Consider the following 57349-nt stretch of genomic DNA (forward strand, 5'->3'; position numbering starts at 1 on the left):
TGCCTTGGAAGATGCAAAAGCCTACGCTGCCTGGGCTGGTGGGCGATTGCCTTTGGAGGCCGAATGGGAGTTTGCTGCACGCGGGGGTGCGCACAACACCCAATTCGCTTGGGGCGAGGAATTTGCGCCAGATGGCCAGCGCATGGCTCATGTTTGGCAAGGCGCGTTTCCCTGGTATTACGCTCCCGGTGGTACACCCGCTACAGCAGCGGTTGGGCAATTTGCAGCCAATGGGTATGGTTTGCACGACATGATCGGCAATGTGTGGGAATGGACTTCCTCGCCGTTTAAGCAACCCTCCAGTTGCTGCTCTTGCAGCCCACAGCAAGACTCCAATACCCTGTTTGCCCTGAAAGGCGGCTCCTACCTGTGCGCTGCAGAATATTGTCTGCGTTACCGGCCAGCTGCGCGCATCGGGGTTGCGGGGGCCAGCAGCACCTCTCACATCGGTTTTCGTTGCGTTTACGACGCCTCACCCAAGTAAGCGGGGAATCTTTTTCGATCACCACAGTCCATTCAATTCAATAACAAAAAACTGGAGCTGTGAGTGAACTCGAAAAGTCTGATTGATCAACTGTTGAAGGCCGGTACGGGCATGTTGCAAAGCGGCAGTAATGCTGCCAGCGGCATGCAGATGAAAGACGTGTTGGTGGGGGCTGGCGGCGGTGCAGCGGCCACGGCGGCTTTGGGCATGTTGTTGGGCAACAAGCGCCACAAAAAAATGGCTGGCAAGGTGATTACCTACGGTGGTTTGGCGGCTTTGGGCCTGTTAGCCTACAAAGCTTATGGCAATTGGCAACAGCAACAGGGCAACATCGCAGCCACGCGCGACCCGCAAACCGTTGACCGTTTGCCAGAACCACAAGTAGAGCAGCACAGCCAGGCCATTTTGCGAGCACTGATTGGTGCGGCCAAGGCAGATGGTCACATTGACGCCAAGGAACGCCAGTTGATTGATGGTGAAATTGCGAAGCTGACCAGCGACCCTCAACTGCAGCGCTGGTTCGATCAAGAGATGAACAAGCCGCTGGATCCACTGGAAATAGCGAGTTATGCCACCACGCCGGAATTGGCTGCCGAAATGTTCCTGGCCAGTGTGTTAATGGTAGATGAGGAAAGTTTTATGGAGCGTAGCTATTTGCAGGAACTCGCCAAGCAGTTGAGGCTAGACCCGGCGCTCGAGGTGGAGTTGCGGGCCCAGGTGGAGCAGGCGAAAAAAACGGTCGCATAAAGCGACCGTTTCAAGTTACTGCCTCAAGGGTGTTTTTATCAACACTTAAAACTTTTGAATCAAGCTGAAGGATACGAAATCAGCATCGAGGTCTGCGATACCTTTGAACTCACCGCCAGACACTTCACGAGGAGTAACTTGGTCGTTGTTGCCGACTACACTGGCGTCCACATCGATAATGCCATAAGCCACCGAAACGGTGGTGTCGCGGCTTGGGGTAAAGCTTGCGCCTACGCCGTAGAAGCGGCGATCGTTGTCCGGCAAAATCGGAATGCGCAGGTCGTCGCCCACCACACCGTTCTCCATGCCGTAGCCTGCATGTAGGGTCAAGCGTTTGTAGGCCTTGTAGTTCAAGCCAATACGATAGGCATGCGCTACTTTGAAGTTTTGCGGCACATCTTCAATCAAGCGACCGTTGCTGACCCGCTCATAGCGCAGGAAAGTTTCGGTGTAATCCTGATAGGTGTAGGTCGCCATCAGGTCAAGCCTCGGGCTGTAGTGATGAAACAGCGAGATACGGAACTCGTCCGGGAAAATCACGCTTTGTCGGGCTTGTTGTTGCGGTTCAAGATCGCCTGCTGCCTGTGGGCCGTTAATGCCCAGAATTGGGCCGGCCGTTGTAACCAAACCGCCATTAAGAAACTCTCTAAACGCCGCAGTGTCGGCATTTTCATTGATGGTCAATTCGCCTTGGTTGCCGTTAAATCGGGTTTTTGGGCGGTAGGATGCGCCAATTCGAGTGCGATCAGTCGGTTCCCACAGCAAGCCTGCCTGCGCATTGAAAGCCCATCCGAAAATCCGTAACTTGGCATCTGTTTCACCCGGAACGGGTGGAGCGAGTTCAGCTGCTGCTGCGGTATCAAGAGCGGCCAGTGTTCCGGGTGGGCCCAGCTTGCTCACCGCATCGCGGAAGTTCACACGCAGTTTGATGGATTGAAAGTAGCGTTCATAAGAGCCGTTCATACCCACGGAGAGGGTTGGCGTCAGCTTGTAACCAAAACCCAGGTTCAAGCGCGTTACCTTCAAATCACTTTCACGACCCGAGCCGCGACCTGGGTAGTCCTCACGGTACCGTGTCAACAAACCGTGTGATCCGGAAGCACTGAAACCCACCACCAGTTTTGGGTTGACTGGAATGGCCACAAACAGGCCCGGAATAAACAGGGCTGAGTCATAGCCGTCTTTTCTGGAAAAAAACTCGCCATTGGAGCCTTGCCGCCCATCATCAGTGGGCGGACCGTCGTTGTCTTGGGTCGACGTGTAATCGTTGTCGAAGGTGGCAATACTGGCCACGTTCAACACCTCAATCCGCTTGAATCGGGTCAAAGCGGCAGGGTTAAAGAAAATTACCGACGCATCCGAAGCCTCAGCGGCTTGACCGGCACCCGCCGTGGCAATGCCCATGGTGCTTTGATTGTCGTTGGCAGTACCACCAGCAAAAGCCTGCTGGCTAAGTGAAAAGGCCGTGACTGAAAACGCCACGACACAGGCTCTCCGAAGAGAACTTTGCTGCAAAAACACCATTGGTCTGTCTCCTGCCTCCGACGCGGCGGGTCGCGGTGCGCCCTCCTTTGAGTGTCGTGAGTTGTGTGCTGGTTGTTTTTAAAATTTTTAACGGGGTATTTCCGAGAAATAGTACCTCAGGAAACACCCTATGTTTACAGCGATTAACATTGATACTGACGGAAATGTAACCCAGATTCAATCAATCGTTCAAATTTTTTTTATCAAACCAGCGAGAGCCGTTCTTTCCACAACTTCATAGGCGCATCCATATTGGTTTGCATGGGATGAAAGCCTGGTTTGTAAAATTTCAACAAGTCCGGAATCATTTTGCGGAATACGCCTTTGCGGCCGAAATACAGGTCGGTGAATTTCATCCATGATTTAAGGTTGTACAGCTCACCGTCCTGTTTCATGCAACTCAACATGGCGGCCAGCACCACCGGGCCAATGCCAATCGATACGATTGTCATTGCAATTGCGCGTTGTGAGTACGAGCCGCCAATGGCCAAATGCGTATCGAAAGCCACCGCTCTGTGCTCGCTTTCTTCCATGGCATGCCAATAAATCAAATTCTTGATGGTTGGGTCGATGATCATGTTGTGAAACTCTTCACTTTTCATGATGTGTTCAGCGATCACGGCCGTGTAATGCTCAACCGCTGCGGTACCCGCCAGGCGTGCCTTGACGGACAGCAGTTTGTTCAGCTTCCTGCGCGCCCAGCGAGTGCGTGCATCCCAAACATTCAGGTTGATGCCCTGGCGTTTCAATTCTGCATTGGCTTGAAGATGCTCTTTGCCATGCATGGCTTCCTGCCCAATAAATGCGCTGATTTCCCGCAATAGGGCTTCATCTTTCACCCATTTTTTTGCATCTCGCACAGAATCTACAAAAAATTGTTCGCCTTCGGGAAAGTAGGCCTGAAACGCCGTCCAGACGTGGCTGCTGGCAGGGTCATTGTTGACAAAATGGCGATTGATATTCGAAAAATCAAAATCCATTCGACGAACCGGAAAGCTGGAACCTTTCTGGTGAATTGAAACGGGTGTGCGCATGACAGCCTCCACAGACTCATTTACATCATTACCATCAATGACGTTGACAGTATCTGATGTAATATTACAGATGTGGAATTAAAAGTAAAGCGATGTAATGAAGTGCTTTTCTAGATCACTTCTTCGTCTTTCAAAATTCGCAGTTGCAATTCACGCCACACCCGCGTGCCAGTCTCGTCAAAGCGCAGCACGCTTTCAAAGAATTGTTGCCGTGCAGCAGCATTGATCCACTCGGCAGGTAACAGTGGATCGCGGCGTACTTCATAAATGGCTTGACTACCCACCAGGTAGGCGTCTCGGGCCGCTTTCTCCAGTTTCATGCGGGAATAGCCCTGCATCCAGTCATTCAACTTTTTGGTGTGACTTAAATACAGTTTTTCGAGCTTTCGGATATCCCATAATTTTTGAATCGAGACGATTTGAGAAGGGGTGGCGGGTTTCATTTCAAAAGCAAGAATGTTTTTCTCGACTCCCTGAGCCAGCAGTTTTTCCTGCAGGCCAGCAAGGCCCAGATTCAGGTTCGCCGGCCGCAAGAAAAGGCCTTGCTCAAACTCCCGAAAGCCCTGCAGTGCAAGTGCCTTCTCGCGAAGTTGCAACTGTTTGCGATTGCTGCGACCAAGATGGGCTGTAAATACCGCGTAAAAACTTCCATTCCAGTCGCAGGTCGCTGTAAGCCTGTTACTCCACCCTTGAATGTCTTGACCCGTGAAGGCAGCCTGCTTACCCAGGGTGTAAACGCCCCGGCCTGCCGATTTCAATTGCCCTTCAGCAACCAAGCGGGCCATTGCCACCCTTGCACTGTTTTCGGAGACGCCAAACAGGCTGCAAGCCAGCACAATGTGAGCGGCCTTCACTTGACGACCCTTGCCAGCCAACATCAGGCCGAGAATTAATTGTTTTGGGGAAGCGTTTGTTTTCACGGGAGTTTTTAATAAATTGGAGGTAATAGTCTAACTTGTTGCAGGGCAGGGTGGTGGGGGCACCCTGCTGCCTGCTGCAAATTCGATATATTGAAGAAAATAACAAAAACAGCGTAAATTGCATTGCGCTGTAACATTCGGAGACCCTGCAACCATGAACCCGATTCAGTTTGTGGCCGAGAAGGCTGTTCGTGCAACGCTGCGCAGCACTTTCAAAGCACCCGGTAAACTTCCAATTCCGCTCAGTTGGCTGGCGGCTACCATGAACGCTGGGGCACCACTGTTCAAGGTTCGACCCGATGCCAGGGTCGAGTATCTTGAATTGGGCACCTGCATGTGTGCGCTCGTTCGCCCAGCAGATTCGCACACCGGCCAGGTGTTATTGCACATGCATGGCGGAGCGTTTTTTGCCGGTTCGCTTGAAACGCATTTACCCCTGGCCAGTGAACTTGCTGTGCGTTGCAATGCCCGGGTGTTCCTGGTTGATTACCGGTTGGCACCGCAGGATCCTTATCCGGCGGCGCTTGAAGATGGCATGGCTGCCTATCAGGCCTTACTGGATCTCGATGTCAATCCAAAAAACATCACTTTGGTTGGAGACTCTGCTGGCGCAGCTCACATCTTGTCCATGGCCATTTATGCGCGCAACGAAGGTCTTCCCCTGCCTGCAGGTTTGGTGATGATTTCTCCTTTTGTCGACATGACATTGACAGCCGCCTCCATTCAAGCCAAGGCCAAGGCCGATCCCATGTTGAGTGTGGTGCCATTACAGCGCGGGGTCACTGCTTATTGCGGCGACATGCTGCCTGCGGACCCCAAAGTGTCGCCTGTATTTGCTGACCTTGAGGATTTGCCACCCTTGTTCATTCAGGTGGGCAGTGATGAAATTTTGCTGGACGATGCCTTGTTGCTCGAACAACGCGCCAAGGCTGCAGGTGTGCAAGTAAGCTGCACAGTGCACGAGGGTATGTGGCACAACTTTCAAATGTTCAATGCCTTTGTTGAACAAGCCGACAAGGCCTTGTGGGCAATCGCCGATTTTGTACGAAGAGGGGAACAGGAATGAAGCAATGGGCATTGGTAACAGGCGCATCGTCTGGCATTGGTTTGCATTTGGCAGAGTGTTTTGCGAAGGATGGAGTTTCCCTGGTGCTCAGCGCACGCAATGAAGCCAAGCTCACAGAGCTGGCCGCTGACTACATGGGCAAATACAAAGTGGATGTCATTTTGATTGGATCGGACCTGTCCAAGCCCAACGCGGCCAGCGAGCTTGTAGCCAAAGTCAAGGCGCACAGCATTGAGCTCAGTTATCTGGTTAACAACGCAGGCGTGGGCACTTACGGTTTGTTCAAGGACACGCCAGTCGAGGACACCACCAGTATGCTGCGCCTCAATATGGAAGCACTCACTGTGCTTTGCAGTGGCTTTATGCCCGATTTGCTGAAGACACGAGGAAAGATCCTCAATGTGGCTTCTACGGCAGCATTTCAACCCGGCCCGTACATGGCGGCCTACTATGCGACCAAGGCCTATGTGCTCAGCTTTAGTGAAGCGCTTGCCGAGGAGCTGGTCGACAGTGGCGTTGCTGTGTGTACCTTGTGCCCCGGCCCCACTGCATCGGGATTTCAGGCCGAAGCGAACATGCAGAAATCCGCCTTGGTGCAAGGCAAGCGCATGCCAAGCTCAGAAGATGTTGCCGTCAAAGGTTACGCCGCAATGAAGCGAAACCAGCGTGTTTACATTCACGGTGCACTGAACTGGACCATGGCACAAAGCATCCGCTTCACGCCACGTAGCTGGGCGACCAAAGTGGTGAAGTTTATTTCAAAGCCTGTGGCATAAATGGAAGCCGGGGCAATTTATTCATGAAACAGGAAACGCATTTGCTTCCGATGCGGGCTGGAGGCCAGGTGGCTTTGCACCGCTACAAGCCTGTAAACCCAACGGGTCTGCCTGTGGTGGTGGCGCATGGCACCTTGTCCAACCAATATGCGGTTGAGCATTTGGGTTCCTTTCTTGCAGCTCAGGGGTTTGATACCTGGCTATTGGAGTGGGGTGGTCACGGGCAAGCCAAACCCGCCCACCGCACACAGAATTTTGAGTATCCTGCCTTGAATGATTTACCCACCGCGATCGACTTTGTTGTCCAACACACGGGCCACTCGCAATTGCATTGGACTTCTCACAGTGGCGGTGGTTTGCTGGCCTTGATGTTGCTGGCCCGGCAGCCCGAGCGCATTTCACAAATCAAGACACTGAGCCTGATTGGTGCGCAAGTCACCGATGCAGCGCCCAATTTCAGGGAAAAAATGCGGGTCGCTGCCTTGGGTGCATTGACCCGACTGTTGGGCCATACACCACGAAAACTGGTTCCCATTGGGCCCGAGGGGGAGCCCACTCTGTTGTTATTGCAGTGGTGCAAATGGAACTTGAGTGGCCGGTGGAAAGGTGCCGATGGTTTCGATTACCTGGCAGCATTGGCAAACGTCAATGTACCTGCATTGGTGATTGCAGGCGGGCGTGACGAAGTTGCACCCCCCAAGGGCTGTCGACGAATTTATGAGGCTTTGGGGGGTCCCAAAACCTGGCATGAATGCACAGTCGAGCAAGGGTTCAGCAAAGATTTTTCCCACAGTCAAATGATTCGCGGCGAAGCGGCGAAGACCGAGGTGTTCCCGTTGCTTCAGCGATTCATTCAAGCTGCTTGACACTCACTTTCTGATCAAAAATGTTTCAAAGTGTGCCGCGATACCGGGGTAGCTTTCTACTCGAAGATGGGGCGGCAATTTGCGCAGCGTGTGCTTGAACAAGGTGTGTAGCACATTGATAACACCATTGATTGTTTTGCTGATCACAAAGTTGAAACCCATCAGGTCTTTGGGTGTATACACCAAGGGTACCAATGCCGTTTCTATTGCTTCAATCAGCAGCTCAACACCTTCTTCAATGCGTGCACTGTCACGCTGAGCCAGTGCATTCATGACTTCGCTCGCTTTTTCCGAATAAGTAGTCGTGACCGGAATCACGATGTAAGGATGCTCCTGACCATTCAGATTGAGCAAATGCACCATGTCGTGAAAATGGTGGATCACAGGCGGCACGCGTTTGTTGGCAATGAACTTGATGAGCCAGCCGATGTAATGTTGGGCTTCGCTTTGAACCTTGTGTATCACCTTCGACGCGTCTTGCAGCATTTTGTCGGGTTGGTTTTTATTCAACTCATCAAGCAGATGGGTAAAGCAAGTGTCAAGCAGTTGCACATAGGTTTGCGCGAGCAGGTCAGCACCCAGCGCCTTGTCTTCATCACTGATGGGTTTGGAAGCACGCTCGTGTAGCGACTTCATCTGTGAGTAAACATCTTCTCTGATTTGAACGGCGATGTAGGGTGTCTTCATGTTTCTTCAGTAAGATCTCGATTCAGACAGTTTACGTTCAAGACCCCATGCAATCGCAGCCCCCAACAGAATTCACTGACGAAATCAAATCGCTTTTTGTTGAAAAGAAGTTGGAGCAGGCACGCCAGCGTTTGCTGGAGACCTTAGACAATCGGTGGGATGGGCATTGCAATCTCATTGCGTTTACTTATCTGTATGCCGAGAACCGCACTGACGAGGATTGCAAGCGCGCACTGGAGTGGCTTGAACAGGGCGTGACCGCTGGTGAAGTAGATGCAAAGGTGATTTTGGGTCGCCTGCTGGTGTCGGGTGAACTGGGTAATCAGGATTTTCTGCGCGGCATGAACCTCTTGCAGGAAGCAGCGCATGCGAATGTTTTGATGGCTGTGTTGACACTGGTACAAATTTATCAGGGTGGGGTTGAAGGGCATCTGGATGCCGATGTTCAACTAACCCGGCAATACTTGAAGCAAGCCGCTGACTTGGGCGACCCCAATTCCGCCTATCGACTAGCGCTTGAGCTTGAGCGCTTGACAACACCCGACTTCGAGCAAGCTTTCAGATATTTTGACAAAGCGGCGCAGGGTGGTTTGTCCCAGGCCATGCACAACGTGGGTGTTTATTACCTGCATGGCAAGGGGGCTGTAAAGAACACGACCCTGGCTTTGGCCTACTTGACCGAGGCGGCCAAGCTGGGATCACCCTTGTCGATGCTAAGCTTGTCCCTGTTGTATCTTGATGGGGTAGAGGTGCAGAAGGATCGCGGAGTGGCTTTAAGTTGGCTTTATATTTACCAAGTGCTTTTCCCTGAAACCGATATTCCTGACCAGCTTCAATTGCTGCTCGATGATGTGTCTAGCGAGGAAGAAAATTTTGCGCGCCAGGCTGCACAGAATTTTGTAAATCATCAACTGAATAAATCCCCTAGCGGAACGCTGCACTAATCTGCAATACTTCACGCGGGAACTTTCCCATAACCACAAACGAGGACCGCCATGACTGTTTGCCCGATTGCGATTGCTGTTGGTTGTCAAAAATGTCCTGCATTTAAAATTTGTCCTGCCAAGTCGATTCTGGGTGATCAGCCCAAAGCCAGCGACAAGCAGCCCGAAAAGAAACAGTAAGTTGCGATACTTTTTCTGAAAAACCCCGACCTGGTTCGGGGTTTTTTTACGTCTGAATGTTCCTCGTTCAAGGGAACTATTCGTTCGATTTGTTAAAAAGTGTGTCGCAGGCACATTGCTTGCGTACTAAACTGGCAATTCGCCATTGCAGCACCAAATGGGCGCATCGCTTTTCACAACAAGGAGAACAATGCATGGAAGCACTCACGCAGTTTGTTAATGCAATTAATGGCATCGTGTGGGGTCCTCCCATGCTGATTGCCATTCTGGGTACCGGTCTGTTTTTGCAGCTTCGTTTGAAATTGATGCCAATTTTCAAAATCGGCATGGGTTTCAAATGGGTGTTGAAAAGTAGAACACCCGAGGCTGGTGCCAAAGGTGACATTACCCCTTATGCCGCGCTGATGACGGCACTGGCCGCTACTGTGGGTACCGGCAATATTGCGGGTGTGGCTACAGCCATCGCCTTGGGCGGTCCGGGTGCTTTGTTCTGGATGTGGATGACTGCGCTGGTGGGTATGGCCACCAAGTACGCTGAGGTGTTGCTGGCAGTCCATTATCGTGAAACTGATGCTCGTGGTCAGCAAGTGGGCGGTCCCATGTATGCGATAAAAAATGGTCTTGGCAAGAACTGGAAGTGGTTGGGCATTGCGTTTGCGCTGTTTGGTGGTCTGGCGGGCTTTGGTATTGGCAATATGGTTCAGTCCAACAGCGTTGCAGATGTGCTGAATGTGACTTTCGGCATCGACAAATGGATTTCCGGCATTGTGATGACGGTGCTGGTGGGTTTTGTGTTGATCGGTGGTGTGAAGCGAATTGGTGCAGTGGCGCAGAAAGTTGTTCCATTCATGTGCGTGGCCTACATCGTCGCTTCAGTCATTATTCTGGGCATGTATATTGATCAGGTTCCTGCCGCTTTCGCCCTGATCATTGAAAGTGCTTTCAACCCGGTTGCTGCCACTGGTGGTTTTGCCGGTGCAGCCATCATGCTGGCCATTCGCTACGGCGTAGCACGGGGTATTTTCTCCAATGAGGCTGGTTTGGGCACTGCGGGTATCGCTCAGGCTGCGGGTCAAAGCAACAATCCTGTTGAATCGGGCTTGGTGGGTATGATGGGTACATTCATCGACACCATTATTGTTTGTACCATGACGGGTCTGGTGATCGTGGTCACAGGCGTGTGGAGCAGTGGCCTGAATGGCGCTGCGCTGAGTTCCAGTGCCTACGCGGCAGGCTTGCCCGGTGTGGGTGAATATGTGTTGGCTTTGTCGCTGGCCTTCTTCGCATTCACGACAATTCTGGGTTGGTCGTACTTCGGTGAGAAGTGCTGGGAGTTCGTGGCTGGTACAGCCATCACCATGTCTTACCGTGTGTTGTGGACAGGTTTTGTCATGGTCGGTGCTGTGACTCAGCTTGACTTCGTGTGGTTGGTGGCCGATACCCTGAACGCCTTCATGGCCTTGCCCAACCTGATTTCCTTGTTGTTGCTATCGCCGGTCATCGTGAAGCTCACCAACGAATACTTCGCCAACAAGTAATTTTTTTCTTCGAATCGGCAAGCCGCAATCTGAGCGGTTTGCCGATCAGACTTGAACCTGTTTCGAGTTTTTCACCAAGTTTTACCGATTGTTCCAGAGTTTGTCGCTATGATACGTTCCCTTTCAACACGCACGTGCTTATTCACAATATGACTCTGGGATGTACTCATGGCCGGTGATACACGCTTGAACAAAATGAAACGCAGTTTTCTGGTGTTGTTGATGGCGCTCTGGCCCGGTTTCGTATTTGCAGATTCCTCTTTGGACTCTTTGCTATACAAGCCCGAGGTGGAGCATTCGTATAGCAATGAAGTGCAAAATGCGCTCTTGGCCCATTATTCAAATTGGGCGGGTACTCGGCACAAATTGGGTGGTACAGGCGCAAATGGCGTCGACTGTTCCAGTTTTATTCAAACCTTGTTTCAAGACAAATTTCAGCTTCAATTGCCTCGCAGTTCGCGCGAGCAAATGACCATGGGCGAGCGGGTCGATCTCACGGATTTGCGCTCGGGCGATCTTCTTTTTTTTCGCACTGGCCCCACACGCCGACATGTGGGTGTGTATGTGGGTGACAATCAGTTCATGCACGTGTCGACGCGCGCGGGTGTTGAAATTGCCAAGTTGCTCAGCCCTTACTGGCAACGTCACTTTATTACCGCCCGCCGGGTGGGTTTGGGCAGTATTACACCTTCAAACTGAACGGCGTGAAGTTGGTGTTTCTGTCGTAATAATCTTCGTTTTCTGCGCGTTTCAGGCGAGCCACTACCCAGTAGGTCAGTGGTGTGGCCAGAATTTCCCAGCTGGTCTTCAATACATATTGCGTCAATGCCACGGTGATGATTTGATCGGTGGTCATGATTCCCCAAAACGCAATCGTATAAAACAATCCGGAATCTACAAATTCACCCACCACAGTTGAGCCAATGGTGCGGGTCCACAGCCATTTGCCCTGAGTCCATATTTTCATTTTCGCCAGCACGAAGCTGTTGATAAAGCTGCCGCTCCAAAAGGCAATCAGCGAGGCCAGCACAATTCTCCAGGTGTTGCCAAACACACTTTCAACTGCAGCTTGTTTGTCGACCCAGAAAGAGGCTGCAGGAAGATTCACCACGGTGAATGCCATGAAAGATGCAAGGGCCAAGGCCCCGAAGCCAGCCCACACGGCTCGGCGGTCGCGGCCATATCCATACACCTCAGTCAGGATATCGCTGAATATGTAAGAAATGGGGAAAAACAACACACCCGCTGCAAAGGTAACTGTGCCAATCAAAGGCAAATCCAGTTCGGCAATTTTTGCGGGGCCGATCAGGTTGGAACACAGAAGCACGGCCACAAAGGCAACCAAGACGAATTCGTAATATTTGTATTGCCTCATGGCGACTTCAAAGCGGCAGGTTAGAATCACTGAACATTACTACACATCGGACACATCATGGCAAAACCCAGTGCTTCTGCACCCAAAGACCTTGCATCCCAACTGCTGGAGGCGGAAGTGGCTTTTTGGTTGCAAAACCTGAAGGGTAAAAAGTTTCAGAGTTTGTTGGCCGATGAGTTGAATCATGTGCTTGCCCGGCTAGAGCATATTCGCTTGCGTGACGCTGTGGATGAAGCCAAAGTCAAAGGCACCGCCCAGCGTTATGCGGTTGAAATGGAAATTGGTGGCGCAATACCCGAACTGTTTGGCGAAATTGCGAATCGCATTTTTGAGTTTCCAGCCAGCCGAACCACGAAAATTGGCGAGGTCGTGTCAGATTCAATCGCAACAGAATTCATTGAGAAATTGTTTGAGCAGGACGGCGTACTGGATCATGCTGTTACCAATATTCGAAACAGCACACCGTTTCGACATTTTCTGTCCGACGTTATTTTCACGGTGCTCAAAGGCTATGTGTTTGAGCAAAACAATCTGATGAAGTTTTCCACTGTGGCCAGCAGCACCCGCAAGGTGCGAGAGTGGCTTAGCACCAAGGCACCTGATTTGTCAGAAGGCCTGGAAGACCGGGTGCGCAACCTGATGGAAAGTGGTGTGAAAAGTTCACTGGAAATGGTGGATGAAACCTTGGACAACGAGCAGTACCGCGAAACTGCCATGAACAGCGCTCTGGCTTTTTGGGATGTGGTTCGTGAATGGCCTTTGACCGCTTACCGAGATTACCTGACTGAGCAGGATCTTCAGGAATTCATGGTGCTGGGTTATGAATTCTGGCTTGAGTTCCGCAACACGGAGTACCTGAAGTCGTGCATTGATCTGGGCGTGGATTTCTTCTTTGAGAAGTATGGAGATCAGTCTTTGCAAGACCTCCTCGATGACATCGGCATCAGCCACGAGATGATTGCGGATGAGCTTGACAACTACCTCCCCGACCTCGCGACATTAGTGATCAAGGAAGGGCTGGCGGAGGGTTTTCTGCGCCGCAACCTCCAGCGTTTCTACAGCAGCAAGAAGGTGCAAGACCTTCTTGCCGGTTAACCGTTCAAAGGTTTCCTGTACTGGTACCAGCAGGCAAGTTCAATACCTTGCCATTGCTGAAATTCAGCACCACGGGGCCGTCTGACACCACGGTATAAGCGGCACCGTTTCTCAGGCAGCTCGCAGTGGTGTCAATGCGCATCGACGCGACATTACTCAGCATTGCCGTAAAACGGTTCTCGCTTGCAGCCTGAACAGGTTCGCCCATCAGCCTGCGGAAGGTTTGAATAAAGGGAACAGGGCCATTGCCGGCAGTTTGCCCGTTTTCAAAGTTGCTGACGTTGCGAGCACAGGCAAAACTTTCGACATCTGTTGAAACATCACCTTCTGCTCGGCCTTTGATGTTGCTCAGCCAATACGCCTTGTCATGCTTGATTTCGTATTCAGGGTAAGCAAATGCCTCATTGGTTTTGAAGGTGATTCGACCTGGGTTTTTGACCCGTTTCAGGTTGCGGGTGAACTCGGCTTCTTTTGTCCACTCGTCCAGCGCGATCAATGTGAGGTGCTCAGCCAACAGGTGCATGTAAAACTCGTACCGCACTCCATCGGTTTGGCTCAGTTTCAAAGCCCAGTCCAGCCCGGTGTTTACTTGAACCAATTCATCCAGTGCTCCGTAGGAATGAGTGCCCGGAATATGGCGCAAATTGCCCAGGTAGTTGCTGATGTTTCCCACGCCGCCAATGGTGCTGCTCACTGGCAGGGCAAAGGGCAGGGCGCTGTTCAAGGCCTGTTCACCTTGAATCAGCACGTCGCCAATCAGCGGGGTATTCAGAATGCTGCCGGTAAATCCCACCCAGTTACTCAATCCAGCAAAACGCTCAGGGTACAGCGCTGCGAGGCGAGTGGAGCCATAGCCCCCCATGGAATAACCGCCCACCAAAACGCGGTCTTCATCAATATTGAAGGTGTCTAACGCATCGTCCAGCACATCGAGCACATCGCGTTCAGACAAACCGGAATAAAACCCATAAGGACCGCGTCCCAATGGCGAGATCAACACGCGGTCGAGTGCATCGCCAAACTGGGCCTGCATGCCCGGCTGGTTGATCTGGCTGGCGTGGTTGGCCTCACAACCATGCAGTATCATTTGCAGGCTGCGTAGGTCGTCAAAATTGCCGTTCTTGGGAATGTATACACCGTAGGGTTGGTACTTGCCCACGAAATGGAAATACTGCCCACAGAAGCGGCTGTTGGTCTCTGGGCTTGAGGATTCAGCCTGCGGCACCATGCCTTCGCCTGTGGAATTTGGCGCGGTGTATTTCGAGGTGTAAACCCTTTGTTTGAAACCTGCGTCCACCACCGCCTTTTCAGTGATGCCCGGTGTCAGTTTTCGGCGATCGACCAGTGCAAAAAACTGGCCAATGTCCCCTGCAGCCAAGGCAGCAGCCTGTTTGTCTTCCCACCAATTGCCTTTGTTGGGCAGCACTTGCGACGGTATCGTACCTTCAGCTCCGGCTTCTTCATCCGGACCCCGGAAAGCCACATTCATGACTTCGCCACTGCTTTGAGCCGTGACCGCCCAGACTTTGAACAGGTTGCTGCTCGGGGCCGGGAATGTACCTGTAATTGTATTGGTGTCCGTGTTGCCCGTGGTGAACTCATAGACCACATCTGCACCTTGCACGGTCAATCCCATCAAGGTTTCGCTGCCCGTCGCCGGGTTGTTGTCGGTGTCGACGGCAAGGGCCGCAATGGTTTGACCTGCTTCATACAGGGCATTCATCTCAAAGCTTGCAGTGAGCGTGTTGCCTTGTCGGCTAATCCGAAGCTCGACCAAGTCAGCAGTGCTTTCTGCGCCTGTCGGGTAACGTGAATCGCCCGCCGTGGGCGACAACAAACCGGGAGTGTTGGCCAGGGGGTTGCCCATTTGCCCGGCACGGCTGGCCAGGTTCAGCAAGGCGGGGCTGGGGGAAATCAGGCCTGTGTCCGCGCCGTAATCGTCGTACACATAGTCACGGTAAACCAATATCCCGTTGCAAATTTCGGTGACGCCTGCAAACCAGGATTGCTCACTGCACTGTGCTGTCTCTTGCGGGTTGACTGGTGTACCAGTGCCTGGGTTATTGGAAATTGCGGAGTCTTCGCTGCTGCAGGAAATCAGCAGCGCGCTAAAGCTTAAAGCGATCAGTGTTTTTCGGGATGTACAGGGCACAGTAAAAGTCCAAAAGTGAATTGGGTCTAAAGAACTTTTACTTCAGTAAAGTACTGATGGATTCAAGAGGGGGGGTTAATTGTTGCTGGCCAAAATTTGAAAATCCTTCGCCCAACCCGCTGCACGATCAGCGGCGTTGTTGCGTTGTTCTGCGGTGGCTGAATTAAGAACATCAACAATCAATGCTATGGTCGCCTTTTGCCGCTGTTCGCTTTGCTGCCGCTCAACCACAGTGGCTGGGGTTTGCCAGGCATTGAGCAGGCGCGCAATTTCCCGGCTTAACGTGACCTGATCAATTTGTCGGTTCGCTGCTTTGTTCACCAGGGTCATGAATTGCTGCTGCCGCTCAAGCCGTTTGTCATATCGCGATTGGGACCAGTGAATTTCGCTTTGTGCCCATGCTTCGATTTGCTTCACTTGTACCGGGTTCAATGAGCCTAACCAACGCTCGAAACGTTCCTTCATGCGTTCGGCGGATTCGCGCACTCGTTCATCGGTGTTTTGCATCAAGCGTTCTTCACGATATTCGGTGTTGGATTTCTCCAGCGCTTTTTGAATGTCGGACACCTGGTTGGGCCACAGGCCCAACATGTTTTTTGCAATTAAAGGAGCTGCTTCCTCGGCGGTGCGCTTGAGCGAGGCTCTAATCGCCATGTTCAGTTGTTGTACCTCGTCTGCATTCACTGGCCTGATTACGCCATTGCGCGCCGCCAGAGCTTGCCGGGCATTTTGCAGTTCATTGGCGAGTACTGGAAGTTCGGCGCTTCGATGCCACGCTACGATTTTGTTCAGACTGGTTTTTAACAAAGCCGACTGCTCGGAATCGAAGTCGACTTTGCTGGTGAGGTAAGTGTGGGCAAAGCTGGCCGAGTTGTTGTATCCCAGTTTAATGGCGCTGCATGCGCCCAACAGGGTTAAACACGCCATGAGCAAATAGGTTCGGGTTCGAATCACCGCTTTCATCGCAAATTACGCTATCTGGGAAATTGCCACAGTGTGTGTGACCCTAGTCTGGTTCATTCGTTCACTGTGTCTTGAAGTCCAAAGCCCAGTTTGGCAGGGGATGAACAAATTGTTGAAAGGTACCACCTTGAATCCGAAGAACTTTTTGATAGGGTTGCTGTGCGCTTGAATTGTCGAGCACCCACACATCGTCGCACAGGGCCAGGGCCGCCAATACATTGTCAATTGTTCTCGGAATTCGAGATTCAATTTTTTCGTCAGGCACGGCATGCCCTCCTGTTTCAATGCGTTGATGTACGCGGGCTTTGTTCAGCCCGTGATGTTCTAGGTGGATAAAGACCATCACGACTTGATAGTCGAGTGCTTTGGCTTTAGCCACAAAGTCAATTTTGGAGGAATGGGAAAACACGGTTTCAAAGCAAAAATTCTTGCCTTGTTCAAGCAAATTATTGCGCAGGTTTTCGGCAATTTTTGCAGCTTCGTAACTGTGTTGCTCGGGTGCATGGGGAAATACATCACGGGCAATGTCGTCTGCATTGACAAACGGCATACCCAAAGGCTTTAACTGGGTGCGGTAAAAAGTCGATTTTCCAGCGCCATTGCCGCCCACCAGTAGCCACAGTTGCTTCATGCCAGCTTGACAGGCTTGAACTGACCATTTTCAAATTGACCGGTCTTGATTGTGCCCTTGGGGCCAATTTGCTCGAGCAGGCCGGGGTGGGTAACACTGGCTTGATAGCGAACCTTGTTGTGGCTCACTTCGTTTATCAACTCACCGGTGGTGCGCTTCATGTCCAAATTACCAAATACCCAGTCGGCGCTGACTGGTGGCGCATTGACCTGTTCCAGTTTGACGCGCAACAGTCCTGCTTTAATTTGCAGCAACGTCTCCGGGTCTAGCAAACTCTCCACTTTTTGTCCGATGCTGGCCCAATATTCGATTTGCTCGGCCGCGCTGCGGTGATGGAGCTTGCCTAATACCGCAGCATCGCTCATCAAATCAGACTGGATCCGAATGGGTGAAGAGGCTTTGGCCATGATGTACTTCCTGATCAGCGCATTAAATAAGTCAAATTGTAGCATTCTGCTACAATTTAGACAATTGGCTGGAGCTTACAGGTTTCTGAAGACAAACTCCTTGATCGCTTGGGCACAGGGATAGGGGGTTTCGATCATTGGAAGATGGCCGACACCGTCAAACAGGCACATTTCTGCGCGCTTGATCAGGCGTTCGAATTCGTATGCGCAACTAATGTGTAGCACATCGTCTTGCTTGCCCCACATCACCAGCGTGGGCGCCGAAATATCTTCAAAAGTGGCTTTGGTGTAGTCGGGGCGGCGGCTGAGCATCTCCTGAAAGAGAAAGCCGTTTACATCGCGGCGATGGATGAGTTCAGTGGCTGAGAAAAAAGCCGCTGATGCTGCCAAGGCCCGGTTGTGAAATACAAGGTCAGTCAATTTGATGACATCCATGGGGGCACGTGGAACCAGCCGGTTTTTTCCGCGAAGTACCTCACGAATGAAGTCGGTCTCCTCGGTGCCGGGCAGGCCCAATGCATCCATCAATACCAGGCTGGTGACCATTTCAGGAAAGCGGGCGGCCAACAGGCCTGCCAAGGCACCCCCCATGGAGTTACCCACCACGTTCACCTTGTGAACACCAATTTCAGTGAGCCAGTCGTGAAGGCGTTCGGTTTGATCCTCAAGGCCGTAGTGGCGATCCGGGTTGAAGCCACTTTCACCCCAACCTGGAAGGTCCGGAATCAAAATACGAAATTGACCCGCAAAAAAAGGCAGCAGCGGCAGCCAGTGTTCTTTGGCGGCTGCGAAGCCATGCATCAACAACAGGGCAGGGCTACTTTCACTGCCGATTTCGAGCCACACCAATTTGTCTTTGCCCACGCCGATACGCTTTCGGTGCACTCCAACCAAGCCCCCGTACCACGGGTTTAAGCGGGTGAAACTAAACAATTTGGGGCGCCAATCCCGCAGTTTTTCGGGGTTAATCTCAGGGGCATGACGCAAGAATGCTTCACCCACATGGTCGAAATACTGATCGACCAGTTTTGCGCCTTCGCTAATTGGAGTGACTTCTTTGCCTTTGGACTTGCGGACAGGTTTGGCCAAGATGGACCTTCTATTTTTAGTATTGATACATGATTAGCAAAGCATACTTCGAATAATTACAAAGATATTTCTACAACACAAAACCGGATAATCTTTGTATCGGTATTTTTTGCATCATTCGGGGCTCGGCTTACACTGTCCTTGCAAGCCAACCCCATATTTTTGAGTGTTCCCTCAGATTGTGTCAGGTGGGCGACACAGTGGAATCTATTGCGGTGCGGAATTCCTCCGGTATCAGCAATTCATAGGTGGCCCCAGTGCCTGGCAAGTTGGGCAGGCCGGGCAAGGCTGGCAGGTTGCACGCGCTTTTTGGGAATGGACTCCTTCGCGCCCTGTGAAAGCCGATGGCAGCGGTGAATTCATTTTTTACCCTGACACCGAATACCCCGCGCCTGTGGACCCCTTGATGGTGTATCGCAGTTTGAACTTTGGCCCACTGGCCAGCATTCGAGCGCTGGATACGCAAAGTTATTTACCCGGGTATGGTTTGCAAGCCGATGTGCCTTCCGTAAATGGCACTGTGTTTGTCTCGGGCGACATGCACGGTAACTGGATTGCTGATGTTGTGGAAGATGATCAAACGGGATTGCTGAATCAATATCAAGTGGCACCACTTGTGCCCACCTTGCGCCAAGGCACGACACCAGAAAATCTTGCAGCCGGTTTTCAGCGGGCAGCCACTGCCAATTTGCCCGGTGTGAATTTGCGCGCGGCTTCAGCCGCTGTTGAATTTGCACCTTCGTCCATGGGGCGGGGTGGGGCCGATGAACTTGTAGCCAATGCTTTACCCGGGAGCCCATTTGCCGTGCATGTTGCAGCCAGCAGGGCGATCGAGGCCGCCACCATGCTGGGCAACAAGCACGTGCAGTTCATGGAATGGGTTGAACACGGTTACGGCATTGTGCAACTGGAGCAAGACAAAGCCATGTTTGAATGCTGGTGGCAAAACAAATTGCAGGAAAATGCACCTGATGTGTTGGGTGTACAAATGGTGAGTTTTGCAAATGATGAGCCCACACGTTTGCCCACGCCACGATTCAAAAACCAGGTTGATTCGGTCATCCTGCACGGCATGTCTGTTCAACCCAGCAGCAGCTCTCGGGCAGCGCCTTTGGCTCCTGAACCTGTGCAGGTATTGGCGCGCTAATTGATCAGCAACTGGATTAAGTTCAATCCTAACAGAACCAGGGCCAGCGCCTGCCACAGCAGCACCGGGTTTTTCTCGATCAGGGGTTGCCTGGCCACGCTGGCTTCCAGTTTGGTGTTGGGTACGGTGAGGTCTTGCAAAAATTCACTAAGTGCATCATAGCGATATCGTGGGTTTGGTTGAAGCGCTTTGCGCAGGCATGCCTCTACCCACAGGGGTAAATCACGGCGCGAGTGGTTGGCTGGAATGTAACGCAGGTCGCTATAGCTTTTCAGCGTGACTTGCTTCACCGACTTTTCCGCAAAGGGCAGGGAACCAGTCAGCATTTCATACACCACCACGGCCAGTGAAAACAAATCTGATTTGAATGTGCCCACTTCACCCATCAGGTACTCTGGGGCCACATAATTGACGCTCCCTTGTGGTGCCGATTTGTCCAAGGGCGAAATCAGTTCATCTGCGCCAGCAATCAGGACTGTGCCGAAGTCGAGAATTTTCACCTGACCTGTTGAGTCAATCATGATGTTCTCGGGTTTGATGTCCTGGTGCACCATGTCGGCACGCTGGAATGCTCGCAGCCCGGCAACTACTTGTTTTACGATGCGACGCACTGTGTCCACACTGGGGGTGGGGTTCTCATACATCCACTGCCGCAGGTTAATGCCTTCAATGTATTCGCCCAAATAATACAAAAACTGCTTGGGGCGTTTGGGCACATGGGTTAGCATCACATTCACATGTTGCACGCTTTGTCCCACCCATTCTTCGCGAACAAAACCGCTTAGGTACATCGCGTCCTCAGCGAAATTCAGCGAGGGTGTTTTCAACGTAAATTGTTCGCCAGTTTCCATGTCGCGCACACGGTACATGTGGCTGCGGGTTCCGCTGAATATGATTTCCTGTACCTCATAACCGTCTATTTTGTTGCCCACCTGAAGCGCTGGCGGTATGGGCAATTGCGTCAGTTTGCGGTGTACTTCATCCAGCGTTTCATGGGGTAGGGCATCCACCGCCATCAGCAACACGGTCAGGTTGTCATCGCTACCTGCATTCAAGGCGGCTTGTACCATTTTTTTGGCCAGCAGCTCCAAGTTGGTGCTGCCATGCTGTGCAATCAGGGCGAGCATCTCGGTACGTTTCAGAACACCATGAACGCCATCGGTGCTCAGCAACACCAAATCACCTACCCGCAATTCATATGTGCTGTAGTCCAACTCCAGGTGACGGTCAGCACCCAGCGCACGCGACAAATATTCCTGTCCGCGTTCAATTCGCACGTGGTCCTGAGTAAGGCGCTCAATCGCATCGCCACGCACGTGATACACCCTGGAGTCCCCGACATGAAAACAGTGCAGGGTATTGGATTTCAATACCACCACGCTGAAAGTGGTCAAAAGGCTGTCGTTGTGGCTGGCCCGGTTGGTATTCTGTTGATAAATCCACGCATTCAGACCGGAAATGATTTGTCGGGCTGACTTGTGAACGCTCCACGTGTAGGGCGTGGCGGCATAGTCATCGAGAAAACTGGTTACCGCCGTTTGGCTGGCCACATGAGAGTCAGCACAACTGCTCACGCCATCGGCAATGGCGGCAGCTGCACCTTTCAGCAAGTTGGATTCGGCTTGCCCGCACCATGCAGCAAAGGCATCCTGATTCACAGGTTTTTGGCCTGCGATGGAATAACCACCAAACCGAACTTGCAGAGTGCTGCTCATGGTGCCTTTGCTGGTCGTTGTCTGTTTATCCAACCCGAATCAATTCAACTGTGCCATCTTCTTTCACTTCGGCCATGTGGCCTTGAGGTTCTTCCATGAACAACAGTGTAATAAAGCCCACCACGGCTGTTAAAGCAATCACGAAGAAAAATGCCTGATAGCTGACAAACGACAACACTGTGAGGTAAACCACAGCACCTACATTGCCGTACGCACCTGTCATGCCCGCAATTTGACCAGTCAAGCGGCGCTTGATCAATGGCACCGCTGCAAATACAGCGCCTTCACCGGCCTGCACAAAAAATGAACAGGCCATGGTGGTGATCACGGCCAACCACAATGGCCAGCTTGATTCAGTCAAACCCATCAGGGCATAGCCCACAGCCAGCCCAGCAGTCAAAATTAGCAAAGTACGCTTGCGACCAAATTTGTCGCTGATCCAGCCGCCACCGGGGCGCGACATCAGGTTCATGAAAGCGTACATGGAGGCGACAAGACCTGCGTACACGGGGCTGAGTGAAAAGGTTTCCGAGTAGAACAATGGCAACATCGAAACTACAGCCAATTCAGAACCAAATGTGGCGAAATAAAGTACGTTCAACACAGCCACTTGTTTGAATTTGTAGCGGTGCAATTCAGGTACAGGGGTTTTGAAAATATCGCTGTTCACCTTGTAGGCGCTGTAGCAGTCGTAAACCAGTATCAATACCAAAATGCCGTAGAGGATATTGGCCGCTGAACTGCTCAGCATGCTGACCCCCTCGGGCGACAATTTCCAGGTCAACAACGCCAATGCGGCGTACATGGGCAGTTTCATCAGCAGCATGAAGTAGAAATCGCTGACGCTGGTGACTTCCATGCCACCGCTTTTCTTGGGTTTGAAGTAGGTAGAGCCCTTTGGGGTGTCGCTGACATTGAAATACCACACTGCACTGAATACCAGACAGATTGCACCGGTCATCGCAATTGCGTAGCGCCAGCCATCTGGCCCGCCAAATACCAAGGCAAGAGTGGGAAGCACCATGGCTGCTCCGGCTGAGCCGAAGTTGCCCCAACCACCGTAAATGCCCTCGGCAGTGCCCAATTGGTGAGCTGGAAACCATTCACTGACCATGCGAATACCGATGACAAACCCCGCACCGATGAAGCCCAGCAGAAATCTGGAAATGGCGGCCTGTGCGAAGTCGGTTGAAAAAGCGAACATGAAACAGGGAATCGCAGAAACAAACAGCAAGGCTGCATAAACAATTCTGGGACCAAACTTGTCGGTCAACATGCCGATCAGGATTCGGGCTGGAATGGTCAGCGCCACATTCAGAATCAGCAGGGTTTTGACCTGTTCCTTGCTAAGGTTCAGCGATTCAGCAATGGCGCCAAGCATGGGTGCATGGTTGAACCAAACAAAGAAGGTAATAAAAAATGCAATCCAGCTCATATGGAGGATTTTCATTTTTCCTGCAAAAGAAAACAGATTTAGCTTGGCATGGTCGTTCATGACGAATGGCTCTTTTTTGAAATCAAAATAAAAAGCGCCCACCGTTTGAAAAAATCAGTAGATTCATTCAAATGGTGAGCGCCTTTGCCCGTTTTTGCTGCAAATGAAAGCCTTGCGCACTCATAAGGTGCGATTGACCCTCCCACGCAGTCTCGATTTCCGGCTTTGGACTCGAAAACAGCATGTATGAATGCTGCAATGCAGAAACTGTGCCAGCCCGCAAAACGTGAACCAAGAATGTCGATCACGGTCTATGCAATATGGATAAAATAAGCAGGCCTTACACGGCGGTAGTTTGTGCGGTAACTCCAGTAGCAAAAGGGTGATTCAAATGCGTATGTTCAGCTTGTCAACAGGTGTGGTTCTTGGGGCTTCTTTGCTTTTGAGTGCATGTGCTTCCATGTACAGCGTTCGACCAGTGATTGCAGAGAATCAGGTACCTGTTCAAAACCAGGGGTTTGAATCTCTGAGCTCCAGCAAGAAACACATGGTGCAGGTGGGCTCGGTCTACAACTCAATGCGCCAGTTCGACAATCCGCGCTTCAACGTCACCTTTGTGAACCAAGGCAAGTTTCCTGTCGAGTTTTCAACAGAGAACATTACGGTTACTTTGAATGGCGAGCCGGCCACAGTGGTCAGCTATGAGGCACAGATTCAGGACGTACAAAACCGGCTTTCTTTCTACGGTTTCAGGGCCCCGATTTTTTACAGCCCGTTTTATCACCCACCGTTTTACAGAGGTTTTCATGGCAGCGGTTTTCTGTTTCAAACCGATTTCAATGACAGGCTTGATGTACAACAAGCGTTTGCGGACTTCGACCGAATTCAGAAGTACAGTTTGAAACCGAAAGTGGTGCGACCCGGTGAACAAACACAGGGTGAAATTATCGTGGCTAAAAAGTTATCTGCCAGCAGTGCGCAAGACATTACCGTGACTGTGCGAGTGGATGACGACACGCACAAATTTGATTTTGGTTACCTGCAAACCAATTAATCAGGTGCTGCTTACTGGAGTTCAGCGATTTTCCTGAACTCCTGGAGTTTTGCGCGTAAAAATAAAATCATCGCCTCACGGTCGTGGAGTTCCGCACTGAGGTACTCCACCACCGTGGTCAATTGCTCCACCTCCGCTGATCGTTTCTGAATCAATTCACTGGCGCGTTCCTGCAGTTTGGCCAGTTGTCTGCACAAGGCGTCGTTTTCAATCAGCAAGGTATCCATCGATTTGTTCATACATACACTGGCTTTCATGGGGCTATTTCCTGCATGAATCAGTGAAGTGCGCCACCTGCATGTCGCCTGTTCCGGCTTTGCGGGGTGGGGTGCTCCAAAGCTTGTTTGATCCGTTGAATTTCTGCTTGCGCAAAGCCCATCATTCCGAGTAAATCCCGGAATGCAGTAGCTTCAAAGCGCATGGTCATGTAATGAAGGCACAGAGAGACCACCTCGGTTTCCTGACAATAATAGACTGAGCCGTTTTCGCTGCCTGCCAGCCATTGACCCAGTTGAGCTGTACAGTTTTCCTGCTGCATGAAGAACTCCCAATTCGTTCAAATGAGAATTCATCGTAAATGATAATAATTATCAATACAAGTGTTTTTTTGCAGTTCTGCACGTGAGAGGTCTCTAGTTGTTATTTGTCTTCCGCACTACAGTCAATTTATTGCCTATGGGGCTACTTTGCTCGCCCAGAATTCCTTTTTCAGTTACCAGCAGGTCAGTGGTGGAAAATAGTGGTGGACGACCCTGCATAACCTGTGAGGTGCCTGTCGAAAAAGTCAGTGGGTTAAAGCCGTCTACTTGCTCACCTTGAAAATTCAGCTTGATTACTTGCCCTGTAAAAAAGTAGGTGACGGCAAAACCATCGGGAAGAATTGAAAAGTCGTCAGGCAGGTTTTCCAGCGTGGCCAGCACCAAAGGCATACCTGCCGATCCATCATTTTGGATGGGCACCACATTCAAACGACCCAGGTTTGGTATTTCAGAATCCGTGAAATAAAGCAGATTTCCCCGACGTTGAATTCCGTTTGGAAAGCGACCCGCCAAGTCTAACCATGTTGTTTGATTCTCAACTTGAAGCGGGTTATTGGCAGCAATCTTCAGCTTCACAATTTTGGGCGAGGGCAGGGAGTTCGTAGCGACAGGTCCATCCACTGCATACAATGTTTGACCGTCTGCGCTGCTGGTTAATCCATTGGGCAGTGCCATGCCCTCATAGTTAAATACTGGAGAAATGGTCATGGGCGATTTGTTCATTGCCCCTGCCCACAGGGTACCGTCACCACAATTGGCATAGAGGGTGTTTCTTGCAATCGCCAAACCAGTGAAGTTACACACACCGCTGGACAGTGTTCGAGCCGCGAAGTCATCGTTATTTTTTAGCACCTCAATCACGGATTGCCCGCCTGACACAAACAACCTGCCTTCAGCCGAGAAAATCATGTTTTCTGCATCGGGGATAGTCAGCAATTCCTGCAGGCTCGCGCAAGAGTTGTTAAAGCAGGGACTCCTCTGTTCGAATGTTGACGGATTCGTTCGCGTGGTGGGAAAAGCCGTAGGTTCCTCACCCGTACATGCAAACACAAACGGCAAAAAAACAAAGAGTGACCAGCCAAAACGTGTTCCAGATTGCATGTAACAAACCCCCATGAGATGAAGCTTGTACTTTGAGTGCAAATGTTTGGATGTAATAATCACGGATGGACAACTTCGCTGGAGCAATTCCCATGTTCGAGAAACTCTTTGCGGGTACCTTGATGGCCCTTGTGATTTGGCAGCCTGGTGCAGCGAATGCAACGACTGCGGTACCAGTACCCTTGCCCCAGTTGCCTGCCACTTTTTCAGGTACTTTGCCTTGCGCCAGTTGTGAGGGAATTGAAACAAGTATTACCTTGCAGTCCGATGGTACTTTCTTTTCCCGCCAGCGCTACGCGGGGCAAGTTCCTCCCAATCAAGCCAGCGACTTGGGACGTTGGGTGATGTCGCATTACGGCAATATCGTGGTGATGCAGGGGCAAAACTCAAATCTGCGTTATTTCCGGGTGAATTCAACGGATTCTATTGAAATGCTGGATCTGGAAGCGCGCACCATTTTGTCAAACCTGAATTACCATCTGAATCGTACCCAGACGGCTGACTCACTTGACCTGAAGTTGTTTCCGCTTCGCGGACAGTATGTGTACCTCGCGGATGCTGGTCTTTTTTCAGAATGCGTCTCTGGTTTGAGTTTTCCAGTGTTGGCACAGGGTGACAATATCAAGTTGGAACGCGAATATCTGGAACGTCGAAATGAGCCTGGGCAGGCTCTGCTGGCCACAGTGTATGGTCACTTGAAGCTTGCACCCTCCATGGAGGGTGGTCGATTGGTACCTAGTTTGCTTCCGCTGCGTTATGAACATATTGCGCTTGGGAATTGCGCTACACGTTTGCATTCCGCAAATTTGAAAGACCAGTTCTGGACGCTGGTTCAACTCAATGGCAAGCCAGTGGTATTACCCGAATCTGGGAGAGCACCGGGTTTGATGCTTCATTCCGAAAATAGTCGTTTGAGTGGCTCGGGTGGGTGTAACCAGTTGTTGGGTACGTATACTCTCGACGGCCGTTTCGTTCAATTGAACCTAGTCGCTGCCACACGCATGGCCTGTTTGAACGAGGGTAATGTTGATGGTGAACTAATCAGCACACTGGCCCAGGTTAGAAGCTGGAATATTCTGGGCCAGCGTATGGAGCTGTATGACCAGCTTGGACGTTTGCTGGCCAGGTTTGAAGTGGCTTAGTGGTTCAATCTTGTAACAGTTCGAAGGTGAGCCCAGCGTGTTGCTGCAAGCGGCTCATCAATTGCTCTCCCATCAACGAGGCAGGGGTCCAGAATCCGCCTGCGTGCTTTTGAATGTCCAGCGCCAGGCACACCGCTGCCTCACCCAGCATTTTACCGGTTGAACCATAACCAGGGTCCATGTCACCTGTGACTTTGGCGGTCAAGGTATTGCCTTTGCTGGTGGTGCCATAAAAGCGCAGGTCATAAGAGCCTCGCTGCTGCGAAGTCTCGCTCGGTCCTTCACCAGGTTTGGGCACCACGAATTTTTCGAGTGCCCAACGGGTTGGTGGAAGTGCAGCACCAATCAAGAAACCAGCCATGCCGCTGGCCAGTCCCATCGCAGTGATTCGGCCTTTGAGCCCGTTGCCTGTCATCATGGCTTCGTCGTATTTGAATTCTTTACCGTATCCGTAATTTTGCAGAGCGTTGCTGCGATGAACCACACGGGTGTTGATACCTGCCATGACAAAGGGAGCCAGCCAGCTCTTGGCCACTGGATCAAATTCTGCGAAGCTGACATTGGGTTGACGTGCAGCCAGGCGGGCAGGTGAAATCAAATATGGGTTAGCCAACTTTTTGGCCAGTGACCGGTCTGCAGCAACTTCGCGCGTTACGTTGATCATGCTGGCCACGGTACCGCCTGAAAATTCTCCTTTCAGTTTTCTAACCCGCATCCGGATTTGTTGGCAAGGTTCGCCATATTGAACACTGGCGGCCTTTTGTAGAAACAGCACTCCCAGATCAGAGGGAATGGAATCGAAACCGCAGCAATGCACGATACGAGCACCACTTTGCTTTGCAGTCTCTTCATGGGCTTCAATCATTCGCGCAATCCATTGCACTTCACCGGTGAGATCACAGTAATCCGTGCCGGTTTCAGCGCAAACTTTGACAAGGCCAGATCCGTACAAGGCATACGGCCCAACTGTTGAAACCACCACCTTGGTTTTTGAACACAGGTTTTGCAGGTCGGTTTCTTGGCTGGCATTGGCCAAAATCGTTGGCAATTCTCGAGCCTGTTCACCCAGTCTGTTTTTCAGCACCGCGAGCTTGTCAGCATCCCGTCCGGCAATGGCCCAGTTGATTTCGCCGTTCATGCCATGTCGCCTCCACAAATACTGCACCAGGATCTGACCTACAAAACTGGTCGCACCAAAGACGATCAAGTCAAACTCTTTCTTTTTCATTCTGCTTTATCTCCTGAATTTATTGTGTTTTGCCAGATTCTCTCACACTCAATAAACCTTGTATTGATATTCGGAATACCGATTATTTCTAGGCCCTCAGGGTGATAGGGGGTGACCGGAGCTTTAACCCGAACGGGGGGACGCAAATTGGATGTGGAATATTTAATGTGAATCCATTCTCCGGAGAATCCCATGTCCAGTGTTTCAGAAGTCAACTTTCTGTTCGATTCCACCTCGCAGTTGTTACCGTTCTGGATCGCGATTGCGAAAACCGAGCATGAGCTGGAGTTGGCTGCCAAAGCCCGGCAACTTGCCTACGGAAGGCATCTTCCGTCGCTCGGTGAAATGCTGGCCAAACCCGATGCTGATGATGCTCATCCTGACTCCGCGGTACTGCTGGCGTTCTCAAAGCTGGATGGAAGTTGTATCGGTACGGTGCGTGTACAGATTGCCAATCAGCAGCAGCTTCGTCTCGAGGAGTCGTATGTATTGCCCAAGGCCCTGAGTACCGGTCGAGTTGCCGAGGTGTCAAGGCTGGCCATCCCTGCTCGGTCCAATGGTTTGACGTTGAGGTTGATGCTGATCAAGGCAGCGTATTGGTACATCAGGGCCAAGCTGGTGGACCGCTGTTTTCTGTGTGTGCGTTATCCGGTGGACAGGCAATACCGACGATTCGAACTTGATGATGTGCTACAGCCCAATGAGTTTGTAGAGATGAAACACATCGGCATGATTCCCCATCGAATTCTCTGGTTTGATGTATTTCACATTGAAGCACGTTGGTTGCTCAGTGCAAATCCGCTCCATTCAGTTTATTTCGCAAGTTCGCATCCTGATTTGCTGCAAAACATTCAGATGCGTACCTTGCAACTGGAAACCCAACAACAAGTGCGGTCCATTGGATGATTGTCATGCCTGTAGCTGTCGCCGACTCTTTTCAGAGAATATCCTGGGTGCCATTCCTCTCGGTGGTTTTGTTGAGTTTTTTTCTGATTGTGTCTTTTGTGAATTTATCGGTTCTGGAGGAGAACAGCCCCGACGAGGTGCCGCTGGCATTCTCAAGTCTCTCGGACAATGAGGTACACGGCAGTTTGTTCAGTGTGATTGAACAACTCAAAAATCAACCCGAGCTGCCTGTATTGCGAACTCATCTGAACGAGACACCTTTTTGGGTTTACGCAAGTGTGTCGCAAACCATGGCACAACAGCACGAGAAAATCTTCTTCAGGTCGCGGCATCTTGTGCAGTCTTCGTGTTGGTTGGCCATGCAAAGCGGCAGCTTGCAGGAAATTCAACTGGAGGCCAATCAGGGGCGGGCGGTATCAGCGCATCTTGTAAATAGCACTGGCTTGCAAGGTGTGCTTTGTCAGTTCAAGTTCATTGGGCCAGCAAGTCTCGAAATTGGTTTACAGACTGCCGGAAACTTCAATGCAGCGACTGTCATTTCTGAACGTCGGCAAAGTTTTCTGGAGGGTGTGCTTTATCTGATGATTGGCATGGTAGCAGTCGCTGCATTCATGACCCGCAGCGCCCTGTTTGTCATTTATGGATTCTGGCTGTTTGCCAGTCTTCGATTGGTGGCTTTGTCCGAAGGTTGGGACCATTCAATCTTTGGTTTTGACCTTGAATCTGAGCCGCTCATGCGGGCTCGAATGTTGGCCTTGGCCATGTACTTTACTTCGACGGTGCTCATTGTGTGGCATCTGTTTGAGAACATTCGACGCGATTCTTGGTTGGGAGTTCTGAGAGCCTTGCAATGCGCCAGTGCTCTTTTGACGGTGTTGGCGCTTTTTTCCCCTTACCGGACTTTTCTCGAACTGTTCTGGCCCATCAGTTTGGTGGCGGCCTCGGCTGTAGCGTGGGTCGTGATTCAAAATTTTCTCGAAAAACGTGACCGAGTAGCGATTTATTATCTCGCTGCCATGCTGATATCACTCACTGGTGCTGTGGCAGAAGTATTGTCGGCCTGGTTTGATCAACGCTTCTTGTTACAGTATTTCAACAGTGCTTCAGTCACGGTACTGGCCAGTGTGATGACTGCTGTGGCTTTGGCTGAGTTTTTAAGGAAAACACAACGGCAGCAACAGTTGGCAGCGCAGGCAGTCAAGCAGGCCCACGAGCGCCTTGAGAGTGTTTTCGATATTGCACCCTCGGCGATGTTCACTTGCACGCGTCACGGTCAACTGATTCACTTCAACAAACAGTTTACCGACCTTTTTCTGAACCGTGACGGAAGGCCTACACTCGACTTTCTGCAGCCGCAGCGACTTGCTGCCCTGTTTAACTTGCTAGAACATCCAGGGAAATCATCCAGGCGGGAAATGCCTGTGTTGGGTAGCGAAGGACAAACTCGTTGGTATGAATTGGTGGTGAGTCGCGATCACCAGGAACTTGTGGGGGTCGTGTGCGATTTCACAGCCAGAAAAGACCGCGAACTGGCTTTGCAGTACCAGGCCACACACGATGAATTGACTGGTGCATTAAACCGCCGGGGTTTGCAAAACACGATCCACAACAAGCTGAGCAGACGCACCGCCAGTTTCACTTTCTTTTGTGTCGATATTCAGCAGTTTTCACGTTTGATCAGCGCCTATGGTCTTGCAGTTTCGGATCAGTTGTTGCAGGCGTTTTATACAGAGTTATATCGGCACATGAATGCCCACGGCGATATAGCACGGCTGCATGTTGATCAGTTCTCAATCATGATTCACCAGAGCGACCTTGAGCAAGCGGAACAGGCCTTCAATGCATTTTTACATCGGCTTGATTCGGTGCCTTTTCAACTGGATGGCCGCAGCATTCAAACGGCCGTGCTCGCCACGGTGGTATTTCAGGGTCTGGTGGACAATGTGCTCGATGTGATGGAGACCGTTGAGATGTCCATGCGGGAGTCGAAGCTGAAAGCGAAACGCAACAGCAAGGTGGAGAGGATTGTTTTTGAGCAGAATCAGACCCGTAGGTTGCTGGACCAATCCAGAACCATACGCCGACTGGATGATCAACAATTGCCCGCTGGCTTGACTTTGGCGTGGCAACCCATACTGGCCATCAACGAGTCCAATGGTTCTCTCTACGCTGAGGCCTTGTTAAGGATCAAGGATGACAATGGGAAGCTTGCATCGGCAGGATTCTTGATTGAGGCCTGCGAGCGAGGAGGGTACACGGCATTTTTGGACAATTGGGTGTTAAGCCGATCACTTGATTTTCTCGCTCAACATGCAAAGCAATTGAACAAGTTGAGCGTCCTGAGCATTAATGTATCGCCGGGTTCCTTGAATGATGAAACATTTCTTCAGGATACATTGGCGTTGATTCAGGCGCATCAACAGCATGCGTCCAAACTGTGTCTGGAGATTACCGAGGTAGGTTCGGTGATCAATCTACAGGCCGTGCAGAGCTTCATTGAGCAAGTCAGAGGTATGGGCGTGCGTATCGCGCTGGATGACTTTGGTGCGGGGTACAGCAATTTCAGGTACGCGATGGACCTGCATGCAGACGTGATCAAGATTGACGGGTCTATCGTGAAGAATATTTGCCACAGCACCGAAAGCCATGCTGTGATTACCGCCATTGTGGGCTTGGCCCATGACCTGGGTTGCAAGTGTGTAGCCGAGTGGGTAGAGGATCTACACACCTTGCGAGAAGTGAAAGAACTTGGTGTGGATTATGTACAGGGTTACCTGGTATCGCCTGCAGTGGAGTGTTCACGTTTTCTGAATTTGACCGACCCGCTTGATTTGATTGATGACAAAAAGCGGGCCACATTAATTCAAGACGTGGTATTGGCCATTGAAGACTGCTGAGTATTCTGCTGACTCTGTGCAGGTATGGGAGGTGCCATTTCCGAGTATTCAACCCAGAATCGTTTCACGATAGATTTTTCAAGCTGCCCGCGTTTGTTCAATGGACAGGCAAAGCGCAAGGTCATGCGCAAACATTTTTCGTCTACGCTCGCCCAGAAGACTTCAGGCCTTGCCTTGGGCAAGTCCACGAAATTGTCGCGTTCTACAGCAGAGAAATGGCGCTCGGCCTCATCGATCCAGTGTTTGCCTGCCTCGTTGGCCAGTTTCAGCGCAAGCGATTCAGCGGCCTGAATTTTCACCGATTTGTCGAAGTTAAAGTCAATCAGGTGTATGCCATATGAGCCGTACACCGACAGGTTTTTCATGGCCTGCGTGAATACCAAACTGTTGGGTAGAGAAAGCAGACGACCAGTCTGTTTTTTCGACGGTCCAATTTCAGCCAGTTCGAATGTGACAAAACCGGTGTTGACCAGCTGCCCGGTGAATTGACCCACTTCAATGGTGCTACCGATCCGCAGGCTTTTGTTCAATGAAATCACCAAAGCACCCCAGAGGCAGAGAATGAACTCTTTGCTGACAATCAACAATGCGCCACCGATTGCAGCCAAAGAAATCAGAAAACCTGTGATTTGTCCCGACCATAAAGCCAGCACCAACAATAGCGCTGTGACCCAAACAATGTTTTTACGCCGAACCCATGTAGCCCGTACATTGCCGGTTTGGGGTGGTGTGGCTTTTGTCTCTCGTAGGAGTCGCCAGTGCATCAAGCGGTTGATGGTGGTAGCCAACATCAAAATGGCGATGGACAATATCAGCTTGCCCAGGCGGCCTTCAAGAAAATTGAAAACCTGTTCCACCGACGGTTCGAGGTCTCTGAAAAATTGAATAATTTCCATGTTAGCTTCTAGTTGCTGCTCGTTGATCTTGCTGGAAGATGGCTTCGAGTTCCTCGCGTCCCTGTCGACCAATCTCAATGACTTTCTCGCTGTCGCCCAGTACCTTGGCCTGCTTGTTGAGCAGGCTTTCATCGTGTTGTTTGAATGTTTCGGCTTTTTGCATCGCTTGGCCGTCGCTGTAACCCAGGGCATGAAGTGCCTCGGTGGCTGCTTCCAGTGCGCCTGCGAATAATTCACGAACCACCGAATGTGCACCCGCCGCTTTCGAGGCAAGATAGTCATTGCGGTTGTGGGAGCGGGCGATGATGGTGATTTTCGGGTAGTGATGAACAATAAACTCGACGATCGCTTGAGTCATTTTTGGGTCGTCGATCGCAACAATGGCGGTACGTACCTTGGAAATCCCTGCCGCTTCCAGTACTTCAGCCCGAGACGCGTCACCGTAATAGACTTGATTGCCGAATTTTTTTACGAACTCAATGTGTTCGGCGTTTTTGTCCAGTGCGGTGAAGTGAATTTGGTTGGCTGCCAGAATACGACCAGTCACCTGGCCAAAACGTCCGAAACCGAGAATCAATGCTTCCGATTCGCTGCTGTCAAACTTCTCGATGTTTTCCGGGGCTTTGGCGATCTGTTTGTCGGTGAATTTCTCAAACCACAACACTGCGGGTACAGTCAGTGCCATTGAGATGCCAATCATCAAATTGACCATACCTGCTGTACCTTCGCCCAGCAAGCGCAAGTCCATGGCTTGGGCCATAATCACGAAACCGAATTCACCACCCTGGCACAGCATCAAGCCCAGCATCAGGCCACGAGGGAAGGGAACGCCTGCCAGCATAACCAGCCCAATGATGACTCCTGCTTTCAATGCCATCAGTCCCAGGGTGCCAAACATCACAGTCAGGGGCGATTCAATCAGCAAGCCGAAATTCAAGGTCATGCCAATCGAGATAAAAAACAGACCCAGGCTTAAGCCCTTGAAGGGCTCTACGTCGGCCTCGAGTTGATGACGAAAGGAAGAGTTGGCCAGCATCATGCCAGCCATAAAGGCACCCAGACCCATGGACAGGTTGGCATGTTCCATGACCACCGCAGCGCCCAAGACAATCAACAAGGCCACCACCGTCATGATTTCACGTCCGCCGTAGCGGGACAAAAATTGCAGCGCCGGGTTGATGAGATAGCGAGCGAATACAATCAAACCAAGGATGGCTGCAGGTGCAAGCCACCATTGACCAGGGTCGGTATCGGGCTCGATGGGCGCCAGGGCTTGTACAGCAAACAGGATGGGCACCACTGCCAGGTCCTGAAACAGCAGCATTGAAAAACCACGCCGGCCATCCTCATTGCCCAAGATGCCTTTGTCAGCCATCAACTGAATGGCGAATGCGGTGGAGGAGAGGCCCAGTGCCAGAGCGATCACCAGCGCAGCATTGCCATTCATTTCGAACAGAAAAGCCAACACACCGTAGATCATGCCTGCTGTAATCAGCAATTGACCCGAGCCTAACAGCAGCACCTGGGCACGCATGGCCCAAAGCTTGGCGGGTTCCAGTTCCAGCCCAATGACAAACAGCAGCAAGATGACGCCAATTTCAGAGAAGTGCAGCGCCTTTTCCGGGTCATCGATCAGCCCTAGCACTTGGGGGCCAATGACCACGCCGGCAGCCAGATAACCCAAAATTGCGCCCAAACCCAATTTCTTGAACAGGGGCACCGCCAGGGCGGCAGCCAGCAAAAAGTAAACAACACTTTCCATCATTTTTGTCTCTCGATCTTTTTAGATCAGTTCGATCGCCAGTGCCGTGGCTTCGCCACCGCCAATGCACAAACTGGCCACGCCGATTTTTCCGTTTGTCTTTTTCAATGCACCGATCAAGGTACATACAATTCGGGCTCCGCTGGCACCAATGGGGTGACCCAAAGCACACGCGCCGCCGTGAATATTCACTTTGTCTGCAGGCAGGTTCAAGTCAGCCATTGCAGCCATGGTCACCACAGCAAATGCTTCGTTGATTTCAAACAAATCAACCTGTGCGGCGTTCAGGCCGATTTTTTCAAACAGCCCTTGTAACGCACCAACCGGCGCGGTGGTAAACAAACTTGGCTTTTGTGCATGGGTGCTGTGCCCCAGTATGCGCGCCAAGGGCTTGATTCCCAGCTTTTCTGCGTGGCTTTGTTTCATCATCACCACTGCGGCCGCGCCATCGGAAATGGATGAACTGTTGGCAGCAGTGACTGTGCCGCCATCACGTCGAAAGGCAGGTTTCAACGTGGGGATCTTGGCCGGGTCTGCTTTCAGGGGCTGTTCATCGGTGCTGACGACTTCCGTGCCTTTGCGGCTGAGCACTTCGATCGGAGCAATTTCCCACTGAAAACTCCCGTCTTCCGTGGCTTGTTTGGCCCTGGTCAGTGAACGAATCGCGAACTCGTCTTGCGCCTGGCGTGTAAAGCGATACTGGTCGGCACATTCTTCGGCAAAAGTGCCCATCAGTCTGCCTTTGTCGTAGGCGTCCTCCAGGCCATCAAGAAACATGTGGTCCATCACTTGCCCATGGCCCATGCGCATACCGCCGCGCGCCTTGGGCAGCAGGTAGGGTGCATTGCTCATGCTTTCCATGCCGCCAGCCACTGCCACTTCGGCACTACCGGCAAGCAGGCTGTCATGCGCCATCATAATGGCCTTCATGCCCGAGCCACACATTTTGTTGATGGTGGTGCAGGCGCTGCTCAATGGCAAACCTGCAGTAAGCGCGGCCTGACGTGCTGGCGCTTGCCCCTGGCCAGCAGGTAGTACGCATCCCATGATCACTTCATCCACTTTTTCAGACAGCGTGGGATGACCTGCACGCAGCACGGCTTGTTGAATGGCGTGTGCGCCCAGTTCGCTGGCTGTAAAACCAGACATGCTGCCCTGAAAACCGCCCATGGGGGTGCGGGCGGCAGATACAATCACGATGGGGTCGTGCTTCATGGTTTGGGGTCTCCGGGAAAACAGGTGTTATTGGTCCTATTTTCCCGTGCCCACGGGGTTTTTAACCCCCTGTGCAGCAATTATGCAGCAGTTTTTTCAGACCGGTTTTTAGCTTGCAGTTCGTCCCGCAATACCTGTGTCGCCTTCACCATCACAGCCAAAGCCGCCTCGGTTTCTTCCCAGCCACGGGTTTTCAGGCCGCAATCGGGGTTCACCCACAGATTTTCGGGTGGAATAACCTGCGCGGCTTTGCGGATCAGGCGAACAATTTCATCCTGGCCCGGTACGCGGGGCGAGTGAATGTCGTAGACACCCGGGCCAATTTCATTGGGGTAATGAAATTCGCCAAATCCGCGCAGCAATTCCATGTCGGAACGGCTGGTTTCAATGGTAATCACATCGGCATCCATGGCCGCAATGGCGGGCAAAATATCGTTGAACTCCGAGTAGCACATGTGGGTGTGAATTTGCGTGTCGTCCCGCACCGGGCTTGCTGAAATTCGGAAAGCCCTGCTTGCCCAGTTCAAGTAATCCTCCCAGCGTGCCTTGCGCAGTGGCAATCCTTCCCGGTAGGCGGGTTCATCAATTTGAATCATGCCAATTCCAGCAGTTTCCAGGTCGGCAACCTCATCGCGAATAGCCAACGCAATTTGTAGTGCTGTCGTCGCGCGGGGCTGGTCGTTGCGCACGAAGCTCCACTGCAAAATGGTGACGGGGCCTGTGAGCATGCCTTTTACAGGTTTTTCACTCAGACTTTGGGCAAAGCGGGCTACATCCACTGTCATTGCTTTGGGGCGAGATACGTCACCAAACAGAATTGGTGGCTTTACGCAACGTGAACCATAGCTTTGTACCCAACCGTTGGCTGAGAAAGTAAAACCTTCCAGTTGCTCGCCAAAATACTCAACCATGTCATTGCGTTCTGCCTCGCCGTGTACCAGCACATCCAGGCCGATCCGTTCCTGGAATTCAATGGCTTGGCGAATTTCCTGACTGATGTGTTGCCAGTAAGTGGTTTCGTCAATTTCGTTTTTCTTGAACCGCGCACGCAAGTTGCGAATGTTTTTGGTTTGTGGAAACGAGCCAATGGTGGTAGTAGGGTAGGCTGGCAGTCCAAAACGCTTGCGTTGCAACTGCTGGCGAATTGCAAACTCGCTGCCACGCTGGTCGGCAGTCGGAGCCAATGCAGCCAGGCGGGCCCTCACTTCCGGGTTGTTCAGCAGAGGGCTTTGAGTGCGTTGTTTGACAGTGGCTTGATGTTCGTTCCAAAGCGATGCCAAAGCACCCGTCAGTGTTTTTCCTTGCAGTTGCGTTTTAGCGGCTTGCTTAAGCAACTCCAGTTCTTCGAGTTTCTCGATGGCACCCGCCAGCCAAGGTTTTACAAGCGGGTTGATGGTGGTGTCGTTGTTGAAACGGTAAGGCACATGCAACAGCGAGCAACTCGGTGCAAGCCATACTTCACCTTTGCCGGCATCAAAAGATTTGGCGATTTGGTGAAGCGCGGCCTGAAGGTCAGTTTTCCAGATGTTGCGACCATCGATCAAGCCGAGCGACAACACTTTGTAGTTGGGCAGCCAGTCCAATACCAAAGGCAAGTCCTCTTCAGCGCGTACGCAGTCAATGTGCAGACCGTCTACCGGCAATTTGCACACTGGGCTGGTATGCCCTTGCGTGGTTGAAAAATAAGTAGCCAACAAAATTTTTACGCCGCTGCTTTTCAGTTGCAAGTAGCTGCGTTCGTATGCAGCCAGATAATTGCCGGGCAGGTCCAGGCCCAGAACAGGTTCATCCAGTTGCACCCATTCAATGCCGTTTGCTTTAAGCTCGGCCAGAATTTGGCCGTACACGGGCAGCAGTTGTTCGAGCAAATCAAACGGCTCAAAACCTGCCTGCTTGCTTTTGCCTAGAAACAAGAATGTGAGCGGACCAATCAAACTGACTTTGATCGGATGGTTCAAGGTTTTGGCCTGTTCAATTTGCTCTACAAGGCTTGCTGTATGCGCCTTAAATACTGTGTTTGATGTGAATTCCGGCACCATGTAGTGGTAGTTGGTGTCGAACCACTTGGTCATTTCCAGAGCCCAGGTTTCGTGAACATGCGTACAGCTGTGGTTCTCGGTTGACTTTCCACGAACCATGGTGAAGTAGCGTTGCAGCTTGGATTGTTCTGCTTTGAACTCGAAACGTGCTGGCTCGCAACCCAGCAATTGAATGTGGTCGGCCATTTGATCATAGAAGGCAAAGTCGCCCACAGTAATGAAATCAAGTCCGGAATCAATTTGAGCCTGCCAGTGCTTCAGGCGTAGTTCATGCGCGGTGGCGCGCAGTTCTTCCTCAGTGGTTTCGCCGCGCCAGTGGCTTTCTAGCGCAAATTTCAATTCACGGTTCTCACCGATTCTGGGAAAACCCAGGGTGTGCGTTTTAATCATGGTGTTTCTTCTTGTGTGGCAATTAAAACATCATGATCGACATAAACAGAGTATTATTCAAACGAATAATATTATCGAAAATAGTGAATAGAATTCATGTCAAAAAGTATTCTGGAATTGCGCCACCTGCGTACCCTACAGGCCATTGAACAAACCGGCAGCCTTAGCCGTGCGGCCGATGTGTTGTGCATTACCCAAAGTGCGGTGTCGCATCAAGTCAAGGCGCTGGAAGACTGGCTAGGAGAAGAACTGGTCTACAAACAGGGTGGGCAAAGCCGTTTCAGCGTGGTGGGGCAACGCCTGTTGCAGCTGGCCGGGCAGGTGCTGGGGCAGGTGGACCAGGCTGAGCTTGATATTTTGCAAATGAAGCAGGGGGCAGGCGGCCCGCTGCGTGTGGCCGTGGAGTGCCACACCTGCTTTGACTGGCTGATGCCATCGATGGATGTGTACCGCAACCGATGGCCAGAAGTTGAACTGGACATTGTTTCCGGTTTTCATGCAGACCCGGTGGGGCTATTGCACAAGGGCGATGCGGAACTTGCAATCGTCTCCGAACTTTGCGAGGAGGAGGGCATTGTTTCCTTTCCGCTGTTTCGGTTCGAAATGGTAGGCCTGGTGCCTGTGGATTCAAAACTGGCCAAGCGTACCTATTTAAAGCCCTCTGATTTTGCTGGTGAAACTTTGCTGACCTACCCGGTGCCCGACGACATGCTGGATGTGATCAAGCATTTTCTGACTCCCGCCGGTGTACAGGTGAAGCGCCGCAGCAGCGAACTGACTGTGGCGCTGTTGCAATTGGTGGCCAGCAAACGCGGGCTTTCAGCCTTGCCAGCCTGGGCGGTGAAAGGCTATGTGGACCGCGGTTATGTGGCCCAGGTGCCTTTGGGTAGAAAGGGTTTGATGTCAACCTTGTACGCAGCTTTACCCAAAGCCATCGCGGGCAAACATTACACCGCCGACTTTGTGGCGGTGATGCGGGAAGTGTGTGCGCGGGAACTGGATGGAATTGAGTTGTTGGGGTGATACCTTACAGATTCATTCCACAAAAACATTGCAATAGTCCAGTGTGTATTTTCCGTCTGCTGACTTCTTCATGTACTGCCTGGTGTCGATCTGTAGAAAGACAGGACTTGTGTCTTGAATATTGCTCTTTCTGAGACGTTCGAGCAATTCCCATCGAGATTGCTGGGCGGGGCTAATCCGGTTTTTGATTGGCTCTATGCCTTTGAATCGGATCTGAATTGTTTTTTGGCAGTTGGGAGCTTTGATCGGGAAAAGATTTTTGTCGATTAACAATTCAAATTGTGACCAGTTCCTGACGAAAGATTCGAGCGTGGTTTGAGCGTCTTGATTCACCTTCAAAATACTTGTATCCGAAATATAGATGGTCGGTCTCTCGATGAACCGGATGGGTTCAGCGAAAACGGAGTTTAGATGGCTACAAGTTAAAATCACGAGCACACTAAATTTATTTGGCATCACAAACCAGCTCCCCAACGGTTTGATTCCATACTTCCACATATTTGTCGGGGAATCCCTTGCCTAAAATTGTGTTGTAGTATTTTTTCCAGTAATTGGCCATGCCTACAATGTCTCCTGCATCAGGAATTGCTTCTTTCACCCTAGCGTAATGTACGCGTGCCATGGCTGTTGCATACGAATCGTTGTTGATGAGTTCTTCTTCTGCATTCGCTTTGTGGGAAGTTTTGAATTGCAAAACCTTGTCAGCCAGAGATTTGCGATAGCTGAGATAGTTGTCCCAAATGTCGTCATGCGTTGCCATTTCCATTTGATACAAGCCGCGAGCAGGACCTTTGCCCATTTGCTTTCGCCAGGTTAATCGGCTTTCAACCAACGCGGTTCCAAGTAGTAATTCAGCGATATTGTCGCCTCCCATATTCATTGTTTTGAGCGTGGGAATGATGATGTCTCGATGAAAAAAATGACAAATGGCTTTGGTCGGCATATTGGCTCCGTAGAATTAAGAGCCAAAGCGTAAGCCAGCGATTATGGGAGTTCAAATTCAGTGATTTCTACTCACTCCTTGTGATTAGTCCGCTTACCAGCTCGCCAACTGGACATACACAGGTATACCCACCAAAATATTCAGCGGAAATGTAATGCCCAAGGAAAGCCCAACATACAGACTCGGGTTTGCTTCCGGTATTGCATAACGCACCACAGCGGGCACGGCAATGTAGGAAGCGCTGGCGGCCAGCACCATGAGCAAGGCCGTATCACCTACACTGGCGCCTGTGGTTTTGGCCAAAACCCAAGCCAGGGCGGCGTGTGCTATCGGCGCAATTACCGCATACGCCACCATCCAGCGAGAAACCGTTTTTAGTTTCGGAAGGTGTTTGGCTGTGGTCAAACCCATGTCGAGCAAGAAGAAAGCTAGCATGCCCTTGAACAAGTCGCCGGTGAAGGGTTGCATGGCCTGTTTGCCTTCCGCGCCACTCATGTAGCCGATCAGCATGGCTCCCAGCAGCAAAAGCTGTGCGCCTTCGGTGAACGATTCTTGCAGCAGGTGAGCAAAGCCTTTTCCAGGTGCCGGGCTTGAATTAGAACCTTGCCCATGCTTGCGTGCCATGTTGGCAAAGAGCACTGCCAAAATAATGGCGGGCGATTCCATCAAGGCCATGGCGGCAGCCATATGGCCACCATACGCGATGTCGGATTTTTCGAGAATCTGCACCGCAGTAATGAAAGTCACCGCGCTGACCGAGCCGTAGGTTGCTGCGATTGCGGCTGCATCAAAAGCGGAAATGCAGCGCTTCAAGATTGGGTAGCTGATCAAAGGCACCAGAACAGCTAGCACAACAGCACTTCCCAAACCGCCCAGCACTTGCGTATTGAATCCTGATTCATGCAAGGCAAAACCACCCTTCAGGCCCAGTGCCATCAGCAGGTAAAGGGAGAGGAATCGACTGACCTGTGCAGGAATTTCAAGATTGGATTTGATCAGTCCACTGAAAATGCCCAGAAGGAAGAACAGGATTGCGGGGTCTGTGAAGTTGTTCATGATGCGCGGAATATTGAAAGTGCGCCCATGCTATTCACAATGATCAATCATGTAAAATCAGAAAAAAAGAAAATATCATTATTAAAAGGTTATGCAAATGGCGAGGTATAAACCATGAATCTGACTCTTCGGCAGCTTCACCTGTTCACTGCGCTTGCCCGCCTCAAGAGCATTACAGCGGTTGCGAGGCATTTTCATGTCACCCAGCCCACTGTGTCTATGCAAATGAAGGAGCTGGCAGAATCAGTGGGTTTGCCTTTGTACGAGGTCATCGGCAAGGCGGTTTACCTAACCCCCGCTGGCCTGGAGCTTGAAACTACGGCGCGTGCCATGTTGGCGGAACTGGAAGCATTTCAGCAGAGGATTGATGACATCAAAGGTTTTCGGCGAGGCAGGCTGACTGTGGCTGTGGTAAGTACAGCCGAATATTTTGTACCCCGCCTGTTGGGCGATTTCTGCACCAAATATCCGGAAGTTGAAATTGCACTGGAGGTGTTGAACCGCAATGGTGTTATTCAGCGGCTGGAACATAACCTTGATGACCTCTATATCATGTCCAAACCTCCCGCAAATCTTGATGTGGAGGCCAAGGCCTTCATGACCAATTCCTTGCAGGTGGTTGCACCTGCCGACCATCCATTAACCCAGCGCAAGCGTATCAAACACACCGAACTGGCTCGCTACCCATTTATTTTGCGGGAGAGGGGTTCAGGGACCCGCTTGGCTTGTGATTCGCATTTTGAAAGTTTGGGTTTTGAGCCGACTGTACGGCTGGAACTGGGCAGCAATGAGGCCATTAAACAGGCGGTGCAAGGCGGCATGGGTTTGGCCGTACTTTCCGAACATGCCCTGAATGCGGGCACGGCCGCAGGTAGTCTTCAGGTTTTGAATGTACAAAGCTTTCCTATTCACGCCAACTGGTACACGGTTCGGCCCAATGGCAAACGGCCTTCACCGGTGGCTGCCGATTTTTGGCGCTATTTGAATGTGGATTTAAAGAAAGGGCGCTGAATTGGGGTGTGGATTTGGACCATGCTTTAAAAACGAACGTTCGTTCGAATTCATCCTCCACCTTGATGGTCTTTTCTGCGTTAACCTTGCGGTTAATCATCTATTTATTTCATAAAAACAGCAGTTTTGGAGACTTTTGAATGAATCTGAATAATTTGGTAGCGGTGGTTACGGGTGGTGCGTCAGGTCTGGGCCTTGCAACGGTGGAGCAATTTGTTGCTGCTGGTGCCAAGGTGGCGGTGTTCGACATGAACGAAGAGGCGGGCAAGGCCGCGCAGGCTGCGCACCCCGGAAAAGTGATTTTCCAGAAAGTAAACGTCGCGGATGCAGCGTCGGCTCGCGCGGGCATTGATGCAACTTTGGCTGCCTTTGGTGCGATTCACATCGCAGTCAACTGTGCAGGTGTGGGCACAGCAGGAAAAACGCTGGACCGCGACAGCAAAGCACTTCCCCTTGAGGCGTTTGCGAAAACCATCAATATCAACCTGATTGGTACATTCAACATTGCAAGCCTGGCTGCTGAAGCCATGGCAAAGAACGCACCCGATGAAGACGGCCAGCGTGGCGTGATCATTAACACCGCTTCGGTCGCTGCATTTGATGGTCAAACAGGTCAGGCTGCCTATTCAGCCAGTAAGGGTGGTGTGGTTGGCATGACCCTGCCCATGGCCCGCGATTTGGGTCGCTACGGCATTCGGGTCATGACCATTGCCCCAGGCATTTTTGACACGCCGATGATGCAAGGTGTTTCTGAGGAATACCGCCAGCCCTTGATCGCGATGGTTCAAAACCCCAAGCGGTTCGGTGCGCCCGCTGAATATGGTCGCCTGTGCGTGAGTATTGTCGAAAACAATTACCTGAACGGTGAAACCATCCGTATCGATGGCAGCATTCGCATGCAGGCGAAGTAATAGAAGTATCTGAATAAGGAATCATCATGGGCACCGTAGACCAATTCAAAATGGCTGAAAATGAGGACATCACTTTGTTTCGGGACATGCTGTTGCGCTGTCTCGAAAAAGAGGTGATTCCGCATTACGACCAATGGGAGAAAGACGGCTGGATGCCCAAGGAAGCCTGGCTGACGCTGGGTGCCGCCGGCATGTTGGGGCCAGACATGCCTGAGGAATTCGGCGCCGCCGGAGCTCCGTTCGAAGTGGCTCTGATGATTCTGGAAGAAACCTGTCGCTTGAACTTGCACTCGCTCAGCACCGCTTTGAATGTGCATGCCAACATCGTGATGCCCTACATCAATAACCTGGGCACTGCTGAGCAAAAAGCACAGTGGTTGCCCCGTATGGTCACGGGTGAAATTGTGGGTTCAATTGGCATGACTGAGCCAGGGGCGGGTAGTGATTTGGCGGGCATGCGCACCAACGCAGTTCGCGACGGGAACGAATGGGTGATCAATGGCTCAAAAACTTTCATTACGAATGGTTTGCATTGTGGCCTGATCGTATTGGCCGCAAAAACCGATACCACCAAAGGTGCCAAAGGCATCAGCCTGTTTTTGGTGGACAGTAGCTTGCCCGGTTTCAAAAAGGGCAAGGGCATCAAGAAAATGGGTCAGCATTCCAACGACACTGCGGAGCTGTTTTTCGACAACCTGCGCGTGCCCGCCAATGCCTTGCTGGGTGAGGAAAATAAAGGCTTTATTTATTTGATGCAAGAACTGCCGCGCGAGCGCCTGGGCCTGGGTTCTCAGGCCGTCGGTGCCTGTGAAGGTGCCATGGCGATAACTGCAGAATACGTCACCCAACGCAAGGCGTTTGGCAGCACGGTTTCGCAGTTCCAGAACACGCGATTCAAAATGGCTGAGCTGCGCGCACAGCTGGAATTGACCAAAGCTTACTTGAGACAGTGTGAGGCGCGCTTCAAACTGGGGGCGATGACGACTGAGGAGGCCTCAATCCTGAAGCTGATGTCCACCGAGTTGCAGGTGAAGTTGACCCATGAGTGCTTGCAGTTGTTTGGCGGATACGGTTACACCGAGGAATACCCAATTTCAAGATTCTTCACCGATGCGCGGGTGCAAACCATTTATGCGGGCACGTCGGAAATCATGAAAGAGGTGATTGCGCGTGGAGAGTTGGGACGGTAGGCGACGACTGTTATTTCGCCAACTCGACGGGGTTGCCCGATTCCTCACTCACCGACGTTAGCGAACATACTCCAGCCAATCAGCAGCGATGTCCCAATCGCTTCGCCTTAAAGAAAACCTGCCCGTTTGAATTCATCCGCCACGGTCGGCCAAGGGCCGGCACCGAGACTCGGCCCGCTTTTTTGCCGAGCGAGGTGAGTCAGGGTGAATTTCAAAAAGGGAGAATCAGGTTTTCAGGCGAATGATTGGGATTCGCGCTGGTTGGGCGAGTAACTACGCTGCTTGAGCAGCCAATTGCAATGATCGGACACAAAACCGCAACATCACACTGGCATAAAGGGAAGTTAGTACTTTTTCAACATTTCCTTGTATCGCCTAAATGAAAAAAATCTTCGAAACTTTGCACGAACAGCGCTGGGACGACCACCGCTATTATCACCACAGCCGTATCAATCAAAGCCTGCACTTGCTCAGCGCACTGTCATTTCTGTTTGGCTATGTGCTGCTGTTTATTGACCCTGTGTCTGCAGCCCTCGTGGCGTGGTTGGTGGCCATGACCAGCCGTCAAATCGGTCACTTCTTTTTCGAACCCAAAACCTACGATTATGTGAACGATGCCACGCACGATCACAAGGAAGACATCAAGGTGGGTTACAACTTGCGTCGCAAAGTCATATTGCTGAGCATTTGGGGTGCCTTGCCAGTGTTGATCTGGTTCAGCCCGTCTACGTTCGGATTGCAGCCTACTGGTGCAGACATGACCAGTTTTGTTCGCAGTGTAGGCGAATCTTGGTTGTGGCTGGGCTTGGGTGGTTTGGTGTTCAGAACCATTCACCTGTTCTTTATCCGGGACATTGAAACAGGTTTGGTCTGGGCCCTGAAAATTATCACCGACCCATTCCATGACGTGAAGATTTATTACAAGTCGCCTTTCTATCTTCTCAAAGGTCAGTTGATTGATCCCATGGATGATGTCAAGGCACGCCAGGTTTCACTGAGCACACGTCGCTGAATTTTCTTGTTGCTGTTGCAAGCCTCGCTGGTGTCCCACCAGCCATCGGCTTGCATGCAGCGGGCCGCTTGAATAAAGCGGTCGCAGAACACATCGAAATCAGAATCGGTGTAGTTGTGGCTGAAAATCATTCGCCCTGAACCTACCCAACTCAACATCACGCCAGCTTGCAACAGGTAAAACTGAAACATCCAGTTAAAACGCGATGGGGTGTTGTAAAGAATGGTGAAAATTGAAGTCATGTTTTGCACTTCAACTGGCAATTCCAGTTCCGTCAGGCGTTTGTTCAGTGCTGCACGCCTTGTGTTCCAGACGGTGTCGACGTTCTGATACATCCGTTCCACTTCAACACCATCAATGTGCCTTAGAAACAGGTTCATGGTTTGCATCACGTAAGGGTGTGAATTGAATGTACCCCGAGCAAAGCAGATATCAGCTGGCTTGTCGTTGCGGTAGCGTTTCATCAATTCGGCTTTTCCACACAGCACACCCACAGGCAGGCCACCACCCAGAGTTTTGCCATAGGTCACCATGTCGGCACGCACCCCAAAATAATCTTGTGCGCCACCTTTGGCCAGGCGGAATCCCAGAAACACTTCATCGAGTATCAACACAATGCCGTTCTCGGTGCACACCTGTCTAAGCTGTTTTAGCCATTGGGTGTAGGCCTCTTTGTCATAACCCGCTTTGCGGCCGCTGCTGATCAAGGCGGAGTCACCGGGTGCGTTGCTATTGGGGTGCAAGGCTTGCAGCGGGTTTACCAATACGCAGGCAATGTCTTTTCGGGCGGCCAGTACATGCAGTGTGCGTTGGCTCATCTCTTGTAGCGTCAACGTTCTATCTGCGCTTACAGGGTTGCCCACGCCGGGTTGTACATCGCCCCACCAGCCATGGTAGGCACCCGCAAAACGCACGATGCGTTGTCGACCAGTGTGGTATTGCGCAAGGCGCACGGCCTGCATCACTGCTTCGGTTCCGCTCATGTGGTATGAAATTTCATCCTGACCGGCCAGGGCTAAAATTCTGCGCGTGTTGTCCAGCACCACCGGGTGATAGGGGCCAAGCACTGGCCCCAATGGGTCCATGTCGATGGCTGCCTGGCGGATAAAACTTTTGTAAGTGTCGTAGCCCAGCAGGTTGGTGCCGTAGGCACCAGTCACGTCGATGTAAGCATTGCCATCGATGTCCCACAGATGAACACCCTCTGATTTACTCAGAAAAAGTGCAGGCAACAAATTCTCGTTGACCATGTTTCTAAACTGGAAGGGAACGCGGTACTTGTGAGTAAACTGCGCATCGGAAATGCTGCTGATGGCCTGTTCCAGCAATCGTTTGCCCTGTGGTGCACGCCCCAGCAGGTCTTGGGACAAATTCTGGAAACCTTTGCGGCGCTTCTCAACGAGCGCATCGTTGGCACCGTCACAGTTGAAAAACGAATCACCTTCCAGGCTGTAATGCGGTATCAGTCTCGATACGCGCTTGGCCATTCGCACATGGCCGCTTAAGCCGGGGTGTTTGGCGCGCGACAGCTGAAGCCGGCGGTGCGCTTTGAATACAAGGTATGCACTGGCGCTGGCGCCAATGAGTAAAGTCAGGCTGTCAAGGTTCATACACATTTCTGTCAAATACAACAGGTATGGTTGTACGCCATCTCGGTGACAGGCTGATTAAATTGCAAAAAAATACACAGGCATATTCTGCACATCAGGCGTCCCGCATTCGGTTACAAGAGAGTGCCAACTTCATGCTGACCAATCGAATCCCTCGCTTGTTCAGCTCTTGGTTGATGGGCAAGGTGAGCAAAATCAAACACCCGTGGTTTGCCCAGCCAGCCTTGTGGTTGTGGCGCCAATTTGCCGATTTAAACCTGCACGAGGCGCAAAAGCAGCAGTTCAACTCCATTCATGATTGTTTTACCCGTGCATTGAAGCCGGGTATGCGGCCTGTGGCTTCAAGTGCCTTGGGCACCAGCCCTTGCGATGGAATTCTGGGCGCCCATGGCCTAGTGGAGGACGGCAGCCTGCTTCAGGTTAAAGGCTTTCCTTACGCAATCGAAGAATTGCTGGTAGACCCAGTACTTGCGATTAAATTTCATGGGCATCGATACCTTACCATCCGGATTACAGCCAGCATGTATCACCGTATGCATTCCCCAATTGATGGAGTGGTGGACCAAGTGGATTACATTCACGGGGATACATGGAATGTAAACCCCGTGGCCTTGAAACGCGTAGAAAAGCTGTTTTGTAAAAATGAGCGTGCGGTGTTGAGCGGCAAAACCGTGCAAGGTGAACCGTTCGCCATCGTACCGGTGGCGGCCATCCTGGTTGCGGGCATTCGCTTGCATTGCACTGGGCGTGTGTTTAATCAAACCGACCGCGGGCCTCAACGCGTGCGCACCCACACGCCCATTCACAAGGGAGAAGAGCTTGGGTGGTTTGAGCACGGCTCCACCATTGTGTTGTTGGTGCCACCATGCTGGAATCTTGTCGAGGGCTTAAGTGAAGGAAGCCGATTGTTCATGGGGCAAGCCCTGTTTGAATAATTCGGTTATTCTTTCGCCCTATGGACATATTGATCAGCGAAGAAAAGGGCGTTCGCCAACTGCATTTCGGCAGTGACTGGGTGCAAGGGGCCATGCGTATTGCAAGGCCCTATGCACTCGAGCTTGAGTACACCCGCGAAATGATGGCTCCATTGCTGCTGAATTCTGACCCAAATTGGCCACGTTCCGCTTTGTTTGTTGGTCTTGGGGTGGGAGCCTTGCCCAAGTTTTTACACAAGCACAAGCCCGCCTGCAAAATCACCGTGGTGGAAATATCGCATGCAGTGGTTGCAGCTGCGCAAATGCATTTCAAACTGCCGCCGTTTTCCCCAACCTTTCAGGTTGAAGTGAGTTGCGGCGCAGACTACGTGGCTATTGAGGCAAGCCGCAATTCCCGGCAATTCGATTTGATCATGGTGGACGGTTTTGATGGCAAAGCCAAGGTAGGTCCATTGAACTCGACTGCGTTTTACCTGAATTGCAAGGCCTTGTTGAGTGAGCAGGGGTACTTGGTCGCCAATCTTTTAAGCAATCAGAAAGATTCAACCCAGAGCAAGCAGCGCTTGCTGGATGCGTTCGATGGGCATGCAATGGCTTTGTCGCCTTGCTCCAGTGGCAATGTGATCGCCGTGGCCCATGCTGGCGCTGGTTTTTCCTTCAGCGAGGCGGACTTGTACAGTAACTGCCAGCGCCTGAAAGATGAAACTGCCCTAAATTTGTCTAATACAGTGGCCAAACTCATCGAGGCTTGTCCCAAAGTTTAAATTGCATGCCTAAAATAGGACACAAATTAAACTTACAGAGACTCTGCAGCCATGCAAAACAATCAAGAATCCATTTGGTTTTCCACTCCCAATCTGGAAAACATGAATGCCATGTGTAAAAACACAGCCTGTGAGGCTTTGGGCATCGAAATCACCGAAGTGGGGCCCGACTATATTCGCGGCACCATGCCAGCAGACACCCGAACGTTTCAGCCCTTTGGCCTGGTTCATGGCGGAGCAAATGTGGTGCTTGCTGAAACCTTGGGAAGTATTGGCGCCAATTTGCTGGTTGACAACAGCAAATTTTATTGCGTCGGGCAAGAGGTCAACGCCAATCATCTGCGTGGCGTTAGAAGCGGCAAAGTGACGGGCACAGCCAAGTTATGGCATGCCGGCAAAAGCTCGCAAGTCTGGAATATTGAGCTGCACGATGACAGTGGAAAGCTCAGTTGTATTTCCAGACTCACCATGGCCGTCGTGCCTGTTCCCGGTTCAAAATAATTCATGTCGAAAGTTACTGTGAAACAAGATAAAAATGTTCTCGGCGGGCCCTTGCTTGCCTGCTCCTATGCGCCACTCACTGGTTTTATGCGAGACGGTTGTTGTAGTACCGGTCCCAACGATTTAGGTCGGCATGTAGTTTGTGCAAAAGTCACTCAAGAGTTTCTGGAATTCCAGTTGCGCATGGGCAATGATCTCATCAGCCCTATGCCCCAATATCGATTTGCCGGGCTGAAGCCAGGAGACCGATGGTGTGTATGTGCCAGCCGTTGGCTGGAGGCCTATGAGGCTGGGGTGGCGCCACCTGTGTATTTGGAGGGAACCAATCAAACCGCACTGGATATCATCCCTTTGGAAACCCTGCTTGAACATTCAATTGTTTAGAGGATCTCATGGTTAAAAAACTGGCCTCGCAGTGGCTGTCTGCTGCTCGCATCAGTCCCACGGCTTTGTACACGGGGCAGGTTTGGCAAACCACAGGTCGTTCTATTCCTGAATTGAAATCCATGCCTGCCAGTGCATTGCACCTTGCACTGGCGCCTACCATGTTTGTGTCCAGAAGTTTCGGTGGCCCGACACTGGAAGATTTTCTGTTGGCCCGGCACGATCTGATCGATCATCATCTGACTGAACTGATTGAGTCAGGAAAAGTCACTCAAATCATTGAGATAGCAGCGGGTTTGTCGCCTCGTGGAAGCCGTTTTGTTGAGCGCTACGGCGACAAGATTACCTATATTGAAGCTGATCTGCCAGGTATGGTCGCTCGAAAGAAAAAGCTGCTGGCCACACGCCTGAGGGCTTGCCCGAATCACCACATCAAGGTGGTGGACGCTTTTGCCGAGCAGGGTGCACACAGTCTGGATGGTTTGGCCATGCAGTTGGATACCAGCCAAGGCTTGGCGGTGGTGACTGAAGGACTGCTAAATTATTTTGACAAAGACTCCGTACAGAACCTGTGGACCAGAATTTCTTCGACTTTGGCGCAGTTTCAGCAGGGGGCTTATCTTTCCGACATTCACTTGCAGGCCCAAAACTCCGATCCTCTTGCACAGGCTTTCGTTGCAGGCCTTGGTATTTTTGTTCGGGGCAAAGTGCACCTGCATTTTGAAACAGCAGGTCATTTGCAATTGGCCATGGAGGAACTGGGTATGGCTTGCCAAGTGCTTAAGCCCAGCGACTTTGCAGCGCAAATTCCTGCGTGTTCAGGCAAAGGCGCAGACTTTTGTCGCATTCTGTTTGCGCGCCCCGCCAGTGCGGTAAAGTAGACTGACAAGAAAAAGCAGAACCACCAGCAGGAGACAACATGCGATTTGAATTATTGCGAGGCGTAGTGGCCTCGGCAATGTGGTTTGCCCTGAGCGGCACCGTTGCCATCGCCCAAACCGGTTCAGTGAACGCCTTGGGCGCTGAAATAGCCGGCAATGCGGCCGGTACCATTCCTGAGTGGACTGGAGGGCTTACCAAAGCGCCAGCCGGGTTTGATCCCAAAAAGGGCTACGTTGATCCATTTGCAGGTGAAAAACCCTTGTTCGTGGTGAACCAGAGTAATTTGGCTCAGCATGAGAAATTTTTGCCTGCCGGGCAAATCGCCTTGATCAAACGCTATCCGAACTACAGCATTCCCGTTTACAAAACACATCGCACGGCCGCATTTTCTTCAGAGATGATGACCAGTATCGGAGCCGAAGCTGGCAAGGCCAAGCTGGCGCATGGCGGCCTTGCGGTTGAGGGGGTTCAATCCACCAGCGTGCCTTTCCCTCAACCCAAAAACGGTCTTGAGGCGGTCTGGAATACTTTGCTTCGTCGCCCGGCACAAACTTTAAGGTCGCACACAGCTGGCTTTGTGGCAGGCAATGGCAGCAAGCCGATTACATTTGCCAGCAGCCAAACCATTGCGTGGGCGCCAGCAATCGGCAAGGCAGGCAGCACGCTGTTGTTCGCACTGATCGGCGAATCGACCAAGCCTTCCGCACAATCAGGCGAAGCGTTGTTGGTGCTTGACACCCTCAATTTTAAAGAGGATGCGCGTAATGCATGGATCGTGAATTCCGGTCAGCGCCGGGTATTGCGCGCACCTGAACTGGTACATGCAGCACCGGCGGGCAATACCGATGCTTTGCGTACTGTGGACGATATTTATGGATTCAATGGTTCACCAGAACGATTTGAGTGGAAGCTCCTTGGCAAGCGTGAAATGTACATTCCTTATAACAACTACAAGCTAAGCGACAAAAGCCTGAAGTACGACAACATGCTCAGTGATGCTTTTTTGAAACCGGAGCTGACACGTTTTGAACTGCACCGTGTTTGGGTCATTGAAGGCACGTTGAAGCAGGGCGCCGAACATATCTATTCCAAGCGCACCATGTATGTGGATGAAGACAGCTGGTATGTGGCCCTGATGGACCAGTACGACACCAAGGGAGAATTGTGGCGCGTCAAAATGTTGTATCTGATGCAAGCTTACGATGCGCCGGGCTTGTACACCGCCGGTGAAGTACAACATGATTTGAATGCTCGCAAGTCTGTATTCAGTGCTTTCCAGAATGAAGAACCTGCCACTGAATTCAATGTGGCCGTGAAACCGGGCGACTTTACGCCCGCTGCACTTCGTAAACTGATGCGCTGATCCTGAGTGAAAATGCTTTGGTGATTTAGAGTGCTTTTTCATCAGCACCGGGCGACCAGCTACTACAATGTCGCCCAACTTACTTTGTATTCGCAAGGACTTTTCGCAGCATGGCCGAGCAGGACAAACCCGACAACTCCGAAGCCAATTCGGAGGCTATCGCCGATGGCAGCACCATGGACCGCATCAAAACCGGTGCCTTTGAGCGAAATGTTGCATTGACACGCATGGGGGTGGGTGCGGGTGCCAAAATTGCAGGGCACACGGTTCGCAATTTCTTCCGCCGTGGTGAATCCAAGGACGAGGCCAATCGGAACTTTTATCGCGCGCAGGCCAAAGAACTGGCTGATGAGCTGGGTCGCCTGAAAGGTAGCGTGATGAAGGCGGGGCAAATGCTCTCCTTGTATGGGCAATATTTTCTGCCCGAAGAGGCTGTCGAGGTGTTGGCCACCCTGCAGGACAATACGCCGGCGGTCAGCTGGTCATTCGTTGAGCCTCAACTGATTGATGCCTTGGGTGAAACAACAATAGCAAAACTCGATATTCATCGAAAGCCGATTGCTGCTGCATCCTTGGGCCAGGCTCATCTGGCGACCATTAAGGCTACTGGTGAGCAGGTCGTTGTCAAAATTCAGTATCCCGGTGTGGCCAACGCGATTGACACGGACATTCGTACCCTGTCGAGGTTAATTTCTGCGACACGTTTGGCTCCCAAAGCACTTGATTTGACTGATGTGTTCAATGAACTACGCGACATGCTGGTTCGAGAGTGCGATTATGTCCAGGAGCGGGAATTTACTGAAATATTCTATGACCGGCTTGTTGACGACAAGCGTTTTATCGTTCCGAAGGTTTATCCAGAATTTTGCGCGCAACGAGTGCTGACCACACGTTATGAGCCCGGGTACTCCGTTTCTTCCAAAGAAGTGCAAGCCTTGTCGCAAAAACGCCGGAATGCCTTGGCACAGGGTTTTGCTGAACTTTTTGTCACTGAGTTTTTTGACTGGAATCTGGTTCAAACCGATCCTCATTTTGGAAACTACCGGGTTCGCATTGATCCCGATGCAGAGAACGATCAGATCGTAACGCTGGATTTTGGTGCAACGCGTCCGTTCGACAAGTCCTTTGTTGACAGCTATGGGCGCATTGTTCGTGGATCACTTCAGGCAGACCGACGCGAGGTTGCTCAAGGTGTTTTAGAGATCGGCTTGATGGACAGCAACACTCCTCAATCCTTTCTGGAGGGGTTTGGCGATTTAACCGAATTGATTGTTGAACCGTTTCGCAAGCCATTTGACCCCATGGTGTCAGAGCGGCTTTACACCCCTGGGGGAGCATATCGGTTTGGCGACACTGACTTGCCAGCTAGAGTGGGTCAGACTGCAGCATTGAAAATGATGTCCAAGCATTTCAAGATACCGCCTCAGGAAATCATATTCCTGCATCGGAGGATTGGCGGGGTGTTGGTCACCTTAAAAACTCTGCGAGCTGAACTGCGCCTGCATGAGCTACTGAAGCCCTATTTGGATCTGAGTTAAGTTCCAATCCAGACAAATCCTCTTTGTCCGAAATTGTCAACGAGTTCCCTGTTTTGGTGTCAAAACAGGCGGAACCTTTGCGCCCTTGCGTGCTCTAAACGTGCGTTAATGGTTATCGCACTGCATATTAATTATCTTTATTGAGCATATAGAGTAATTTGCATTGCTCTACCCACGAGCTTGTGGTCAAATGATCAAAGTTGTCCTAGACAAAAAGGCGAATAAGATGTCAGCAGCGCAAGACTCAATCGGTGTGGTGGTCCTGGAACCCAACAAACAGTTGCTGGACAAGTTGTGCGCGTTCGCTCAAAAAGTATGGGGTCAATACGAGGTACTACCTCGTCAGACGGGTAAGGAACTGAGCTTGGCCGCCGAGAATCTTAGCGTAGGCGTGGTTGTGGTTAGAGCAAGCTTTCAGCGCTCAAGCGCATTGATTCAAAACACTTTACTGGACATGTACGCGGCCGGTACGCAAATCCTGATTATCCAAGACACACCGTTTAGGGTCTCCGAGGCAACTTGGAGCTCGTTCGCTGGACTCCATTTTTTGTCGGACAAGGCCACTGACGAACAGCTGAGCAACCTGCTGACCATGACTTTGGTCCGTCATTGCATGCCCCAATTCAACAAGCTGATTTGACCTAGACAGACAATCTAAGTCATTTAGAATTTTCCGACGATCAATCGAGATTAATCGTGTCTCCATGTCCCAGTAACCTGAAGTCACCTGGGGCCACATTGTGTTGCTCCAACGCGAGTTTCAAATCACCGATGGGTTGATCCAGCGGTTCATCGGTCAACTCGAACGTACCCCAATGAATGCCCATTGATTTCGTTGAGCGTACGTCTTTGTGAATTTGTACCGCTTCATCTGGATTAATGTGTTGTGCCTTCATGAACCATCGGGGTTCGTAGGCGCCCACCGCAATCGCACTGAAGTCAAAAGGGCCCAGACGTCTTCCAATTTCCTCGAAGTCTTTGCTGTAACCAGTGTCACCAGAAAAGTAGAAGCTCAATTTTGGGTTTTTCAGTGTCCATCCGCCCCACAGTGATTTGTTTCTGTCGGCCAATGTGCGCGCTGACCAGTGGTAAGCGGGTACAAACGTAACCTGGTTTTCTCCCAGGGTGTGGGTTTCCCACCAGTCCATTTCCTTCACATTCCTGACACCCCAGCTTTTCAACAGAGACTCCAGTCCAAGTGGCACCAGAAAAAGGGTGTCAGGTTGCTGCTCGGCTAGTTTAACCACGGTGTTGTGGTCCAGGTGGTCATAGTGGCTGTGGCTAATGACCACCACATCAATTTTTGGCAGGTTTTCCACGCGACTCGGAGATTGAACTTTCCGTGATGGACCTGCCCATTGCACCGGAAACGCGCGGACTGAAAAGTGGGGATCTGTCAGCAGGGTGAAGCCGTTGGCGCGCACCATGACCGTTGCATGCCCTAGCCAAGTGGCTGTGGTGTCCGTGTATTCTGAAAGCTGGCTTTTGTCGAACGCCCTTAGCGGGAAATCTGCGTAGCTTGCAATGAATTGGCCGGGAGGTGGCGGCAGGTCTTTTCCAAATCGCTCCCGGTACCACCGAAGCAGGTCAGACATCGGTTTTGAAACAGTGGTGCCATCGGAGTTCACGAAGCCATCAGGCCTGTGGTGGGGCTTACTCGAGTCAAAATAGGGATTTGATGCTGCACAGCCTTGAATTAAAAAACCGGCAACGACACTCAGCACACCTGCGACTACATACTTCATGGTTCAACACGAATGAATTAGAGTTCCTTCCACTGCGTCGCCAAATAAACAGCAACAGGCAAGCCGAAGTAGAGCAAACAAAGTACTCTGAAATGGTCCATTGATTCTACCGCAGTGCTGCTGTTTGTGTTTAATTCAAGACCGCCCAGTTGTCCCGGATTTCCGGCAAAGGCCAACTCAAGAGTGCTGCTGGTTTCAAACATGGGTGCAATGAACGCTGGCTCGAGAACGAAGGCACAACCCAACACCCACAACACAAAAAATACAGTAAATCGTTTGATGCTCATCTTGATTTCTCCATCTGCTGTTTTTATTTGCTCCTTGAAACAACTGTACAATAAACACTGTAACTGTGTACAGTATTTTTTAATTGATGTGGTTTTTTGTAGTCTTTGACAGCGCACCTGAACAAAACCAGACTGCTACAATTCAAAGTCATTTGTTTTGTCTACCAGAGAGGAGTCCTATGCAGTCCCATCGAATCTCGATCAATGCCATAGACGGCGGCCAGTTTGACGCTTACTTGTCCCTTCCACCGACAGGCAAGGGCCCGGGCATTTTGCTGATTCAAGAAATTTTCGGTGTGAATCAGCATATTCGTGAAGTTGCCGACCAGTACGCGAGCGATGGTTTCGTGGTGTTGGCTCCGGATGTATTCTGGAGACAGGAACCAGGTGTTGACATTGGCTATGATGACACCGGTTTTAAAAAAGGATTTGCGCTAATGCAGGGAATGGACTTCCCCAAGGCAGTTGAGGATTTGTGTGCTGCGGCCGAAGCGCTGAAAGCTCGTCCGGAAGTCATTGGGAAAGTAGCCAGTCTGGGGTTCTGCATGGGCGGGATGCTGTCTTACTTGGTGGGAACAACAGTGGGGGCTGTGGACGCAAGCGTTTGTTACTACGGGGGCGGTATTCACACCGCGCTTGATCGCGCGCCGCAGGCCAAAATTCCGATGTTGATGCACTTTGCCGAGAAAGATGGTTTTATTCCCATGGAGGCGGTTTCTCAAATCAAAGCTGCGTTTGAGAATCAGCGCGAAGTGGAAATTCACACTTATCCAAATGTGGATCATGGCTTTAATTGTTGGGGACGCCCCATGTATCAACAAAAGGCGGCTGCATTGGCCAGAGGTCGATCACTGGAATTTTTATCCAGAACCATTTCGGCTTGAGCCACTGGACAGGTGACTTTCTTGAAAGCAACCCCGGCCAACGTTTCATCTTTGGGAAAAGTAGTTTCAGAAGCCATTGACGACTCATGGCGCAATCATCCCTTGTTGTGTCTGCTTTTTGCTGTAAGTGTGGTTGGTTCAACTGTGTTTTGGACGCAGTTGGGCGACCTGGCCTGGTTTGGGCAGCTTTTGCTGCTGGCCGTGGTCGTTGGGGTTTCTTGTGTCGCGGGCAGTGTGTTGACCCGTGCATGGATGAATTTCCAGCTCAAGGAAAGTTTGTTGAATGTCGGGGGGGCGGAAGTTACCGCCGATTATTTGGCGGGTAAAGATTTTTTCCAAACACTGGTTGATACGGTGCATCGATTGAGCCAGCAGCAAGGCATGTTGTTGGCCAGTTTTGATGAAGAAAAACGCCGGTTGATCAGTGTAGAAAATTGCTTGAATGGCTTTGTTGTTGAATTCAGCGTCAGCGGGCAAGGGCAAGTGCGTGTTGAAAATGTCGACAATTCAATTGAACGTTTCTTCTCACTGAGCCGAGCCGAATTTATCGCCGATTGGACTGCTGTACTGAAGCACATCGATTCAAAATACCACGCTGCCTTTCGCACAGTCTTGTCGCGCCCTGAAGCCTTTCCCAATCGAGAGTCACTGGTTTTTTCGACCACCCGGCGCAGTGGGGTAGAGCCACAGTACTTTCAGTTGACCTTGCAACGTGAGGCGAAAGCCCCGGGTGTCAGCATGTATGCGGTTTGCCTTGATGTCAGTGATCTGGTTTTGGCCAAGGAGCAGGCCGAAAGTGCTGATCGCGCCAAGTCTGAATTTCTGGCCACGATTAGCCATGAACTGCGAACCCCACTAAACGCCATTATCGGTTTTTCCAAATTGCTCGAGGAACAACTTGATGATCCCGAACTGCGCGGTGATGTCCGTAATATTTCCAGTTCGGCAACTAGCCTGCACTTGATCTTGAGCGATGTGCTCGAATACTCGCGTATTCAGGCCAATGGTTTGAAACTTGATCCGTCGCCTTTTGATCTGGATGCCATGGTCAGGCAAGTGTATTCACTGAACCGCAACCTCGCCCTCAAAAAAAATCTTGAATTTTCACTGGTCAATGAAAGTGAAGGGTCTTGCTTTGTTCATGGCGATGCCAACAGGCTAAGGCAGGTGATTCAAAACCTGGTATCCAATGCGTTGAAGTTTACAGATACCGGCTATGTCAAAATGCGGTTGATGACCTCACAGCCTGCTCAGGGTCGGATTGAGGTGTTTATTGAAGTGGCTGACAGTGGTATTGGAATCAGTCAGCCAGCCTTGCAAAAGTTGTTTCAGCGCTTTAGCCAGGCCAGTCGAGAAATTAACCGCC

Annotated in this window: 55 protein-coding genes (1 of these 55 cut by a window edge); 30 read left to right on the forward strand and 25 right to left on the reverse strand. The window is 51.3% G+C overall.

All coding sequences use genetic code 11. The features are described 5' to 3' along the window. Both A0129_RS05600 and A0129_RS05605 read left to right on the forward strand, forming a co-directional pair. The coding region (locus A0129_RS05600) for an SUMF1/EgtB/PvdO family nonheme iron enzyme (protein WP_291713167.1) at positions 1-484 on the forward strand (484 nt) is incomplete at its 5' end. A 63-nt stretch (positions 485-547) separates the two neighbouring features. Further along, positions 548-1231: a tellurite resistance TerB family protein gene (locus A0129_RS05605; RefSeq protein ID WP_291713169.1), complete on the forward strand. Its 684-nt coding sequence runs from the start codon at positions 548-550 to the stop codon at positions 1229-1231. 45 nt (positions 1232-1276) lie between these two features. Here the strand turns inward: A0129_RS05605 and A0129_RS05610 are convergent, their stop codons facing one another. From A0129_RS05610 to A0129_RS05620, 3 genes are all read right to left on the reverse strand, one after another. Beyond that, positions 1277-2713, reverse strand: coding sequence for an OmpP1/FadL family transporter (locus A0129_RS05610; protein WP_291713171.1), 1437 nt, complete (start codon positions 2711-2713; stop codon positions 1277-1279). A 245-nt stretch (positions 2714-2958) separates the two neighbouring features. Then, on the reverse strand, positions 2959-3789 hold the full coding sequence (locus A0129_RS05615) for a metal-dependent hydrolase (protein ID WP_291713173.1): 831 nt from the start codon (positions 3787-3789) through the stop codon (positions 2959-2961). Positions 3790-3899: 110 nt separating this feature from the next. Continuing rightward, positions 3900-4709: a PaaX family transcriptional regulator C-terminal domain-containing protein gene (locus tag A0129_RS05620; RefSeq protein WP_291713176.1), complete on the reverse strand. Its 810-nt coding sequence runs from the start codon at positions 4707-4709 to the stop codon at positions 3900-3902. Between the two features lie 154 nt (positions 4710-4863). Between A0129_RS05620 and A0129_RS05625 the strand changes: the two genes are divergently transcribed. The 3 genes from A0129_RS05625 to A0129_RS05635 are packed head-to-tail and all read left to right on the forward strand — an operon-like array spanning position 4864 to position 7417. Next, complete coding sequence (locus tag A0129_RS05625) at positions 4864-5775, forward strand: alpha/beta hydrolase (protein WP_291713178.1); 912 nt, start codon at positions 4864-4866, stop codon at positions 5773-5775. Continuing rightward, positions 5772-6551, forward strand: coding sequence for an SDR family oxidoreductase (locus A0129_RS05630; protein ID WP_291713180.1), 780 nt, complete (start codon positions 5772-5774; stop codon positions 6549-6551). Before A0129_RS05625 ends, A0129_RS05630 begins: the two co-directional genes overlap by 4 nt. A gap of 23 nt (positions 6552-6574) precedes the next feature. Next, positions 6575-7417, forward strand: coding sequence for an alpha/beta fold hydrolase (locus A0129_RS05635; RefSeq protein ID WP_291713182.1), 843 nt, complete (start codon positions 6575-6577; stop codon positions 7415-7417). Between the two features lie 3 nt (positions 7418-7420). Here the strand turns inward: A0129_RS05635 and A0129_RS05640 are convergent, their stop codons facing one another. Beyond that, the gene (locus A0129_RS05640; RefSeq protein ID WP_291713184.1) at positions 7421-8104 is read right to left on the reverse strand and encodes a hypothetical protein; all 684 of its coding nucleotides are present in this window, start codon (positions 8102-8104) and stop codon (positions 7421-7423) included. Positions 8105-8151: 47 nt separating this feature from the next. On the opposite strand from A0129_RS05640, the gene A0129_RS05645 reads away from it, so the two are divergent. From A0129_RS05645 to A0129_RS05655, 3 genes are all read left to right on the forward strand, one after another. After that, positions 8152-9048, forward strand: a complete 897-nt coding sequence (locus A0129_RS05645; RefSeq protein WP_291713186.1) for a tetratricopeptide repeat protein — start codon at positions 8152-8154, stop codon at positions 9046-9048. A 374-nt stretch (positions 9049-9422) separates the two neighbouring features. Beyond that, on the forward strand, positions 9423-10766 hold the full coding sequence (locus tag A0129_RS05650) for a sodium:alanine symporter family protein (protein ID WP_291713188.1): 1344 nt from the start codon (positions 9423-9425) through the stop codon (positions 10764-10766). 168 nt (positions 10767-10934) lie between these two features. After that, positions 10935-11465, forward strand: coding sequence for an NlpC/P60 family protein (locus tag A0129_RS05655; protein ID WP_291713190.1), 531 nt, complete (start codon positions 10935-10937; stop codon positions 11463-11465). Here A0129_RS05655 and A0129_RS05660 read toward each other — a convergent pair. Continuing rightward, positions 11449-12141, reverse strand: coding sequence for a queuosine precursor transporter (locus A0129_RS05660; protein ID WP_291713192.1), 693 nt, complete (start codon positions 12139-12141; stop codon positions 11449-11451). The genes A0129_RS05655 and A0129_RS05660 overlap by 17 nt on opposite strands. Before the next feature lie 57 nt (positions 12142-12198). Between A0129_RS05660 and A0129_RS05665 the strand changes: the two genes are divergently transcribed. Beyond that, complete coding sequence (locus A0129_RS05665) at positions 12199-13236, forward strand: hypothetical protein (RefSeq protein ID WP_291713194.1); 1038 nt, start codon at positions 12199-12201, stop codon at positions 13234-13236. 4 nt (positions 13237-13240) lie between these two features. On the opposite strand, the gene A0129_RS05670 is transcribed toward A0129_RS05665, so the two are convergent. The 5 genes from A0129_RS05670 to A0129_RS05690 all read right to left on the reverse strand — a co-directional run bounded on the left by A0129_RS05670 (position 13241) and on the right by A0129_RS05690 (position 18478). Next, entirely contained in the window at positions 13241-15388 is a 2148-nt protein-coding gene (locus A0129_RS05670; RefSeq protein ID WP_291713195.1) for a hypothetical protein, read from the reverse strand. A gap of 75 nt (positions 15389-15463) precedes the next feature. Beyond that, a complete protein-coding gene (locus A0129_RS05675) occupies positions 15464-16351 on the reverse strand; it encodes a DUF6279 family lipoprotein (protein WP_291713197.1) in 888 nt (295 codons plus the stop codon). 61 nt (positions 16352-16412) lie between these two features. Next, positions 16413-16982: an AAA family ATPase gene (locus tag A0129_RS05680; protein WP_291713199.1), complete on the reverse strand. Its 570-nt coding sequence runs from the start codon at positions 16980-16982 to the stop codon at positions 16413-16415. Further along, positions 16979-17389: a hypothetical protein gene (locus A0129_RS05685; RefSeq protein ID WP_291713201.1), complete on the reverse strand. Its 411-nt coding sequence runs from the start codon at positions 17387-17389 to the stop codon at positions 16979-16981. Before A0129_RS05685 ends, A0129_RS05680 begins: the two co-directional genes overlap by 4 nt. A 75-nt stretch (positions 17390-17464) precedes the next feature. Continuing rightward, on the reverse strand, positions 17465-18478 hold the full coding sequence (locus tag A0129_RS05690) for an alpha/beta hydrolase (protein ID WP_291713202.1): 1014 nt from the start codon (positions 18476-18478) through the stop codon (positions 17465-17467). 166 nt (positions 18479-18644) lie between these two features. On the opposite strand from A0129_RS05690, the gene A0129_RS05695 reads away from it, so the two are divergent. Next, entirely contained in the window at positions 18645-19625 is a 981-nt protein-coding gene (locus tag A0129_RS05695) for a hypothetical protein (RefSeq protein ID WP_291713204.1), read from the forward strand. Here A0129_RS05695 and A0129_RS05700 read toward each other — a convergent pair. Continuing rightward, positions 19622-21340, reverse strand: a complete 1719-nt coding sequence (locus tag A0129_RS05700; RefSeq protein WP_291713206.1) for a bifunctional protein-serine/threonine kinase/phosphatase — start codon at positions 21338-21340, stop codon at positions 19622-19624. The two genes, A0129_RS05695 and A0129_RS05700, sit on opposite strands and share 4 nt — an antisense overlap. Before the next feature lie 25 nt (positions 21341-21365). Next, positions 21366-22790, reverse strand: coding sequence for a NarK family nitrate/nitrite MFS transporter (locus A0129_RS05705; RefSeq protein WP_291713208.1), 1425 nt, complete (start codon positions 22788-22790; stop codon positions 21366-21368). Positions 22791-23166: 376 nt separating this feature from the next. On the opposite strand from A0129_RS05705, the gene A0129_RS05710 reads away from it, so the two are divergent. Beyond that, positions 23167-23829 carry a hypothetical protein gene (locus tag A0129_RS05710; protein ID WP_291713209.1) on the forward strand — a complete coding sequence of 221 codons (663 nt, stop codon included), beginning with the start codon at positions 23167-23169 and terminating at the stop codon, positions 23827-23829. Between the two features lie 11 nt (positions 23830-23840). Here the strand turns inward: A0129_RS05710 and A0129_RS05715 are convergent, their stop codons facing one another. The 3 genes from A0129_RS05715 to A0129_RS05725 all read right to left on the reverse strand — a co-directional run bounded on the left by A0129_RS05715 (position 23841) and on the right by A0129_RS05725 (position 25277). Next, complete coding sequence (locus A0129_RS05715; protein ID WP_291713211.1) at positions 23841-24086, reverse strand: hypothetical protein; 246 nt, start codon at positions 24084-24086, stop codon at positions 23841-23843. A gap of 20 nt (positions 24087-24106) precedes the next feature. Beyond that, a complete protein-coding gene (locus A0129_RS05720) occupies positions 24107-24367 on the reverse strand; it encodes a hypothetical protein (protein ID WP_291713213.1) in 261 nt (86 codons plus the stop codon). A 94-nt stretch (positions 24368-24461) separates the two neighbouring features. Further along, a complete protein-coding gene (locus tag A0129_RS05725) occupies positions 24462-25277 on the reverse strand; it encodes a hypothetical protein (RefSeq protein ID WP_291713215.1) in 816 nt (271 codons plus the stop codon). Between the two features lie 284 nt (positions 25278-25561). Here A0129_RS05725 and A0129_RS05730 point away from each other — a divergent pair, with 284 nt between their 5' ends. Then, a complete protein-coding gene (locus A0129_RS05730; RefSeq protein WP_291713216.1) occupies positions 25562-26611 on the forward strand; it encodes an META domain-containing protein in 1050 nt (349 codons plus the stop codon). Between the two features lie 4 nt (positions 26612-26615). Here A0129_RS05730 and A0129_RS05735 read toward each other — a convergent pair whose 3' ends face one another. Further along, entirely contained in the window at positions 26616-27839 is a 1224-nt protein-coding gene (locus A0129_RS05735) for a trans-acting enoyl reductase family protein (RefSeq protein ID WP_291713218.1), read from the reverse strand. 192 nt (positions 27840-28031) lie between these two features. On the opposite strand from A0129_RS05735, the gene A0129_RS05740 reads away from it, so the two are divergent. After that, entirely contained in the window at positions 28032-28745 is a 714-nt protein-coding gene (locus A0129_RS05740; protein WP_291713220.1) for a hypothetical protein, read from the forward strand. A gap of 5 nt (positions 28746-28750) precedes the next feature. Beyond that, on the forward strand, positions 28751-31642 hold the full coding sequence (locus A0129_RS05745) for an EAL domain-containing protein (protein ID WP_291713225.1): 2892 nt from the start codon (positions 28751-28753) through the stop codon (positions 31640-31642). Here A0129_RS05745 and A0129_RS05750 read toward each other — a convergent pair. From A0129_RS05750 to metE, 4 genes are all read right to left on the reverse strand, one after another. Next, a complete protein-coding gene (locus A0129_RS05750) occupies positions 31609-32538 on the reverse strand; it encodes a mechanosensitive ion channel domain-containing protein (RefSeq protein WP_291713226.1) in 930 nt (309 codons plus the stop codon). The genes A0129_RS05745 and A0129_RS05750 overlap by 34 nt on opposite strands. A gap of 1 nt (position 32539) precedes the next feature. Continuing rightward, a complete protein-coding gene (locus tag A0129_RS05755) occupies positions 32540-34303 on the reverse strand; it encodes a monovalent cation:proton antiporter-2 (CPA2) family protein (RefSeq protein WP_291713228.1) in 1764 nt (587 codons plus the stop codon). 18 nt (positions 34304-34321) lie between these two features. Then, the gene (locus A0129_RS05760; protein WP_291713229.1) at positions 34322-35515 is read right to left on the reverse strand and encodes an acetyl-CoA C-acetyltransferase; all 1194 of its coding nucleotides are present in this window, start codon (positions 35513-35515) and stop codon (positions 34322-34324) included. Between the two features lie 80 nt (positions 35516-35595). Beyond that, positions 35596-37944, reverse strand: coding sequence for a 5-methyltetrahydropteroyltriglutamate--homocysteine S-methyltransferase (gene metE / locus A0129_RS05765; protein ID WP_291713231.1), 2349 nt, complete (start codon positions 37942-37944; stop codon positions 35596-35598). Between the two features lie 96 nt (positions 37945-38040). Between metE and A0129_RS05770 the strand changes: the two genes are divergently transcribed. Both A0129_RS05770 and A0129_RS05775 read left to right on the forward strand, forming a co-directional pair. Beyond that, positions 38041-38967, forward strand: coding sequence for a LysR family transcriptional regulator (locus A0129_RS05770; RefSeq protein ID WP_291713233.1), 927 nt, complete (start codon positions 38041-38043; stop codon positions 38965-38967). A gap of 114 nt (positions 38968-39081) precedes the next feature. After that, entirely contained in the window at positions 39082-39237 is a 156-nt protein-coding gene (locus A0129_RS05775; protein ID WP_291713235.1) for a hypothetical protein, read from the forward strand. A 175-nt stretch (positions 39238-39412) separates the two neighbouring features. On the opposite strand, the gene A0129_RS05780 is transcribed toward A0129_RS05775, so the two are convergent. Then, entirely contained in the window at positions 39413-39910 is a 498-nt protein-coding gene (locus A0129_RS05780) for a hypothetical protein (RefSeq protein ID WP_291713242.1), read from the reverse strand. Between the two features lie 93 nt (positions 39911-40003). Then, positions 40004-40966 carry a sodium-dependent bicarbonate transport family permease gene (locus tag A0129_RS05785; RefSeq protein ID WP_291713243.1) on the reverse strand — a complete coding sequence of 321 codons (963 nt, stop codon included), beginning with the start codon at positions 40964-40966 and terminating at the stop codon, positions 40004-40006. 114 nt (positions 40967-41080) lie between these two features. Here A0129_RS05785 and A0129_RS05790 point away from each other — a divergent pair, with 114 nt between their 5' ends. The 4 genes from A0129_RS05790 to A0129_RS05805 all read left to right on the forward strand — a co-directional run bounded on the left by A0129_RS05790 (position 41081) and on the right by A0129_RS05805 (position 45090). Further along, positions 41081-41977, forward strand: coding sequence for a LysR family transcriptional regulator (locus tag A0129_RS05790; RefSeq protein WP_291713244.1), 897 nt, complete (start codon positions 41081-41083; stop codon positions 41975-41977). Between the two features lie 140 nt (positions 41978-42117). Beyond that, entirely contained in the window at positions 42118-42888 is a 771-nt protein-coding gene (locus A0129_RS05795) for an SDR family NAD(P)-dependent oxidoreductase (RefSeq protein ID WP_275270769.1), read from the forward strand. Between the two features lie 26 nt (positions 42889-42914). After that, on the forward strand, positions 42915-44078 hold the full coding sequence (locus A0129_RS05800) for an acyl-CoA dehydrogenase family protein (RefSeq protein WP_291713245.1): 1164 nt from the start codon (positions 42915-42917) through the stop codon (positions 44076-44078). Between the two features lie 379 nt (positions 44079-44457). After that, positions 44458-45090: a hypothetical protein gene (locus A0129_RS05805; RefSeq protein ID WP_291713246.1), complete on the forward strand. Its 633-nt coding sequence runs from the start codon at positions 44458-44460 to the stop codon at positions 45088-45090. Here the strand turns inward: A0129_RS05805 and A0129_RS05810 are convergent. Beyond that, a complete protein-coding gene (locus A0129_RS05810; protein WP_291713247.1) occupies positions 45027-46700 on the reverse strand; it encodes an aminotransferase class III-fold pyridoxal phosphate-dependent enzyme in 1674 nt (557 codons plus the stop codon). The two genes, A0129_RS05805 and A0129_RS05810, sit on opposite strands and share 64 nt — an antisense overlap. Before the next feature lie 134 nt (positions 46701-46834). On the opposite strand from A0129_RS05810, the gene asd reads away from it, so the two are divergent. The 8 genes from asd (at position 46835) to A0129_RS05850 (ending at position 53707) form a co-directional block, all read left to right on the forward strand. Further along, positions 46835-47635: an archaetidylserine decarboxylase gene (gene asd / locus A0129_RS05815; protein ID WP_291713248.1), complete on the forward strand. Its 801-nt coding sequence runs from the start codon at positions 46835-46837 to the stop codon at positions 47633-47635. A 20-nt stretch (positions 47636-47655) separates the two neighbouring features. Then, entirely contained in the window at positions 47656-48399 is a 744-nt protein-coding gene (locus tag A0129_RS05820; RefSeq protein WP_291713249.1) for a hypothetical protein, read from the forward strand. A gap of 51 nt (positions 48400-48450) precedes the next feature. Beyond that, entirely contained in the window at positions 48451-48900 is a 450-nt protein-coding gene (locus A0129_RS05825; RefSeq protein WP_291713250.1) for a hotdog fold thioesterase, read from the forward strand. 3 nt (positions 48901-48903) lie between these two features. After that, positions 48904-49284: a DUF2237 domain-containing protein gene (locus A0129_RS05830; RefSeq protein ID WP_275270775.1), complete on the forward strand. Its 381-nt coding sequence runs from the start codon at positions 48904-48906 to the stop codon at positions 49282-49284. Positions 49285-49292: 8 nt separating this feature from the next. After that, positions 49293-50165: a class I SAM-dependent methyltransferase gene (locus A0129_RS05835; RefSeq protein WP_291713251.1), complete on the forward strand. Its 873-nt coding sequence runs from the start codon at positions 49293-49295 to the stop codon at positions 50163-50165. 38 nt (positions 50166-50203) lie between these two features. Further along, positions 50204-51529 (forward strand): DUF1329 domain-containing protein, encoded by a 1326-nt coding sequence (locus A0129_RS05840; protein WP_291713252.1) that lies wholly within the window; start codon positions 50204-50206, stop codon positions 51527-51529. 110 nt (positions 51530-51639) lie between these two features. Continuing rightward, complete coding sequence (locus A0129_RS05845; RefSeq protein WP_291713253.1) at positions 51640-53067, forward strand: AarF/ABC1/UbiB kinase family protein; 1428 nt, start codon at positions 51640-51642, stop codon at positions 53065-53067. A 226-nt stretch (positions 53068-53293) separates the two neighbouring features. Continuing rightward, the gene (locus tag A0129_RS05850) at positions 53294-53707 is read left to right on the forward strand and encodes a hypothetical protein (protein WP_291713254.1); all 414 of its coding nucleotides are present in this window, start codon (positions 53294-53296) and stop codon (positions 53705-53707) included. 40 nt (positions 53708-53747) lie between these two features. Here the strand turns inward: A0129_RS05850 and A0129_RS05855 are convergent, their stop codons facing one another. Continuing rightward, positions 53748-54812 carry an MBL fold metallo-hydrolase gene (locus tag A0129_RS05855; protein ID WP_291713255.1) on the reverse strand — a complete coding sequence of 355 codons (1065 nt, stop codon included), beginning with the start codon at positions 54810-54812 and terminating at the stop codon, positions 53748-53750. Positions 54813-54829: 17 nt separating this feature from the next. Continuing rightward, positions 54830-55099 carry a hypothetical protein gene (locus A0129_RS05860; protein ID WP_291713256.1) on the reverse strand — a complete coding sequence of 90 codons (270 nt, stop codon included), beginning with the start codon at positions 55097-55099 and terminating at the stop codon, positions 54830-54832. Between the two features lie 179 nt (positions 55100-55278). On the opposite strand from A0129_RS05860, the gene A0129_RS05865 reads away from it, so the two are divergent. After that, positions 55279-55983 carry a dienelactone hydrolase family protein gene (locus tag A0129_RS05865; RefSeq protein WP_291713257.1) on the forward strand — a complete coding sequence of 235 codons (705 nt, stop codon included), beginning with the start codon at positions 55279-55281 and terminating at the stop codon, positions 55981-55983. 21 nt (positions 55984-56004) lie between these two features. Further along, positions 56005-57349, forward strand: the 5' portion of a protein-coding gene (locus tag A0129_RS05870) for an ATP-binding protein (protein ID WP_291713258.1). It continues 560 nt past the right edge of the window; the window shows 1345 of its 1905 coding nt (coding positions 1-1345); its start codon is at positions 56005-56007; its stop codon lies beyond the right edge, outside the window.

The organism is Limnobacter sp. CACIAM 66H1 (genome assembly GCF_001601825.1).
Classification (GTDB): Bacteria; Pseudomonadota; Gammaproteobacteria; order Burkholderiales; family Burkholderiaceae_B; genus Limnobacter.

Coding starts and splice junctions, on each gene's coding strand:
- A0129_RS05615 (WP_291713173.1), bottom strand. CDS start 3,789: ATGCGCACACCCGTTTCAATTCACCAGAAAGGTTCCAGCTTTCCGGTT.
- A0129_RS05625 (WP_291713178.1), top strand. CDS start 4,864: ATGAACCCGATTCAGTTTGTGGCCGAGAAGGCTGTTCGTGCAACGCTG.
- A0129_RS05630 (WP_291713180.1), top strand. CDS start 5,772: ATGAAGCAATGGGCATTGGTAACAGGCGCATCGTCTGGCATTGGTTTG.
- A0129_RS05635 (WP_291713182.1), top strand. CDS start 6,575: ATGAAACAGGAAACGCATTTGCTTCCGATGCGGGCTGGAGGCCAGGTG.
- A0129_RS05640 (WP_291713184.1), bottom strand. CDS start 8,104: ATGAAGACACCCTACATCGCCGTTCAAATCAGAGAAGATGTTTACTCA.
- A0129_RS05645 (WP_291713186.1), top strand. CDS start 8,152: ATGCAATCGCAGCCCCCAACAGAATTCACTGACGAAATCAAATCGCTT.
- A0129_RS05650 (WP_291713188.1), top strand. CDS start 9,423: ATGGAAGCACTCACGCAGTTTGTTAATGCAATTAATGGCATCGTGTGG.
- A0129_RS05655 (WP_291713190.1), top strand. CDS start 10,935: ATGGCCGGTGATACACGCTTGAACAAAATGAAACGCAGTTTTCTGGTG.
- A0129_RS05660 (WP_291713192.1), bottom strand. CDS start 12,141: ATGAGGCAATACAAATATTACGAATTCGTCTTGGTTGCCTTTGTGGCC.
- A0129_RS05665 (WP_291713194.1), top strand. CDS start 12,199: ATGGCAAAACCCAGTGCTTCTGCACCCAAAGACCTTGCATCCCAACTG.
- A0129_RS05675 (WP_291713197.1), bottom strand. CDS start 16,351: ATGAAAGCGGTGATTCGAACCCGAACCTATTTGCTCATGGCGTGTTTA.
- A0129_RS05680 (WP_291713199.1), bottom strand. CDS start 16,982: ATGAAGCAACTGTGGCTACTGGTGGGCGGCAATGGCGCTGGAAAATCG.
- A0129_RS05685 (WP_291713201.1), bottom strand. CDS start 17,389: ATGGCCAAAGCCTCTTCACCCATTCGGATCCAGTCTGATTTGATGAGC.
- A0129_RS05700 (WP_291713206.1), bottom strand. CDS start 21,340: ATGAGCAGCACTCTGCAAGTTCGGTTTGGTGGTTATTCCATCGCAGGC.
- A0129_RS05705 (WP_291713208.1), bottom strand. CDS start 22,790: ATGAAAATCCTCCATATGAGCTGGATTGCATTTTTTATTACCTTCTTT.
- A0129_RS05710 (WP_291713209.1), top strand. CDS start 23,167: ATGCGTATGTTCAGCTTGTCAACAGGTGTGGTTCTTGGGGCTTCTTTG.
- A0129_RS05715 (WP_291713211.1), bottom strand. CDS start 24,086: ATGAAAGCCAGTGTATGTATGAACAAATCGATGGATACCTTGCTGATT.
- A0129_RS05720 (WP_291713213.1), bottom strand. CDS start 24,367: ATGCAGCAGGAAAACTGTACAGCTCAACTGGGTCAATGGCTGGCAGGC.
- A0129_RS05725 (WP_291713215.1), bottom strand. CDS start 25,277: ATGATTTTCTCGGCTGAAGGCAGGTTGTTTGTGTCAGGCGGGCAATCC.
- A0129_RS05730 (WP_291713216.1), top strand. CDS start 25,562: ATGTTCGAGAAACTCTTTGCGGGTACCTTGATGGCCCTTGTGATTTGG.
- A0129_RS05735 (WP_291713218.1), bottom strand. CDS start 27,839: ATGAAAAAGAAAGAGTTTGACTTGATCGTCTTTGGTGCGACCAGTTTT.
- A0129_RS05740 (WP_291713220.1), top strand. CDS start 28,032: ATGTCCAGTGTTTCAGAAGTCAACTTTCTGTTCGATTCCACCTCGCAG.
- A0129_RS05745 (WP_291713225.1), top strand. CDS start 28,751: ATGCCTGTAGCTGTCGCCGACTCTTTTCAGAGAATATCCTGGGTGCCA.
- A0129_RS05750 (WP_291713226.1), bottom strand. CDS start 32,538: ATGGAAATTATTCAATTTTTCAGAGACCTCGAACCGTCGGTGGAACAG.
- A0129_RS05755 (WP_291713228.1), bottom strand. CDS start 34,303: ATGATGGAAAGTGTTGTTTACTTTTTGCTGGCTGCCGCCCTGGCGGTG.
- A0129_RS05760 (WP_291713229.1), bottom strand. CDS start 35,515: ATGAAGCACGACCCCATCGTGATTGTATCTGCCGCCCGCACCCCCATG.
- metE (WP_291713231.1), bottom strand. CDS start 37,944: ATGATTAAAACGCACACCCTGGGTTTTCCCAGAATCGGTGAGAACCGT.
- A0129_RS05770 (WP_291713233.1), top strand. CDS start 38,041: ATGTCAAAAAGTATTCTGGAATTGCGCCACCTGCGTACCCTACAGGCC.
- A0129_RS05780 (WP_291713242.1), bottom strand. CDS start 39,910: ATGCCGACCAAAGCCATTTGTCATTTTTTTCATCGAGACATCATCATT.
- A0129_RS05785 (WP_291713243.1), bottom strand. CDS start 40,966: ATGAACAACTTCACAGACCCCGCAATCCTGTTCTTCCTTCTGGGCATT.
- A0129_RS05790 (WP_291713244.1), top strand. CDS start 41,081: ATGAATCTGACTCTTCGGCAGCTTCACCTGTTCACTGCGCTTGCCCGC.
- A0129_RS05795 (WP_275270769.1), top strand. CDS start 42,118: ATGAATCTGAATAATTTGGTAGCGGTGGTTACGGGTGGTGCGTCAGGT.
- A0129_RS05800 (WP_291713245.1), top strand. CDS start 42,915: ATGGGCACCGTAGACCAATTCAAAATGGCTGAAAATGAGGACATCACT.
- A0129_RS05805 (WP_291713246.1), top strand. CDS start 44,458: ATGAAAAAAATCTTCGAAACTTTGCACGAACAGCGCTGGGACGACCAC.
- A0129_RS05810 (WP_291713247.1), bottom strand. CDS start 46,700: ATGAACCTTGACAGCCTGACTTTACTCATTGGCGCCAGCGCCAGTGCA.
- asd (WP_291713248.1), top strand. CDS start 46,835: ATGCTGACCAATCGAATCCCTCGCTTGTTCAGCTCTTGGTTGATGGGC.
- A0129_RS05820 (WP_291713249.1), top strand. CDS start 47,656: ATGGACATATTGATCAGCGAAGAAAAGGGCGTTCGCCAACTGCATTTC.
- A0129_RS05825 (WP_291713250.1), top strand. CDS start 48,451: ATGCAAAACAATCAAGAATCCATTTGGTTTTCCACTCCCAATCTGGAA.
- A0129_RS05830 (WP_275270775.1), top strand. CDS start 48,904: ATGTCGAAAGTTACTGTGAAACAAGATAAAAATGTTCTCGGCGGGCCC.
- A0129_RS05835 (WP_291713251.1), top strand. CDS start 49,293: ATGGTTAAAAAACTGGCCTCGCAGTGGCTGTCTGCTGCTCGCATCAGT.
- A0129_RS05840 (WP_291713252.1), top strand. CDS start 50,204: ATGCGATTTGAATTATTGCGAGGCGTAGTGGCCTCGGCAATGTGGTTT.
- A0129_RS05845 (WP_291713253.1), top strand. CDS start 51,640: ATGGCCGAGCAGGACAAACCCGACAACTCCGAAGCCAATTCGGAGGCT.
- A0129_RS05850 (WP_291713254.1), top strand. CDS start 53,294: ATGTCAGCAGCGCAAGACTCAATCGGTGTGGTGGTCCTGGAACCCAAC.
- A0129_RS05855 (WP_291713255.1), bottom strand. CDS start 54,812: ATGAAGTATGTAGTCGCAGGTGTGCTGAGTGTCGTTGCCGGTTTTTTA.
- A0129_RS05860 (WP_291713256.1), bottom strand. CDS start 55,099: ATGAGCATCAAACGATTTACTGTATTTTTTGTGTTGTGGGTGTTGGGT.
- A0129_RS05865 (WP_291713257.1), top strand. CDS start 55,279: ATGCAGTCCCATCGAATCTCGATCAATGCCATAGACGGCGGCCAGTTT.